Source organism: Actinoplanes sp. NPDC051513, assembly GCF_044454685.1.
GTDB lineage: Bacteria > Actinomycetota > Actinomycetes > Mycobacteriales > Micromonosporaceae > Actinoplanes.
This window is the reverse complement of sequence record NZ_JBITDW010000006.1, coordinates 1-55099: the sequence shown is the minus strand read 5'-3', so window position 1 is coordinate 55099 and position 55099 is coordinate 1. Positions and strand designations below refer to the sequence as shown.

The following is a 55099-nucleotide window of genomic DNA, read 5'->3' as shown; positions in this document are numbered from 1 at the left end:
TGATGCGGCCTTCGGCCGGCCGTATCAACATCGGCACGTACGACATGGGCAAGCTGTCCGACGGCGAGATCTCCCGGCTGCGAGGCACGGAGATCGGCGTGGTCCTGCAGGGTGCGAGCAGAAACCTTCTTCCGTACGCGTCATTGCACCGCAACATCTGGCTAGCGCAACGCCGGGCCGCGCACACTCGCGGCATCAAGCTCGACGATCCCGACCGCATCCTCGACCTCGTGGGCCTGCCCGGCCAGGGCCGCCAGCGCCTGGCCGACCTGACCCCCGGCGGCCGGCAGCGCGCCGCCCTAGCCGTCGGCATCGCCACCGGCCCCGGCCTGCTGCTGGTCGACGAGCCCACAAGCCGCCTCGACACGGCCGGCCGCGACGAGGTCCTAGCGGCCATGGAGACGGTGAACGCCGAACGCCAGACCACGATCGTGGTGGTCACCCACGACAACGAGGTGGGCGCGCGCCTGGGCCGAGCGGTGACGATCCGCGACGGCCGGGTAGGCGCCGAGGGCCGCGACGGCCAAGACTTCGCCGTGGTCGCCGGCGACGGCACGGTGCAGCTGCCACCCGAGGTGCTGGGCTCCTACCCGCCCGGCACCCTGTTCACGGTCCAGCACATAGACGGCGAGGTCACCCTGGTCCCGGGCAGCACCGACCACGCAGCGTAGCCAGCGGACGGTCCGGCGCGTGCGCTCGGCGGCCTGGCGCGGGCGGTCCGACGCGGGCCAGCGGGCGGCGCGGGCCAGCGGTCTGGCGCGGGAGCGAGCGGCGGGTCGGCGCCGTCAGGGGCGGGCCCAGATCGCCTCGCCGTCGGCCAGGTGCAGCTCGCGGTCGCAGGCCGCGGCGGCCTCCGGGTCGTGCGTCGCGAACACCACCGCGGCGCCCCGGGTCGCCTCGGCCCGTAGCAACTCGATCACGCGCTGCCGGTTGGCCGCGTCGAGCTCGCTGGTGATCTCGTCAGCCAGCAGCACGTCACCCTGCAGCGCCAGCCCGCGAGCGATCGCCGTCCGTTGCTGCTGGCCGCCCGAGAGCTCCTCGATCAGCTGATTCGCTTGCCCCGACAATCCCAGCGGCTCCAGCGACTCCGCCGTGCGCCGGCGCGCCTCGGCCGGCGTGCCGCCGGTCGCGATCACCGCCACCGAGATGTTCTCCGCCGCCGTGAGGATCGCGGCCAGCCCGTTGTCCTGCGGGATCAGCACCACCCCCAGCGACACCGCGTGGTCGCGGTCGCCGAGCGGCTCGCCGTCGATCAGCACCTTGCCGCTCGCCGGCGGCAGCAGCCCCGCCATCACGCTGAGCAGTGTGGTCTTGCCCGCGCCCGAGGTGCCGGTGACGGCCAGGATCTCGCCGGGCTTCGCGGTGACCGAGACACCGGTCAGCACCGGCCGGTCGCCGTCCCAGGCGAGGCCCGCGGCCTCGACGATCAGCGTCTTCACGTTCGTCTCCTCGAATCGATGCGGTCGACGCAGCCGGTGCAGTCGACCTGGTCAGGTGCGGGCGTTGCCGGGTGCGGGGGGCGGTGGGCAGTGCGAGCGGTGCGGGCGTGCGGTCGGTGCCGGCTGTGCGGTCACGTGCGTGAATGCGGCGTGCGGTCAGGTGCGGTCCGTGCGGGCGGTGCGGTCGATGCGGCGGTGCAGGTCGCGGCCGGTGCCGGCGGCCACCGTGGCGAGCACGAGCAGGACCGCGGCGCCGGTGGCCAGGACGACCAGGATGCGGGGCCAGGCCGGCAATGGCAACGACGGCGGGCTGGCCCCGGCCAGCGGCAGCGCCCAGCCGGTCAGTCCCCACACCGCGAGCGCGGTCAGCACGCCGGCGACCGCTGCGATCGCGACCAGGACCGGGTACGTCCACAGCGTGGCCCGTCCGGCGACCGGCCGGCGCAGGCCCTGGGCGCGCAGCGCGGACAGATCCTCGACGCGGCGCGCCCGGTCGACGGCCGCGGCCAGCACCAGCGCCCCCGCGCCGAGCAGCACGGAGAGGCCGCCGGCCAGGTAATAGAAGTACAGCGACAGGGCCGGCCCCTGCTCGGCGAGCCGGTCGCGCACCTGATCGGACCGGGTGTCGCCGGTGATCGTGAGGCCCTGGGCGGCCAGCCGGTCGAGGATGTCGGCGGGGGCGTGCTCGTTGAGCCAGACCTGTGGGTCGAGCGCGACGGCCGCGTCGGCCGACAGCCGGTCGGCGTAGTCGAGGTCGACCAGGGTCGCGTGGTCGCCGATGCGGGGCACGGCCGGCAGGCGATCGGTGAGCCGCAGCGCGAGGGGTTTCGCGTCGAGCCCGGTGACCGTGCTTCCGAAGGGCTTCGCCCCGGCGTACGCGGCGGGAAGCGGCGCCGGCGCGTCGACCGGCTTGACCCAGATGCCGTCGCGGATGCCCCCGGGCGCGGTCGCGTCGATGCCCAGCCCACCGGGGTCGGCGACAATGCTCCCGGGGCCGGCGGTGATGCCCGCGGGGTCGGCAGCATCGGCTACGAGGTCGCCGGTCCGCCAGCGGGACACGTCGGCGAGCGCGGACGCCGGCAGGGCGTCCCGGACCGGATTGATCGACCCCAGCGAGTTGATCACGACGCGGCCGGTCACGTTGAGGGCCGTCGTCGCGATCGTCACCTCGATGCCGTTGAGCCGGCAGCCCAGCCGGCAGGCCCCGACCCGCTGCTTGTAGGTGCTGCGCCCGTTGCGCAGCGTGCCGAAGTCGACCACCTCGTCGCCGAGGCCGGCCACCGAGGAGACCGCCACGAGCAGCTTGAGCTCCTTGCCGTTCGTCATCGCGGTGGCGGTGACGCCGACCGCGAGATCTTGACCCGGCAGCACGACCGGCTCGGCGGCCGGGGGCCGGAGACGTGCGGCCACCCCGCGGGCGGACGGCCCGCCACCCGGCCACGACGCCACCGCGGCCAGCCGCCGGGAGTCGACGGCGAGGCCCAGCGCCTCGTCGGCGGCCGAGCTCGGCAGCCGGACCACGGCCATGGCGAACCGGCCGTCGGGGTCGGCCATCTGCACCGCGTGCAGCAGCCGGCTGCGGTGGACCGGGTCGACGCTCAGCACCCGCTCGGCGCCGACCCCGAGGCCGGCCTGGACGTCGCGCCCGCGCGCGGCCACGTCGACCGCGCATGCCGCGTACCCGGCCACCGCGACCGTCGCGACCAGCAGCGCGAAGAGCCGCTGGGCGCCGGGGCGGCGGGAGAGCTGGAAGGCGGCGAGCGCCGGGCCGAGCCGGCCGGCGTCGAGCGCCCGGGTGGCGTAGCGGGTGACGGCCGGGAGCAGGGCGCGGGCGGCGAGCAGGGACAGGGCCAGGATGCCGAGGGCCGGCGCGAGCAGGGCGACGCCGGTGAGCGTACCGCCGGAGATCGCGAGCTGGACGCCACTGACCACGGCGAGCAGCACGATGACGGCTTCGACGGCGACCGCGCGCGGGCCGTTGACCCGGCCCGGGTTGCGGCGCAGCAGGCCGGCGACCGGGCCGAGCAGCTGGCGGCGCTGGGCGAGGACCGCGGCGGCGCAGGCGGCCAGTGCGGCGATCGGGGCGTAGCGCAGCGACGACCAGTCGGCGGCCACGCCGACGCCGGGGAAGCGCGCGGCGGCCACGGCGTCGACGAGCAGCTGGCCGGCGACGCAGCCGGCCGCGGCGCCGGCCAGGATCGCGACCAGGCTCTCCCCGGTCGCCAGCCACCAGCGGGTCCACCAGCGGGTGCCGCGCAGCGCGACGATCGCGAGCTCGGGCCGGCGGCCCTGCGCGCCGTAGCTGACCGCCAGGAAAATGCAGAAGCAGGCGAGCAGCACCAGCGGCACGGCCATCACCGGCACGAGCAGCCGGGCGTTGCCCCGGCCGCCGTCGATGCGGTCGAGCAGGAAGGGCAGGTCGGTGTTGATCTGTACGGTCGGGCCGAGCTTGGTGGACTGCGACTTGAGCGTCTCGAGCCCGGCCCGCAGCTGCGGCAGGCGGTCGATGTTCAGCGCGGCCGGGCCGGCGGCGCCGTCGATCGCCATCTCGGTGCGGCCGTGGTCGATGACCGCGAGCGTGGCCGCGCCGATGAAGACGGGCTCGCCGGGACCGTGCCCGGGCACCGCGGTGAAGTAGCCGTGCGTGCCCCAGTAGGCGTCGCCGGGCGCCGGCACCGTGTACGTGCCGGCCACGTACAGCCGCTTGGGTTTGCCGTCGGGGATGTAGAGCGGGTTGTGGTCGTCGTTGTTGTTCTTGGCGAAGGTCAGCGTGACGGCGTCGCCGGCGGCGAGCCCGGCGCGCTCCGCGGTCGCGGCGCCGAGGATCGCCTCGCCCTCGCCGATCAGGCAGCGGCCGGTGACGATGCGCAGATGGGTGCAGGCGTCCTGGCGGAAGACGACCCGCGAGGCGATCACGTTGTCGGGCTCGATGCCGATGGCGGGGAACTCGGCCGAGAAGCGGTACTCGAAGCCGGGCAGGCCGCCGAGGGCGGCGCCGACGTTGCTGAACTCGGGGTTGCCGTTGTTGCCGGCCCGGTCGTCCTGGGCGGAGCTGAGCACGATGCCGCGCTCGGCGGGGGTGGCGGTGGCGATCTGCCCGGCGGCGACGGCCCGGTCCGCGGCGGCCAGATAGGCCGGGGAGGCGACGGCGGCCGCCACCGCGAGCAAAGCCAGCAGCGCGAGCGTCAGCGACTGCCCGCGCCGAATCCAGACCATGGCGAGAACAAGACGAATCACCGGCCGGCCTCCCGGTGGCGGGCGGGCCCGCGAGAGCCGGCCTTCCCGTGGTGGGTGGGCCGGCGAGAGCTGGCCTTCCCGTGGCCGGCGCGCCCGCGAATGCCGGCCTCCCGGCGCAGGCGGTGCGTCAACGGCAGCACCGCGAGCCACCCGGTGAGGCCGAGCACGAGCAGCGCGACCAGCCCGGCGAGGGCGAGCGAGGCGAGGCCGAGGGCGCCGGGCGCGGGCAGCACGTCCCAGCCGTCCGTGAAGGCGGGCAGGGTGATGCGCACCAGCGGCCGCGCGAGCGCGGCCGCGGCAAGACCGGCGACCAGACCTGAGAGCACGAGCGCGGCGATTCCCGCGTACGCCGTGAGCACTGCGACCCGGCCCGGCAGCCCCTGCACCCGCAGCGCCCGCAGCTGCTCGAGCCGGGAGCGACGGTCCACGGCCCCGGCCACCCCGAGGGCCGCCGCCGCGAGCAGCAGCACCACCACGCCGGCGACCAGCGAGAAGCGGGTGACCACGGCGGGCGCCTGGCCGGCGAGGTGGGCGGCCCAGTCGCCGATCGTCTCGTCGGCGGCGATGGTCAGGCCGGCCCGGGTGAGCGCGCCGACGATGCCGGGCGGCGCGCCGGGGGCGAGCCACACCTGGAACTCGCCGGCCGGGGTGGCGTCGCCGATGACCCGCCGGGTCGCGTCGAGGTCGGCGAGCACGCCGCTGCGGCCGACGACCGGCAGCGCGGTGACCGTCCGGACGACCCGCACGGGCGCCGGCTCGCTGCCGAGCGACAGCAGCGCGGGCTCACCGAACTGCCAGCTCGGCGGGGCCGCCCCGGCCAGCACGACCGGCAGCGGCAGGTCGGTGTCCACGGCGTACGCGGTGGTGCCCCGCTCCCCGCGGCCGGCCGTCGCGTCGGCCGACAGGGTCAGCGTGCCGCCGGCGGCGGCCAGGTCGAGGGCCGCGCCCGCGGTGCCGGACCGCCACCGGGCGACGTCGGCGAGGCGGGCCGGGTCGAGGATCACGCCGGGCGGGTCGAGCTGGTCGAGACCGCGTACGGAGACCGCGGACGGACCGGTCAGCTCCCACCGCAGGATGCGGCAGCCCGGCGCCGCGGCGCAGCCGGCGACCGGCGCCTCGAGCGTCCGCTCCCCCGCGCCCACCGGGCCGAACCGCACCGGCACGGGCGCGCCCGTGCCCTCGTGCTGAAGCACCAGGTTCAGCTGCACCGGGGCCGCGCCCTGCCGGCTCACCCGCACGGCGAGCCGGCCGCCGGTGATCCGGGGCAGCGGCGCGGGCGCCACAGTGGCGGGCAGCGCCCCGATCGGCCCGTACTCGGGCCGCCAGTGGGCGACGGCCGCGAGCCGTCCACTGTCGACGGCGAGGACCGGCGGCTCGCTCGTGCGGTCGACCGTGACGGCCATGGCCTGATCGCCGGCCGGGTCGGCGGCGCGCACCGCGGCCAGCAACGCGGTGCGGTTGGGCGCCTGCACGGTCAGCACCCGGGCCGCGCCCAGCTCGGCGCCGCTGCGCTGCACCCGGGCCGTGTGCTCGCCGGCGTAGCCGCCGACGGCCGTGGCGAACACCGCGACCGCGACCACGACCAGCGCGAACACCCGGTCGCCGCCGGGCTGGCGCGACACCTGCACGGCGGTGAGGCCGAGCCGCAGGTGACCAGTGCGCACGGCGGCGCCGCCCCCACGGTCGGCGACGCGGCCGAGCAGCCGGGCCAGCAGCAGCGCCACGGCCAGCGCCACCAGCGCGGGCGCGGCGAGCGCGAGCCCCGTCCCGGCCGCGCCGGCCCGGGCCTGGTAGATCGCGGACACCGCCACCGCGAGCAGCAGCAGGTCGGCGAGGCCGGAGCGCCAGTCGCCGCGGCCGCCGGTGACCTCGCGCAGCAGGTCGGAGACCGGGCGGCGCAGGGCCACGGCCTCGATCAGGGCGAGCACGGCGAGGCCGCCGACCAGCACGGCCACGGTGGCCGCGACGGAGAGCGTCAGCGCGGTCTGTTGCTGCTGGGGGCGGCCGACCGGGCCCGCCAGCAGCCGGGCCAGCAGGTAGCCCAGCGGCAGGCCGGCGAGCGCGCCGAGCACGAGCGGCACGAGGTGCTGTCCCCAGGCCAGGCGCAGCATCGCGCCGCGCGAGCTGCCGCGCAGCTTGAGCAGGGCCGCGTCGCCGCGCCGGTCGCGCCCGGTGTACTGGCCGGCCAGGCCGATCGCGAACCAGGCGAGCACCAGCACCTGGATGACGGCGACGAGCACGCCCTCGCGGATGGCCTCGCGGTCGCGGGCGATGGTGCGCAGCAGCGAGCCGGTCGTGTTGACCAGCCGCAGCCCCTGCCGGCCGAGGTCGTAGTCGGCCTTCCGGAGCACCCCGGCCAGGTCGTAGCCGTCGTCGCCGCGGATCAGCCGGTCGGGCACCTGCACGTCGTAGCTGATCGTGGGGTCGCCGAGCTCCTCGTCGGTGAAGGTGCCGATCGTGGTGAAGGCCGGGTCGAGGCCGCCGCTCGCGACGAACAGCGGGTTGCTCCAGTAGGCGCCGGCCGGGTCGTCGAGCGAGTAGGTCGCCACGACGCGCAGCGTGAGCGGCGCGGCGTCGGGCTGGCGCCGCAGGCCGAGCCGGTCGCCGCGGCCGAGGCCGAGCTGCTGGGCCGTGTTCACGCTGATCGCGGCCTCGCCCGGGGCGGCCGGGCAGGGGCCGTCGAGGCGCAGGTGGTCGCACATGTCCTCGCGGTAGGCGATGGCCATCGACGGCGTCTGCCCGCCGTGGACGGTGATCAGCGGCAGCACCAGGCCGCTGACCGGGTCGGTGGCCGGCAGCGGGAGCAGGCCGCGCGCGTTCGCCGCGAACTGGTCGACCGTGCCGGCCGGGTCGCCCCCGGTTTCGATGATCTTGCGGATCGACAGCGACCGGTCGGCGGCCGCGGCGGCGTCGACGTCGGCGGCGGCGGCCCGGGCGCCCCCGGCGATCGCGAACCACGGCCCGGCCGCGGCCACGGCGGCGGCCAGCGCGGTGAGGATGAGGACGGTCAGCACCTGGGCACGGCGGGTGCGGACAGCGCCCCAGACCAGTGCCAGCATGCCCACCTCCCCCGCGGAATCACCGGGGAGATTACGCCGGTGCGGCGGGCGGGACCGACCCTAAAGCCAGTGTTGCCGGCGGAGGTACCAGTAGAGCCCGCCGGCCGACAGGACGATGAGAACCAAACTCTGCACGTACCCCCATGTTTTCTCAAAACCGGGATAAGGAAGGTTTTGTCCGAAATAGCCGGTGAGGGCGGTGGGGACGGCGATCACCGCGGCCCAAGCGGCCAGCTTGCGGGTGATGTCGTTGAGGACGTTGCCCTGCTCGGCCAGATCCGCCTGCAGCAGGCTCTCGATCCGCTCGCGCAGGTGCTCGACCTGGTCGCTCGCGTGCTGGGCGTGATCCTCGACGTCCCGGTAGTACGGCGCCAGATGCTCGTCGACCAGCCCCAGGTCGGGCCGCGTCGCCTGGGAGACCAGCTCGGCCATCGGCGCCACCGCCCGCCGCAGCGCCGCCACCGTCTTGCGCAGCCGCAGGCCGCGCATGCGTACGCCACGCGGCGCGCCACCCTCCTCGAGCAGCACGTCCTCGACGTCGTCCATCGCCACGTCCAGCTGCTGCGCGGCGGCGACGTGCCCGTCGACCACCACGTCGAGCAGCCCGTGCAGCAGGAACCCGACGCCGCCGATCTCGTTCAGCTTCGCGTCGGCGTCCCAGCGCTCGACCAACTTCGCCGTGTCGCTCGGCGCCTTGCGCACGGTGATGAGCGCCCGGTCGGTGACGAACGCGCTGATCTCGGTCTTGCCGAACGGCGGATCCTCCGGCTTCGTGGAGACATCCACGGCGTACACGTTGAGGAAGAGATGTTCGGGATAGCGGTCGAGCTTGGGACGCTCGTGGTCCTGGGTGGCGTCCTCGACCGCGAGGGGGTGCAGGTGGAACTCCTCGGCGACCGCGGCCAGATCGGCGGGGCCCGGACGGTACAGGTCGAGCCACAGGACCGCCTCCGGGTGCCGGGCCAGCATGTCGGGCACCTGGTCGGCGGGGAAGTCCTCGGCAATGGGCCGGCCGTTCTCGTAGAGGCGGGTCTCGGCGGGGCAGGACGGCGCGGTCACCGTCACACTATGCCCCACCGCCCGGGCCGCCATACCATGAGCCGTGGCCTGGCTCGATCAACTGCTGACGACGTTCTACAACGCGAAATGGCAGGTGACACCCGGCCAGGCGATCTACTACCGCGAGATCGTGGGCAACGCGTTCGGCCTCGGCTCGGCGCTGTTCGGCCTGCGGCGCAGCGCGTGGGCGTGGCCGGTCGGCATCGTCGGCAACGTGCTGCTCTTCACGGTCTTCATGGGCCAGGCCATCGGCAACGACCAGGGGACGCCCCTCTACGGGCAGGCATCGCGCCAGGTCTTCTTCGTCGCGACGAGCGTCTATGGCTGGTGGCGGTGGCGGCGCAACTCCACCCGTACGCATGGAATCGCCGTGACCCCGCACTGGGCGAGCCCTGGGCAGCGAGCCGTTTTCGTTCCGGCGGCATTGGCCGCCGTCGTGCTCTGCTTCTTCGTCTTCCGCGCCGTCGGCGCCGGATTCCCGGCGCCCTGGTGGTATTACCTGGCCGACTCGTGGATCTTCGTGGGCTCGATCCTGGCCACCTATGCGATGGCCCGCGGCTGGGTCGAGTTCTGGCTGTGCTGGATCGCCGTCGACCTGGTCGGCGTGCCCGAGCTCCTGCATTTCCGCTATTACCCGTCGGCGATCCTCTACGCCGTCTACGCCGCGTTCGTGATCTGGGGATTCGTCGTGTGGCTGCGCATCTCCCGCGCCGAGTCCGGCCCCCGCCTCAGCGCCCCAGCGCCCGCGGCGGCGTAGTTCCAGCCGCCCTCCCGGATCGCGTCACTGCTCGTCGTCGTGGCGGGCCGGGCCGGTGTGGAGGACCTCGCGGGCCTGCTCGGCGGCCCGGGTGATGCTCTCGCTGATGAAGTCGAGGAAGCGGGCGATGTTCTCGAGGCGGGCGGCCGCGCGGGTGTTCGGGCCGAGGATGCCGACGCCCTGGCGGGCCGCCGCGACGAGTTGGTCGTTGGCCCGGGCGCTGGCGATCGTCGCCTGGTAGAAGAGCTCGTCGTCGACGAGGTAGCGGTCGCGGCGGCGCTCGTCGCGTTCGCGGCGTACGAGGCTCTGGCTTTCCAGGAAGGTGATCGCCTTGGAGATGGAGGCCGGGCTGACCTGGAGGCGCTGGGCGAGCTCGGACGCGGTGAGGCTGCCCGCATCGGTGGTGAACAGGCAGGTCAACACCCGGGCGGTCATCTTGGGCAGGCCCGAGGCCATGAGGACGGTGGTGAGCGACTCCTCGTACTCGGCGATGGCCTCGGCGTTGCGCCCATCTTGCGCGGGAGCGGCGCGGGGCGTGGTGGGCCGGCGCCGGTGGGCGCGGCGCTCGGTGGCGCGGTGGGCCAGGTCGGCGCGGTAGGCGGTGGGGCCGCCGTTGCGCATCACCTCACGCGTGATCGTCGAGGTGGGGCGATCGAGGCGGCGGGCGATCTCGGCGTAGGGAAGGCTGTCGGCCAGCCCCACCGCTATCTGGTGGCGTTCCTGCTGGGTCAGCCTGCCTCCGGGCATCGCGATCTCCTTCCGGCTCGGGGCGAGACGCCACTATAGCGTTCACTCGTCATCCATTGCAATGCAACGTTGCGTTACCGACATCTCCGTTGCAACGATTAATGCCGTTTGAACAGCGATAACGCCAATACAGTGCAACGAACATGTTGCCATCGAACGGAAAGCAACGTAGCGTTTCTCATGTCGGAAACAACGAAGGAGCCCCCGATGCAGAAGTTCGACACCCCCGCCCCCATCTCCGCCGTCCTCGCCATCGCCGCCGGGCGCGTCCAGGTCATCGCGGCCGACCGCGCCGACACGACCGTCGAGGTCCGCCCGTCCAACCCGGGCAAGAGCCGCGACGTGCAGGCCGCTGAACAGACCACCGTCGCGTACGCCGACGGCGTCCTGCGGGTCCACACCGCCGAGCCCAAGAACCAGCTCTTCGGCTCCTCCGGATCGGTGGAGGTCACCCTCCAGGTGCCCGCCGGCTCTCGCGTCGAGGGCAGGTCCGCAGCCTCCGAGCTCCGCGGCGTCGGCCGCCTCGGCGAGGTCGCCTTCGAGGGCGCGTACCGCCAGATCAAGATCGACGAGGCTACGAGCGTCCACCTCAGCGCGGTCGACGGCGACGTCGAGGTCGGCCGGCTCAACGGCCCGGCCGAGATCAGCACCACCCGCGGCGACATCCGGATCACCGAGGCCGTGCGCGGCGCGGTCGTGCTCACCACCCAGGACGGCAGCATCTCGATCGGCGCCGCGGCCGGCGTCTCGGCCACCCTCGACGCCGGCACCAGCTTCGGCCGCGTCAGCAACGCGCTCAAGAACGACGGCAGCGCCGAGCTCGACATCCGCGCCACCACCATGCGTGGCGACATCACCGCCCGCAGCCTGTAACCAAGCCGCCGCCCCGGACGCGAGGGCGGCGGCTCAGGCCGTGCCCGGCAGCACCAGCCGGGACGGGCCGAGCGTGATCGTGTGCCGCGACGGCGCCAGCTTCGTGCCCGTACCCGGGTTCTCCGCCGTGCCGAGGTTGCGGCTGAACTGCGGATAGCACCCACCCGCGATCAGCACCCGGATGCGCGACCCCGCCGCGAACCGATGCGCCGTGGGCAGCAGTTGCAGCCGCACCGGCGTGTTCTGATCCCGCGCGGGGTCGAGCCGCCGATACCCCTCGGTCACGTTCCGCGAGCCGCGCGCGGACACCTCGCTCACCCGCACGAAGAGATCGGCGTAAGGGTTGTCCGAGTGATGCGCGAGCTCCACCACCGGCGACCCTTGCACCTCCAGCGGCGAGGTGAGCGGCGAGCCCGTGAAGGCCAGAACGTCGGCCCGCTCCGCCAGCGCGCCGTCGTCGACGTACCCGCCGCCGTCGAGCAGCGGCCCACCCACCGCCGGCGTGGGCGACGCCGGATCGAAGGTGAAGCTGGCCGATCCCGCCGCCGCCTCCCCGAGCCCGCCGCCGGGCCGCAGATGCAGGGCGATCTCGCGGGCGGGTGGCGGCCAGGCGTCCGTCTCGCGCCACTCGCCGCTTCCGGTCACCTTGACTCGTACGCGTGCAGCACGGCGCAACGGCTCGCCCCGCAGCTTCGCCCCCAGCCAGTCGAGCGTCTCCGGGATGAGGATCCGGGCGCCCTTCCCGATCACCTCGGTGTGCGTCCAGGGCCCGATGGTGAGCCCCACGTCCACGCCCCGGGCCGACAGCCGCGAGTACTGCTCGACGGTCTGCCCCAGGAAGAGGTCCTGCCACCCGCTGTGCAGCAGGATCGGGATCCCGGCCCGGTCCAGCGCCTCCGGATGCCGCATCGGCGCCCAGTAGGGATCGTCGAGGTCGGGCCGCGTGACCCGGTCGCGGAACCACCGGGCCCGCCCCGCGTAGTGCCGCTCCCCGGCCTCGACCAGCGGTAGGTCGGTGAAGACCGACCGCAGCGCCCGCTTCTGCGCCGGCCCGCTCATCGTCTGCCGGATGGCCGCCGCCAACGACGGCTTGTCCGACCGCGGCAGCTGGGAGACCATGTCGCTCCACCCGACCAGGTCGAGGTTGAGCGCCCCCGTCCCCCACGAGTGCCGGGCGAAGTCGTGCGGGCCGACGGTCACGACGGCCGCGGCCATCTGCGGCGGCGGGTCCTCGAGCAGCGTCCACTGGGTGTAGCCCAGATACGACGGCCCGACCGTCGCGAACGTCCCGGTGAACCACGGCTGGGCCACCAGCCACGCCACCACGTCGCGCCCGTCGTCGCGCTCGGTGCGCATCGGGTCGAAGTCCCCGTCCGAGGCCGCCGTCCCCCGGCTCGACACGAACACCACGTGGTAGCCGCGGGCCGCGTACGGACGGGCGTACAGATGATTGAACGGGAACCGCCGGCCGTACGGACCTCTCACCAGCAGGGTCCCGGCCGGCTCGCCGGCCGGGACGTAGTGATCGGCCGCAAGCGTCACGCCGTCGCGCATCGGGATGCGCAGCCCCCGCTCGATCCAGAAGCTCCGCGCCGCGCCCGGCAGCCCCAGCACCCGCGTGACGAGGTGATCCTGCAGCGACATGATCACACAATGGCGTGAAACGGCCCCGCTGTCGATGCCCTTCAGCGAGCGAAGGGCAGCCGATCGAAGACGAACCGGCTGTACACGATCCGCCCGTCCACGACCGTCACGCACTCCGCGCCGGGCGCGCTGGCCACCCGCGGCGACGCCGTGTCGTACATGATCAGCGCCCTCTCGTCGTCACCGTAGGCGGCGATCATCGTGGCCGCGGTGAGCGTCCCGGCGAACGGTTCGAGAAACGCCCGGTACGCGGCGGCCCCTTCGATCCGCCCGGCCGGCGCGTCGCAGACGATGTCGTCCGCCACGTATACCATCGCCCGGTCCATGTCCTTGCCGGTCCACGCCTCGAAGTACTCGAGCGCCACGCGCTTGGCCTTGTCCATGGGGTGTTCCCTTCTCTGATGAGATTGCGGTTCGACTGTTCAGACACCGCCGCCGAGGGAAACGGAACGATCCGTGGACGATGAGGCGTTCGCCGAGCTGGTCGGCCCGCACCGGCGCGAGCTGCTGCTGCACTGCTACCGCATGCTGGGCTCGCTGACCGACGCCGAGGACGTGCTGCAGGAGACGCTGGTGGCGGCCTGGCGTGGCGTCGACGGCTTCGAGGGCCGCTCGTCGTTGCGCACCTGGCTGTACCGGATCGCCACCCATCGGTGCCTCAACTTCCGCCGCCGCGCGCCCGCCGCCCCGCGGCCGCCGTTCAGCCCGCCCGAGCCGTCGCGCCTCGGCGATGTGCCCTGGCTGCAGCCGTTCCCGGACGCCCTGCTCGACGGCGTGCCCGATACCGCGCCCGGCCCGGAGGCGCGCTACCAGGTGCGGGAGGCGGTCGGGCTCGCGTTCGTCACGAGCCTGCAGCGCATGCCACGGCGCCAGGCCGCCACGCTGATCCTGCGCGACGTGCTCGGCTATTCCGCCGCCGAGACGGCCTCGATGCTCGGCGTCACCGCGACGGCCGTGAAGGGCCTGCTGCAGCGGGCGCGAGCCGCGGTCGTGGTTCCGGCGCCGGCGGCGGCCGGATCACCCGAGGAGGTCGCGCTGGCCGACCGTTTCGCACGAGCATTTTCCGTACGGGACATCGACGCGCTCCTGGCGATGCTGACCGACGACGCCTGGCTGTCGATGCCGCCGGCCCCGCACGAGTACCACGGTCGCCCGGCCATCGCCGCGTTCCTGCGGGCGAGCCCCACCTGGCAACCCGGCCTCTCCCTGCGGCTGACGCCGACCAGGGTCAACACCCAGCCCGCGTACGCCTGCCGTCTGGCGGACGAGCCCGCGGGCCTGCTGGTCCTGACCTTGCGCGGCGGCCGGATCGCCGCGATGACCCGCTTCCTGGAGGGCCCGGAAGCGGCCGGGCGAGACTCTGTCCCGGCCGGTTGAGGCCGGGCGAGAACTCTGGCCCGGCTGGCTGAGGCCGGCCGGGACGAGCGCGCTCAGGCCGCCGACGGGCCCGTGTTCACCCGGGAGCGGACGACCTCTACGACGTGCGCGACCGCCTCGTCGAGGGCGACCCCGTTGCGCTGCGAGCCGTCGCGGTAGCGGAAGGACACCGTCCCGGCGGCCACGTCGTCGTCGCCGGCGATGGCCATGAACGGGATCTTCTGCTGCTGGGCGGTGCGGATCTTCTTCTGCATGCGGTCGTCGGAGTGGTCGACCTCGGCGCGGATGCCCTGCTTGCGCAGCGCGGCGACGAACTCCTCGAGGTACGCGGCGTGGTCGTCACGGATCGGGATGCCGACCACCTGCACCGGCGCCAGCCAGGCCGGGAACGCGCCGGCGTAGTGCTCGACCAGCAGGCCGAAGAATCGCTCGATCGACCCGAACTTGGCCGAGTGGATCATCACCGGTTCCTGCCGGGTGCCGTCGGCGGCCTGGTACTCGAGGCCGAAGCGGGCCGGCTGGTTGAAGTCGTACTGGATGGTCGACATCTGCCAGGTGCGGCCGATCGCGTCGCGGGCCTGCACCGAGATCTTGGGGCCGTAGAACGCCGCGCCACCTGGGTCGAGCACCAGTTCGAGGCCGGACTCGTCGGCCACATCCTCGAGCACCTTCGTCGCCACGGCCCACTGCTCGTTCGTACCGATGAACTTGTCGCTCTTGGGATCGCGGGTCGACAGCTCGAGGTAGTAGTCGTCGAGGCCGAAGTCGTCCAGCAGCGAGCGGACGAAGTTCAGCAGGTGCTTGATCTCGCCCGGCGCCTGCTCGGCGGTCACGTAGGAGTGCGAGTCGTCCTGGGTGAGGCCCCGCACGCGGGTGAGGCCGTGCACCACGCCGGACTTCTCGTAGCGGTAGACCGACCCGAACTCGAAGAACCGCAGCGGCAGCTCACGGTAGGACCGCCCGCGCGCCTTGAAGATCAGGTTGTGCATCGGGCAGTTCATGGCCTTGAGGTAGTAGTCCGCCCCCTCGAGTTGCATCGGGGGGAACATCGTGTCCTTGTAGTACGGCAGGTGCCCGGAGGTGTGGAACAGCCCCTCCTTGGTGATGTGCGGCGATCCGACGTACTGGAAGCCCTCCTCGATGTGCCGCGCGCGGACGTAGTCCTCCATCTCGCGCTTGATCACCCCACCCTTCGGGTGGAAGACCGCCAGGCCCGAGCCGATCTCCTCGGGGAAGGAGAACAGGTCGAGCTCGGCGCCGAGCTTGCGGTGGTCGCGGCGTTCCGCTTCGGCAAGACGGTTCAGGTACGCCTTGAGCTCGTCGCGCGACGGCCAGGCCGTGCCGTAGATGCGCTGGAGCTGCGGGTTCTTCTCGCTGCCGCGCCAGTAGGCCGCGGCCGAGCGCATCAGCTTGAACGCCGGGATGAACCGGGTCGACGGCAGGTGGGGGCCGCGGCACAGGTCGCCCCAGACCCGCTTGCCCTCCTTGTCGAGGTTGTCGTAGTGGGTCAGCTCGCCGTGGCCGACCTCCATCACCTCGTTGGCGTCCACGTCGCCCTTGAGGTCGACCAGCTCCAGCTTGTACGGCTCGCTCGCCAGCTCGAACTTGGCCTCTTCCGGCGACTTGTACTCGCGCCGCCGGAAGGTCTGACCCGCCTTGACGATCTCCTGCATCCGCTTCTCGAGCTTCGACAGATCTTCCGGCTGGAACGGCTTCGGCACGTCGAAGTCATAGTAGAAGCCGTCCTGGATCGGCGGGCCGATGCCGAGCTTCGCCTCGGGGAAGATGTCCTGCACGGCCTGGGCGAGCACGTGCGCGGCCGAGTGGCGCAGCACGTTGAGCCCGTCCGGCTCGTCGATCGCGACCGGGGTCACGTCGGTGTCGAGCTCGGGCTGCCAGTCGAGGTCACGCAGCCGGCCGGACGCGTCGCGGACCACCACGACCGCCTTGGGGCCGCTGGTGGGCAGGCCGGCCTTGGCGACCGCGTCGGCGGCCGCAGTCCCGGCCGGGACGACTAGAGGGTCGGCGGACACGATGTACTCCTAGAGCTCGGGATTCGGACCGTTCCCGATGCTATCCGGAGCTACTTCTTCAGCTTCACCGGCGGCACGTAGTTGTCCCACTTCGGGTCACCCTCGGCCAGAACGGCCGGCGGGTAGTTCATGAGTCTGCTGCCCGGGTGATCGACCAGCCGCTTCTCGATCGCGTCGATGTCGGCGAGCCCCGCCTCCGCGTCCATGGTCGCCCGGCTTCCGGCGTCGTCGTGCAGGTCGTCGAGGCGCTGCCGGCGGGTCAGCAGGGCGGCCTTGTTGCGCTCCAGCAACAGCCGGTTGGCCCGGTCACGGGCGTCGCTGGGCAGGCCCACGGCCGGGCCCACCAGCTCCGGGTGTTCCTCGATCAGCTTCTCCCGGTTGAGCGGGTGGATCGCGTGCCAGGCCTGCGCGCGCAGATCCGGCCCCACATCCACCAGCAGGAATTCGACGGAGACCTCGGGCAGCTCTCCTTCGGGCCGCTCCTCCTCGCGGAGCTGGTTCTCCTCGATCGTCACGCGCGCCTGCCGGTCGGCGTCGTTGGCCTTGGCGAGGATCTCCTCGATCTGCGCCACGTACGCGTCGACGCTCGCCTGCGTCCCGGTCACCGGCGCCGTGATGCGCCCCGAGGCCAGGTCGACCTCCAGGCCGTCGCCCCGCGCCTCGGCCACGACGCCGTGCAGCATCTGCTGGTAATGCTCGATGTCGTACGCGAACCGCCGCAACGTCTCGGCGATCTTGCCGCAGTAGCGGTGCGCGTTGCCGATCTGCAGCTGCAACTGCAGGTTGCGCTCCTGGGCGGCCTGCGCGCCCTCGCCGGCCCAGAAATGCGGCAGGTCGCGGGTGCCCTGCACCAGGTCTTCCACGGTGTCGTCGATGTCCTCGACCAGCCGGTCCCACTGTGCCGCCACCGCCCGGAGCCGGGGCGTGTCGGCGTGGAGCAGTCCCTGCAGCGAGATGCCGGCCATCAGAGTCCCGCCCCGGTCGCCTTCATCCGCCCGTACGTGTCGGTGTCTGATCTTTGGTAGTCGGCGGCCGCCCGGCGGAGGTTGCCGGCGAATTCGCGCACGTCCCCGGCGAGATGCTCGAGGTTGTACTGCCAGTTCCGCGAGACGGCCGGCATCGCCCACTCGCTGGTGCGCGAGCCCTCGATCGCGCCGTCGGCCAGGTGGGTCATGCCCTCGACCCCGGCCCCGAGCCGATCGAGCCGCCCGGCCACCTCCTGCACCGCGTCGCCCATGGCCGTCAGCCGGGGCACGTCGATGCCGATGATCTCGCCCATCGGACCCCTCCCATCGATACCCATCGTGACGGTACCGCTACCCGCCAAATCCGCATCACCGGCGGCGGTAGTGGGCAATGATCACGCCCTTGGTGGTGGCGACGCTCCCGGTCAGCTCGAGCTCGGTCAGCGGCGCCGGTCCGTCGAACAGCCGGGTTGATCAGCAGCGTGTACCCGATCGATCAGCGGCTCTCCGCTACTGGACGTCCCGGACCTCGATCACCCGGGTGGCCGGCGCGGCGACACCGGCCCCGGCGCGGTGCGCGGCGCGGCCGGGATCGGCCATGAAGGCCTCGTAGCCCGCCCGGTCGCGGAAGCGGATCAGGTGCACCTCGGCCCGGCCGTCCGTGCTGCGGGTGCGGCGCTCCAGCGTGCCACCGTGCCGGCCGAGCAGCTCGAGCACCGCGTCTTCGTAGCGTTGTCCGGCTTCGGCCTGGCCGGGGACCATCTCGACGATCGCTGCGAGCAGCAGCTCCTGGGAATCCATGCGTGGATTGTCGAGGAGCCAGAGGCCGGCCGCCACGGTTGCCGGCCGTCCCTTGGCATTGCCCCGTGCAGTATGGGCGGCACTGTCGCTGCCTACCGAGCCGGAGACCGTTGATGACGAAGCTCGGCCGGCGGAGTGTCTGGCATCTGGTGTGGCCAGCGCTGGGTCGGCGACGACATCCCGATCGCCCGGATCCTGGTCCATCCGGAGCCAGCGTGGGCCTCGCGGGCGGACGACACGGTTCTGACCTTCGTGCTCGCGCCGGGCAAGGGGCAGCTGCCCTGGGAGGAGGAGCTGCCGATCCGCCGCGTCGACGCCGAGACCGGCGAGATCTGCTGCGTGCCCTTCCTCCAGACGCGACTCGCGCTCGGTGACGTCGAACGCGTCAACTCCGGCGGCTACACGGCGGCGGTGACGCGCCCGTCGGGCTGCACGCGCTTGCGGTCGTGGGAGCGGGAGGGGCGCCTCGACTGCCGACCCACGCTGCGTTCCGATCAGGCTGGGGTGTCCCTGCTCTGAGCGGTGCGCTAGAGATCTTCTGGGGTCGGGGTCTCGGTTGTCATTGCCGGCTTGTCCCCATCCAGTGGTGCCGCATTTCTCGTCGCCCACTGTTCAGCCAGCCCTCGATCGGGGGTGGCCAGTTTGCGGCTGCCGCGGCCGGCGGCTGGCTGATCGGGCTCCGGCTGTGGCGTCCGGTCGGGGTGCCATGACCGACCGGCTTCAGGTGCGGCCGGTTACGGCGTGATGGTGGTCGGGCCGGGGATGCCATCGCCTGGTGCCTGCCTGGTCGCGGTAGCAGCGGCCGTCGCGGTGGGCTGTCCCAGCATTTCGGGAGCAAGGCCGGATATCACCATTGTTGACGGCGGCTATTCCGGGGTGAGAATGGCATGCTCGAAGACGGTTTCGGGCTTACCACGGAGTTCTTCGAGGTGGGATAATTCTGGGGTGCGGCAGATGGAGTTCTTCACCAAATCCCAGCTAGCGGAAATGCGTGATCCGACCCGGTCGCGCCGTTATTCTCCGGCGCGTGAAGAGTTCCGCCGCGTGCATGCCCGGCAGCGCGCGTGGGGGCTTGTCGAGCGGCACGCGCGTAAGCTGCGCCGCCTGCACGGCGGTGACGACGGTTCACCCTTGACGGCGGCCGAGCGGCGGCTCTGGTCGGGTCGCGCCGGCACACCTGGGCGGCCCGTGGCGCCGGTGGGGCCGACCGCTCCCGCCCGCACCGGCCAGGGCCTCGGCTCATCCGCACAGCGGGTGGTGCACCCGGCGGGCAACCAGATCGCGCAGCCCACGCCGGCGGCGCCCGCCACGGTCGGGCAGGTCACGCAGCCCACACCCACCCAGCAGGCCACGCCAGCCACGGGCGAGCAGATGACCTCCACCGACCAGGACCACACACCATCCGACCCGCGGCGCCGACCAACTTCGGCCGCCGTGCATACCATTCTGTCAACAATGTTCCGCGTCATTCTTTCGCAGCGGCAAACACCATTCAACAGCCTTCACCGACGATGGCAAACACCGATCGCATCAGCGTGGGACGGCCGGGCGAAATCGGCGCCGACCACAGGCGGAGACTCGCGCAGCCCACCGCACCAACGTCCGGCATATCGCGCCCGGCACACCGCACGCCCCACCCCGCATACCGCGCTGCCGCAGCCGCCGCGCTGCCGCAGCCGCCGCGCCGCGCTGCCGCCGCCGGGCAGATCCGTCCATCTTGCTGGCAGTTGATCGAGGGCGGCCAACGAGGATGAGTGCCGCCCGTCGCGGTCGTCCGTGGCTTCCGCTTCCGGCCCCGGCTCGGCCATCACCACCGAGCCCGCTCCAACAGACCCCCACCCCAATAGTGTCTATTGCTGCAGGCCGTCCCAGGACCAGCGCGGGATGGCCATGTCGGCGGGGACGGCGGCGGCCGAGTGGTGGTACTGCGACATGGTCGTGGTGGTGGCCCACGCGAAGTAGTCGTGCAGGACCTGGCGCAGCGGATCGCCGGTCAGGCCGCAATCGGCCAGGGCCTCGTCGAAGCACGCTATCGCCCGGCGGTCCATCTCCTCGTGCGGGCCGTTGCCGCTGTGCATGCGGACGACCGTCGTCTCCGAGCCGTAGCCGGACGAATAGGTGGGCGGGCCGCCCAGCGCCTCGGCCCAGTAGGCGGCGAGCCGCTCGGTGTGCTGCGGGTGGTAGCCGTGGCTGAAGGCGTGGCTCACCACCTCGTCGGCGAGGACTCGGGCGTGCCAGGCCGCGGCCAGGCGGGTCAGGCCGTCGGCGCCGCCGGCGGCCTCGTAGACGGTGGACATGGGGTCAAGGATGGTCCACCGGGCGGGTGTTCCGGAAGGGTTTTCGCCACCCCGGGGCCGGGCATCTGACGTGCATGTTCCCCGCTGAGAACCTGCGCGACTGGCGCGGCGAGAAGGTCATCGACCCCAAGGGCGACAAGATCGGCGACCTCGAGGCCGTCTACGTCGACACCGCCACCGACGAGCCGAGCTTCGCCACGATCCGGGTCGGCATGATCGGCCGCCACCGCCTCGTCTTCGTTCCGCTGGCCGGCGCGACGGTCATGCCGAACGCGGTGCGTGTCCGCTACGAGAAGAAGCTCGTCGGGGACGCCCCGAGCATCGACGTCGACGGCGAGCTCACCGCCGCCGAGGAGCCGCGGGTCTTCGCCCACTACGAGGTGCCCTACCAGGTCGGCCCGGGCGGCGAGCGCCGGCTGGCCCGCCGCTGACCCAGGCTAGGCGTGCCCGATCGGGTAGGCGTTCTGGAAGGCCAGTCGCTCGTCGGCCCCCGCGGCCAGCCGGTCGAGGCAGTCGTCCAGGGGCATGAAGGCCTCCCACGGCTCGACGGCGGAGGCGACGGCCAGGCGGTCCACCACCAGCCGCTCCAGGTCGGGGACCCGCTTGGCCTTCCAGACCTTGTCGGCCAGGCTGACCAGCAGGTCCTCGATCTCGATGCCGGGCTCGTGCCACGAGGCGTGCGTGGCGGCGAAGCGGGCCAGCTCGGGCGGCACGCCGAAGGAGAGCAGCAGGTCGCGGCCGGCCGGCTCGTGCTGGGAGCCGGGGGCGGAGAGCTCCGCCACGTGCAGGGTCTTGCCGATGTCGTGGGTCGCGGCGCCGAAGAGGACGGCGTTGCGGTCAAAGGCGACGGCGGGGCAGGACGCCGCCAGCCACGCGGTCAGGTCCAGGGCGACATCGTGCACGGCGCGCAGGTGAGCGGCCAGCCGCGGCGGCGCGTCCATGCCGCGGAGCAGGTCGGCGGCGGTGGGCGGCAGCGGGCGTACTGCGGGATCGGTGAGGGCGCGTTCCAGGAGCACGCGTCATGGTAGCGGCGTGCGGGCGGCATGAAGCCACCGTGAAACCGGCCCGGCGGAAGCTCTCCGCATGGTGAAAGTGAGAGGGCTGCGTAAGTCGTTCGGCGACAAGGTGGTGCTCGACGGGATCGACTTCGAGGTGGCCGCGGGGACGACCTTCGCGCTGCTGGGGCCGAACGGGGCGGGGAAGACCACGACGGTGCGGATCCTGTCGACGCTGATTCGTTTCGGCGGGGGCGCGGCGGAGGTGGCGGGGCACGACGTACGGAACGAGCCGGACGCGGTGCGCCGGAGCATCGGGGTGACGGGGCAGTTCTCGGCGGTCGACGACCTGCTGACCGGCGAGGAGAACCTGATGCTGATGGCCGACCTCAACCACCTCGAGCGCGGCGGCAAGCGGAAACGGGTCGCCGGCCTGCTGGAGCAGTTCGATCTGGTGGAGGCGGCCCGGAAGCCGGTGTCGGCCTACTCGGGTGGCATGAAGAGGCGACTCGACCTGGCGATGACGCTGGTGGGCAGCCCGAAAGTGATCTTCCTGGACGAGCCGACGGCCGGGCTCGACCCGCGCAGCCGGCAGATGATGTGGCAGACCGTCAAGGACCTGGTAGCCGGCGGGGTGACGATCTTCCTGACCACGCAGTACCTGGAGGAGGCGGACCGGCTCGCCGACCGGATCGCCATCCTCGACGGGGGACGCCTGGTCGCCGAGGGGACGGCGGCCGAGCTCAAGCGCGGGGTCGCGGGCGGACACGTACGCGTGGAATTTGCCGATGCCGACGCGCTGAAGGCCGCGGCAGAGGTCTTGGAAGGAGCCGTGCGGGAGGACGACGAGGCGTTGCGGGTGCCGGGCCAGAACGTACGGGAAGTGCTCGCGAAGCTGAACGGAATCGAGTTCGAGTCGCTGACGGTGCAGAAGCCCGATCTCGACGACGTGTTCCTCGCGATGACGGGAGGAAAGCGATGAGCGACGCGATGACCATGCTGCGGCGCAACGTCCGGCACACGACACGGAACCCCAGCGCCCTCATCATGACGATCGGCATCCCGGTGGTGCTGCTCCTGCTCTTCGTGGGGGTGTTCGGCGATTCGCTGAGCGCCGGCCGGGACGGCGACTACATCGACTACCTGGTGGCGGGCGTGCTGCTGATGACCGTCGGGTACGGCGCCACGACGACTGCGCTCGCGGTGAACCGCGACATGACCGCCGGCATCATCGACCGGTTCCGCACCATGGCGATCTCCCGGACGTCGGTGCTGACCGGCCACGTCGTCGGCTCCACCGCCCGCACCCTGGTCAGCGCCGTCCTCGTGGTCGCGGTGGCCTTCGCGCTCGGGTTCCGCCCGCACGGCGACGCGCTCGGCTGGCTCGGCGCGGCCGGCCTGCTCGCGCTGCTCACGATCGCGCTGACCTGGCTCGGCGTGGCCGTCGGCCTGGCCGCCCCGACCCCCGAGGCGACCGCGCCGTTCACCCTGATCATCCAGCTGCTGCCGTTCCTGAGCAGCGCGTTCGTCCCGCCGGAGTCGATGTCGGGCGCGGTCCGCTGGTTCGCCGGGCACGAGCCGTTCACCCCGATCACCGACAGCCTGCGCGGGCTGATGCTCGACACACCGATCGGCCGTGAGGGCCCGGCCGCCGTGGTCTGGTGCCTGATCCTGGCAGCGGCCGGGTACGCCTGGGCGCGAACGCTCTTCAGTCGAGATCGCTGAGCAGGGCCAGCGCCTCGGCGCGCAGCGCTTCGTGGTCGGTGTCCGGAGCGACGGCCGACAAAGGCAGGAACGTACTGGAAACGCCGAACCTCTCCGCCAGCGCGACCAGCTCCGAGGCCCCGCGCGACAGCCCGACGGCCAACAGAAGCACGCCGCAGACACGGAAGACTGCGGCCGGAGCGGTGGGCAGAAGCTCCGAGAGGATTTTCGGCAGGGCAAGAGCAATATGTTCGATGAGCGGTTCCTGCCCGTGGCGGCGGTGCACGATCACGGCAACCGCCTGCACCTCATGGGCCCAGAGGTCGCCAGACCCCCGCAGCCCCTCCGCGGCCTGCCGCCACAGGGCCAGCCCACCGTCGACATCGCCCCGCCCGAGCAGGATCTGGGCGCGGGAGCAGAGGTCGAACAGGGGCGGCCCGTCCTCCTGGCGCCCCAGCACGTTCAGGTCTTGCTCGGCCTGGTCGAGCGCCCCGCGTTGCAGATTGGCCAGCACGAGCGCCCACCGCGCCCGCGCGGCGCTCGACCAGGCCCCCAGCGACTCCATGATGGACAACGCCGTCTCGAGGTGCCGGTAGGCCTCTTCGCCCGGCGAGGCCTGCAGGCACAGCTCCCCGATCCGCGCGTGCGCGAGCGCCCGCAGCCACGGGTCGGCGTCGTCGAGCAGCCCGAGCATCCGCTTGGCCGCCCGCAGCGCCGCCTTCGGATCGTTCGCGTACTCGGCCTGATAGCTGAGCGCGTAGTTCGCCATGGCGGCGATCACCGGCCGCGGGTCGTCGCCGAGCTCTCGCGGGTCGGGGGTGAGGAGCACGATCTGGGCCGCGCCGATCAGGCTGTCCGGCGGGGGCGGCGGCAACCGGCGCAGGACCGCGAGCGCCCGCAGCGGCCGCGGCCCCCGCACGAGATACATGATGAGCGCGCACCACACCGCGGCCGTCCGGGTGGCCTCGACCAGCGCGTCCGCCGGCCGATAGCCGCTGAGCGCCGCCGGCACCTCGGCGGCCATCCCGATCATCCGGGTCACGTTGGACTCGGTGAGCCACAGCGTGCCGAGCAGCGAGGCGGCCGCCGCGACCGACCCACCGTCCCCGCGCTCGAGGCCGTACCGCAGCGCCAGCGTCAGGTTGTCCTGCTCGGCGCGGATCGTCTCGACGGCGGCGACACCCTCCTCGGCCGACATCGCGCCCATGCCCCGCGCCCAGGCCAGAAAGCGATCGACGGCAGCGGATGTCTCCCCGGCTTCCTCGCGCCGGGCCGCGCTGAACGAGCGAACGGTCTCCAGCATGCGATACCGGGTGCCGCCCGGCTCGTCGACGACCTTGAGCAGGGACTGGTCGACGAGTTGGTCGACGTCGCCGGCCGCGTCGATGGCGATGCCGCCGGGAAAGATCGACAGCGCCCGCATCGCGGCCTGACCGTCGGCCGACAGCAGGTGCCAGCTCCAGTCGATCACCGCGTACAGCGTCCGGTGCCGCTCCGGCGCATCCCGCGCACCACCCCGGAGCACGGCGAACCGGTCGTCCAACCGCCGCCCGATCTCGGCCACCGACATCACGCGCACCCGAGCCGCGGCAAGCTCCACCGCGAGCGGCAGACCATCCAAGCGCAAACACAATTCGCGTACGGCGTCAGCCGGCAACTCCACGCCGGGCCGGGCCGCCCGCGCCCGCCGCGCGAACAGCTCCACAGTGGTCGGCAGGTCCAGTTCGGCCAGCGGGTACACCGACTCCGACGACAGCCCGAGCGGCGCCCGGCTGGTGGTCAGCACCCGCAGATCGGCGGCCCTCGACACCAGGGCCTGCACCACCGCGGCCACGTCTTCCACCAGGTGCTCGCAGTTGTCGAGCACCAGCAGGGCTTCCCCTGGCCCGAGCGCGCCGACCACCCCCTCGACGGCCCCCGACTCCCCCACCCCCAGCGCGGAGGCCACCTCGCCCAGCACGTCCCCCGTCACGCCGGCCAGCTCGACCACGCACACCACCCGCTGCCGGGCCCGCCTCGCGACGGCCTGCGCGAGCCGCGTCTTGCCGAGGCCTCCAGCCCCGACGATCGAGACCACCTTCGCCGTACGCAGCAGCGCCGTCACCGCCGCGATGTCGTCGTCCCGCCCGAGCATCTCGTTCGGCTCGTGCCGCAGCCCGTGCCGCACCGGCGGCGCATCGCTCAGCAGCAGCTCCCGATGGAAGGCCCGCAGCCCCGGCCCGGGGTCGGCCCCCAGCTCGTCGCGCAGGGACCGGCGGTAGGCGTCGTACCGGGCCAGCGCGGCCGCCGAGCCGGCCGTGGCCGCCTCACAGCGCAGCAGCTCGAGCAGCACCTCCTCATCACGAGCAGGCTGGGCCTCAGCACGAGCAGGCTGGACCTCGTCACGAGCAGGCTGAGCCTCAGCACGAGCGAGCTGGGCCAGCAGCAACGGAAGCGCCTCGGCCGAGCGCCCGAGCCGGGCCAGCCCCAGAGCCCGCACGCGCGTCAGCTCCCGATAGGTCGCCGCGCGCAGATCGTCCGCGCCGTCCGAGCCGAACAACGCGAGCCCCGCCGAGGCCGAGGCCACCGCCGCCCCCGCGTCCCCCGCATGCAGAAGCCGCGCGCTCTCGGCGGCACGCAGCAGCACCACCGACGCGTCGACCTGCGCCGGATCGAGGGCGAGGCGATATCCCGTACGCGTGCTCTCGATGACCGCAACCCCGAGCCGAGCCCGCGCCCGCGAGACGAGCGTCTGCAACGCCTTCGCGGGGTGCGAAGGCAACTCCTCGGGCCAGAGCGCCTCGACGAGCCGGGACGAGCTGCACCCGGCCCGCAGATCGCCGGCCAGCAGCACCAGCAGCCGGCGCAGGCGCTCCCCGGCGATCTCCTCGCCGCGCCAGCGCACCCCCGACAGCACGGTCAGCTCGAGGTCCATCGACGTCAGGTTAGTCCGTGCCGCTTCTCACAGAGTTTGGACTCGGCAGTCTATTTTTTTCGAGCAAACGTATGGACCAGGCAGTCCGAAAACTCGGGAGGGATCATGAACCACTACTACCTGCTCGGCCGGTCGGGGTTGCGGGTCAGCCGCCTGGCGCTGGGCACCATGAACTTCGGCATCGACGGCTTCCACGCCGCCTACGGCAAGACCGAGGAGGAGTCGGAGGCGATCTTCCACCGCTACGTCGAGGCCGGCGGGAACTTCATCGACACCGCCGACTTCTACACCGCCGGCGAGAGCGAGCGGATCCTCGGCCGCCTGATCGCCAAGTCCGGCAACCGCGAGCGGCTGGTGCTGACCAGCAAGTTCACCAACACCATCGACGCGACCGACCCGAACGCCAGCGGCAACGGCCGCAAGCACATCGTGCGGGCCGTCGAGGCGTCGCTGCGCCGGCTCGGCACCGACTACCTCGACCTGTACCTGCTGCACACCTGGGACCGGATCACCCCCGTCGAGGAGGTCATGCAGACCTTCGACGACCTCGTGCGGGTCGGCAAGATCCGCTACGCCGGCCTCTCCGACGTGCCCGCCTGGTACGCCGCCCGCGCCCAGAGCTACGCCGAGGCGCACGGCCTGCCCCCGATCGTCACCGTGCAGCTGCCGTACTCGCTGAACGCCCGCCACATCGAGGCGGAGTTCACGCCGATGGCGCAGAACCTCGGCATGGGCCTGACGGCGTGGAGCCCGATCGGCGGCGGCCTGCTCACCGGCAAGTACCAGCGCACCGACACCGGCCTGACCGGCGACGGCCGGCTCGGCTTGTCGGAAGCCGCCGGCGCGCGGATCACCGAGCACGACTGGCGGGTCATCGAGACGCTCGAGAAGGTGTCGGCCGAGCTCGGCCGGCCGATGGCCCAGGTCGCGGTCAACTGGGTGGCCACACAGCCCGCCGTCTCGTCGGTGGTGGTCGGCGCGAGCAGCCCCGCCCAGCTCGACGTGACGCTCGGCGCGCTCGACTTCGAGATCCCGTTGGCCGCGCGGCAGCGGCTCGAGGAGGCCGGCGCCCCGCAGACCGGCCGCCTCTACTCGATGTTCACGCCGCAGTACCAGTCCTGGGTGGTCAGTCCCGGCCTCGGCATCGGCGACAAGCCCGCCACCTACAACCCGCCCGTCTTCAACGGCCCGCGCTGACAACACGCGACATCAGGCTCAACACCCGCCAGTCATCGTTGTCCACCGGCCCGCTCGCCACTACAGGTCGGTGGCGGAACTCACCCCGCGCCACTCGTCGAGCTCCCGGCGCTCGGCGTCGAGGGTTGCCGCATACGCGGTCAGCGCGTCGTTGCCGAGCACGAGCATGGCCGGCGGCGAGGCCGACCCGACCGCCGTGATGATCGCCTGAGCGGCCTTGGCCGGGTCGCCCGGCTGCGTGCCGTGGGTGGGATCGTGCTCCTTGCGGCGTTTGCCCGCGGTGTCGGCATAGTCGGCGATCGCCGCCGCCGACTGGGTCAGCGAACGCCCCGCGAAGTCGGTGCGGAAGCCGCCCGGCTCGACCGCCATCGCGGTGATCCCCAGCGGCGCGACCTCCTTGCGCAGCGACCCGGTCATCCCCTCGAGCGCCGACTTCACCGCCGCGTAGTAGCCGGAGCCGGGCGGGCACACCTTGGCCCCGATCGACGAGATGTTGACGATCGTGCCGCTGCGGCGGGCCCGCATGCTCGGCAGCACCGCCTTGATCATCGCGACGGCGCCGAAGAAGTTCGTGTCGAACAGCCGCTGCACGTCGGCCGGGTCGCCCTCCTCCACGGCCGCGCGATAGCCGTACCCGGCGTTGTTGACCAGCACGTCGATGGCGCCGAACCGCTCGATCGCCGCCCGCGTCGCGAAGGCCACCTGCGACGCGTCGGTGACATCGAGAGCAAGGGCAAGAGCTGACGGGTACGCCTTCGTGAGGTCTTCCACCGCGGTCACGTCGCGGGCCGTGACCGCGGCGTTGTCGCCTCGGGCCAGCACGGCCTCGGCGAGGGCCCGGCCCAGGCCGGTCGAACATCCGGTGATCAGCCACGTCGTCGTCATGCGGCCATTGTTTCGCGGGATGGCAGCGGGATGGGAGGTTCCGGCGGAACCCCTCTCGGCAAAGGGTCCACATGAGAATCCGACATCAGCGTCAATTCCTCCGAGCTGCGGAAATGATCTGAAATGCCGTGCTGGACTGACGCGTGAATCGTTCCTAGCGAAAGGTTTTGTCATGAGCAAGCACACGCGGAGTCTCGCGCTGCTCGGCGCCGGCGCTCTGGCCGCGGCCGGGGTGACGCTCGGCGCGACGCCGGCACAGGCCGCCCCGCCGCCCGGGCCGGGCGATCAGACGGTCGCGCCCGTCGACTGCGTGCCCTGGGACCCGGCCTGCGGCACGGGGATGCCGCTCGGCCCGATGCACATCATGATCGTCACGGTGAGCAACGACGACTGGCCGTTCGACGCGATCCTCAACAACCTCGGCTTCCCGCCGGAGGATTGGCCGATGCCGGGAGTCGAGCCCACCGCCGTGCCGACGCCCGGCGGCGGCACCGCGCCGGCCACCGGGCCGACAGCGGCACCCACGACCGAGCCGGCCGCAGCTCCGACAACCGAACCCGCCGCCACAGCTCCCACAACCGAGCCGGCCGCCGCACCCACAACCGAGCCTGCCGCCGCAACTCCCACAACCGAGCCGCCGGTCGCGACTCCCACAACCGAGCCGGCAGCCGCACCTACAACCGAACCCGCCGCCACAGCTCCCACAACCGAGCCGGCAGCGCCGGCGGGCACCGAGACCACCGCCGGACCCGAGGCGACACCGCCCGCGTCTGGGGCGACACCGCCCGCGTCTGAGGCGACACCGCCCGCGTCTGAGGCGACACCGCCCGCGTCTGGGGCGACACCGCCCGTCTCTGGGGCGACCCCACCGGGAACCGAGGCGACCCCACCCGTCTCTGAGGCCACCCCGCCCGGAACAGAAGCGACCCCGCCCGGGGCGGAGACCGTCGTGGTGGCCGGAGTCGCGGCGGCCGGAATGATCGGTGCCGCGGAGGAGGGACCGACCACTCCCTGAACAACAGGTGCTCAGTCGACCCGCAGGAGCTGCGAGGCGAGTTCCCGCCCCGACTCGGTCCACGGCGAGGGGCGCATCGTCGCCGGATCGAGGTGGATGTTCACGCGCCGGCCCTCGGCGTACACGGTCCGGTTGTCGATCGACGTGAAGCGGAAGTGATAGTCGGCGCTGGTGGTGCCGAGGTTTTCCACCCAGAAATGCACGGCGATCTCGCCGGTGCCACGCACCGGCACGTGAAAGGTGATCGCATACTCGCGGACGACGTTGAACGCGTCGGGCGTGGTCGGCCGGCCGTCGGCGAAGGAGACGCCGCGCTCGGCCCACCAATTGATCATCGCTCGTTCGATCATGACGGCGTAGCGGGCGTTGTGCAGCACCCCGAGCGCGTCCAGGTCGTCGAAGTGCACGGGTACGCGGGTGGTGTGCCCGTAGGCAACGGCGGCGGTCATGGCAGCTCCAGGAGAGTCGGGTCGGTGGCGAGCGCCCGCAGGTGGCCCAGCAGGGCGTTCCGGGCGTGACGGAAGGTGACCTCGGGACCGAGGACGGGCGCCTGCATGACCGCGCAGACGCCGAGCGATTCCATCTCGTACGCGATCGCGGCGGCATCGGTCTCGGCCCGCAGGTCGCCCACGGCAATCGCGTCGGCGGCGAGGGATTCCAGGAACGACATCCAGTCGCGGAGCTCGGTCGCGAGTCGATCCTGGACCTCGCCGGGGCGCGCGTTGAACTCGAAGTGGGCGTTCGCGAAGAAGCAGCCGCCGGGCAGCCGCTCGGCCTCGTAGAAGGCGAGGCGCCGGTCGTGCACGGCCCAGAGCCGGCGGACGCCGCGCGGCTCGTGCAGGGCGGGCCGGATCACCTCGCCGGTCCACTGCGCCCGGGCGTGCTCGATGACGGCGAGCTGCAGCGACTCCTTGGAACGCCAGTGGGCGAACAGGCCGGCCTTGCTGATGCCGAGCGCGACGGCGAGCTGGTTGAGCGAGAGGCCGTCGAGGCCCTCGGAGGTGGCCAGCACCAGCGCGCGGTCGAGCACGGCGGTGCGGGTGCGCTCCCCACGGGCGAGGCGGCCGTCGACGGTCATGCCTCGACCCTACAAAACGACCGACCGGTCGTAAATAAAGAAGTGGGGCCCGTCACTCACCGGCCGTACCACTGCTTGGCGAGCAGCTCGAACGAGCGCACGCGGTCGGCGTGCCCCGGCGTCATCGTGGTGACCAGCAGCTCGTCGGCGCCGGTGACGCGGCGCAGGGTCTCCAGGCGCTCGGCCACGGTGTCGGGCGAGCCGACGAACTGCGTCTCCACCCGGTCGGCGACCAACAGGCGCTCCTCGTCGGTCCACTCGTAGGCCTCGGCCTGCTCGATGCTCGGGTACGGAACAGCACCCTCCCCGGTGCGAACGCTGCGCACCCACAGGCCGTAGGGGGTGGCCAGGTGGCGGGCGGTCTCGTCGTCCTCGGCGACGACCACGTCGGCCGAGACCATCACCTTCGGCTCGGCGAGCGTCGCCGACGGGCGGAAGGCCGATCGGTACGCCTCGACCGCCTCCAGCACCCGGGCCGGCGAGACGTGGTAGTTGGCGGCGAACGGCAGGCCGCGGGCGCCGGCCACCCGGGCGCTCTCGCCACCGCTCGAACCGAGCACCCAGATCTGCAGGTCGGCGCCCTCCCCCGGCACGGCCCGCGCCTCGTTGCCCTCGCCGTCGGTGTACGGGCCGGCCAGCAGGGTCTCGATGTCGGCGATCGCGCTGTCCAGGTCGAGCGGGCTGGCGTCGGGCTGGTGCAGCAGCTTGAAGAACAGCGCCGAGCGGGCCGAGCGCAGGATCGGCGCGAACGAGAACGACTTCGGGATCAGCAGGCCGTCGACGACGCGGGCCTCGGTCTCCGTCTCGTCCGGCGCGGCCCACCCCACCGGCTTGGCGCCCGCCCCGCCCGCCTGCGACGAGGTCGCTTCCGGCGCCGCCGCGGCCAGCGCTGACTTGCGGCGCTGGGCGCTGCGGCCCAGGCCGAGGTCGAAGCGGCCGGGATAGAGCGCGTCCAGCAATCCCCACTGCTCGACCACGCCGAGCGGGGTGAGAAAGCCGGTCTGCACGGCGCCGGAGCCGAGCCGGATGTGGTCGGTGACCGCGGCGATCTGGCCGAGCAGCAGCGCCGGCTGGGAGCTGGCCACGCCGGGGGTCAGGTGGTGCTCGGCCACCCAGTAGCGGTGGTAGCCGAACTGCTCGGCGTGCCGGGCCAGATCGAGGGTGCGGCGCAGGGCGTCGCCGGCGGTGCCACCGGCGACCAGCGGGGCGAGGTCCAGGATGGACAGGGGTACGGTCATCGGCTTCTCCTCAAATGCGGGACAGGACGGGCACCGCGTCGAGCAGCGCGCGGGTGTAGTCGTGCTGGGGCCGGTGGAAGACGTCGCCGACCGGGCCGGACTCGACCACCGCGCCGTCGCGCATCACCAGCACCCGGTCGGCGAGGTGGTGCACGACGCCCAGGTCGTGCGAGATGAACAGCATCGCGGTGCCGTCGGTGGCCCGGATGCCGGCGAGCAGGTCCGGCGTCGGCGGCGGCCTGGCCACCGCCGCCCGAGCAGCCCGCGACCAGTGCGAACATCGCGACAACGCCGAGCGGGAATCGGAGCCGCATCTCCACCTCCAGATGAGCAGACCCTCTTTTTCCTATAGCTTAACTAGGGTATAAGCAAGAGGTGATCCCAAGACTCCTCGCCATCCGCCTGGCCGCCGCGTGTCATCTCGCCCACCCAGGCGCCGGCACTGCGCCACGCGCCACCCGGCGCGGCCGGCCTCGCCGCGGCATTCCTCCAGCTGGCGCAGCGAATCTCGGCCACCATCGGCATGGCCGCCGTCGCCGGCGTCGTGCTGAGCAATGTGGACGGCGGGCTTACCCATGACCTAGTGGGAACGAGTCGTTGACAAGGCTGTAAAAACATACTTAGCCCATAGGACTTGAGCGCTTTGAGGGAATCCGCCTAGCGTGAAGTGGCGACCCCGCCACCCCGCCGGAGGTAACCCCCGTGAGTGTCCTGTCCGAGGCCCGCGCCGCCCCAGCCGAGGCAGCCGAACCCCTGACCGTGGTGCCGGCCCGCCACCCCTGGCGCTGGGTCGGCGCCGCCGCCGTCCTCGTCCTGGTCGCCCAGTTCCTGCACGGCCTGATCACCAACCCGGGCTGGGACTGGGAGACCTTCGCCGGCTACTTCTTCGAGAAGTCGGTGATGGAGGCGCTGCTCATCACGCTGGAGCTGACCTTCGCGGGCGCCGTGCTCGGCTTCCTCGGCGGCATCGTGCTCGCGCCGATGCGGCTCTCCCGCAACCCGGTGCTGCGCTCGGTGAGCTGGACCTACATCTGGGTCTTCCGCTCGGTCCCGCTGATCGTGCAACTGCTGTTCTGGGCCAACCTCGGCTACCTCTACGACAGCCTCCATATCGGCGTCCCGTTCGGGCCGGGCTTGGTGCACTTCGGCACCAGCAATCTGGTCAGCTCGATCGGCGCCGCGCTGCTCGGCCTGGCGTTGCACGAGGCTGCGTACGCCGCCGAGATCGTGCGCGCCGGCATCATCTCGGTCGACCAGCGCCAGCTGGAGGCCGCCGCGGCGTTGGGCATCCCGCGCCTGCGGCAGTTCCGCCGCATCCTGCTCCCCCAGGCCATGCGCGCGATCCTGCCGAGCGCCGCCAACGAGCTGGTCAACCTGCTCAAGAGCACCTCGGTGGTGTATGTGCTGGCGATCGGCGAGCTCTTCTACCAGGTGCAGGTGGTCTACGGCCGCAACGGCCGGGTCGTGCCGCTGCTCATGGTCGCCACGGTCTGGTACGTGATCCTCACCGCCGTCCTGAGCGTCTTCCAGCACTACGTCGAGCGGCACTTCTCGCGGGGCTGGCGATGACCGACAAGATGATCGAGATCAGCGGCGTGCACAAGTCGTTCGGGTCGCTCGAGGTGCTCAAGGGCATCGACCTGACCATCGCCAAGGGCAGCGTCACCGTCATCCTCGGCCCCTCCGGCTCGGGCAAGTCGACGTTGCTGCGCACCATCAACCACCTCGAGAAGGTCGACCGCGGCCACGTACGCATCGATGGCGAGCTGATCGGCTACCGCCAGGACGGCGCCCGCCTTCATGAGCTCCCCGAGCGCCAGGTCCTGAAGCAGCGGGCGAACATCGGTTTCGTCTTCCAGACCTTCAACCTCTTCCCGCACCTCACCGCCCTGGAGAACGTCACCGAGGCGATCCGCAAGCGTCCCGGGGCGAAGGACAAGGCCTCCGAACTGCTGAAGAAGGTCGGCCTGGCCGACAAGGAGAAGGCCTACCCCCGCCAGCTCTCGGGCGGTCAACAGCAGCGGGTGGCCATCGCCCGCGCGCTCGCGCTCGACCCCAAGCTGGTCCTCTTCGACGAGCCGACCTCCGCGCTCGACCCCGAGCTGGTCGGCGAGGTGCTCGACGTCATGCGTGACCTGGCCGAGGCCGGCACCACGATGATCGTCGTCACGCACGAGATCGGCTTCGCCCGGGAGGCGGCCGACTCGATCGTCTTCCTCGACGGCGGCCGCATCGTCGAGCAGGGCCCGCCGGCTCAGGTCCTCGACTCGCCCGTCCACGACCGCACCCGCGCCTTCCTGTCCAAGGTCCTCACTTAAAGATCAGGAGCTTTCATGCGTACGCGTAATGCCTTGTTCGCCGTCGTGCTCGCCGCAAGCCTCACCGCCTGCGCCGCGCCCGACGAGACGCCGAAGGCGGCGCAGGCCGCGGTCCAGGCCGGCACGGTGAAAATCAACAACGGGCCCGACCAGAACCGGATCGTGCCGGCCAAGGTGGACTCGGTCGCGGCCCTCGTGCCCGAGAAGATCCGGTCGACCGGCAAGCTCACCATCGGGGTCGGCGCGGCCGGCGCCGGATTCCCGCCGCTCGCCTTCACCGCCACCGACAACAAGACGCTGATCGGCAGCGAGCCCGACATCGCGGTCGCCGTCGCCGGCGTCCTCGGCCTCGAGCCCGAGCTCGAGAACACCTCGTGGGAGAGCCTGTTCATCGGCCTCGACAGCGGCAAGTACGACGTCGGCGCCTCCAACATCACGGTGACCGAGCTGCGGAAGCAGAAGTACGACTTCGCCACCTACCGCAAGGACGACCTGGCGTTCGAGGCCAAGAAAGGCGCCGGCTGGAAGGTGACCGAGCCCAAGGACGTGGCCGGCAAGAAGGTCGCGGTGGGCTCGGGCACCAACCAGGAGAAGATCCTCGTCGAGTGGAGCAAGCAGGATGTCGCCGCCGGCCTGCCCGCCGTGGACATCAAGTACTACCAGACCAACCAGGCGACCTACCTGGCGCTGGGCTCCGGGCAGATCGACGCCTACCTCGGCCCGAACCCGACCGCCGCCTACCACGTCGCGGTGGCCGGCGAGACCGAGATCATCGGCACCTACTCCGGCGCCGGCGCGGGCCTGCAGGGCAAGATCGCGCTCACCACCCAGAAGGACAACGGGCTCGTGCAGGCGTACAAGGCAGCCCTCGACGAGCTGAAGAAGTCCGGCGACTACGCCAAGATCCTCGAGCGGTGGAACCTCGCGAGCGAAGCCGTCGACGCGCCCGAGGTCAACCCGCCCGGCCTGCCGATCGACGGGAAGTGACCATGGCCATCCATCTCTCTGTCGCGCTCGACGGCACCGGCTGGCACCCCGCCTCGTGGCGGGAGCCGGACGCCCGGCCCGCCGAGCTGTTCACCGCGAGGTACTGGGTCGACCTGGCCCGCGAGGCGGAGGCCGGCACGCTGGACTTCGTCACCTTCGAGGACGCGCTCGGCCTGCAGTCCGACCGGCCGGACGGCCCCGACGAGCGCACCGACCACGTGCGCGGCCGGCTCGACGCGATCCTGATCGCGGCCCGGGTGGCGCCCGCGACCAGCCACATCGGACTGGTGCCGACCGCGACCGTCACGCACACCGAGCCGTTCCACATCTCCAAGGCGCTTGCCACGCTCGACTACGTGAGCGGCGGCCGGGCCGGCTGGCGGGTGCAGGTGTCGGGGCGGGCGCACGAGGCCGCCCACTTCGGCCGCCGGGTGCTGCCGGTCATCGAGGCCGGCAAGATCAACGAGCCGTCGACCCGGGCCGTCGTGCAGGAGTTGTTCGACGAGGCGGCCGACTACGTCGAGGTCGTGCGGCGGCTCTGGGACAGCTGGGAGGACGACGCGGAGATCCGCGACGCCGCGACCGGCCGGTTCATCGACCGCCGGAAGCTGCACTACATCAACTTCGACGGCCGGTACTTCAGCGTGAAGGGGCCGTCGATCACCCCCCGGCCCCCGCAGGGCCAACCGCTGGTCACCGCTCTCGCGCATGCCGAGATTCCGTACGCCTTCGCGAACGGCTCGGCGGATCTCGCGTACGTGACACCGGCGGACGCCGCCCACGCGCGCAAGATCGTCGCTCAGCTCTCCACCCGCCACATCTTCGCCGACCTGGTCGTGTTCCTCGACCCGGACGCGAAGGAGCGGTTGGACATTACCGACCGTTCGGTCAGCACCTCGGACGCGGCGATCTTCAGCGGGACGGCGTCGCAGCTGGCCGACCTGCTGCTGGAGTGGCACGCGGCCGGGATCACCGGCTTCCGGCTGCGGCCGGGCCGGCTGCCCGCCGACCTCCAGCAGATCACTCGCGCTCTGGTGCCGGAGTTGCGGCGGCGGGGCGTCTTCCGCGACGCGTACGAGTCATCGACGCTGCGTGGGCTGCTCGGCCTGGACCGTCCCGCCAACCGATTCGTGGAGGCCCGCGTTGCCTAAGCAGATTCATCTCGCCGCGCACTTCCCCGGCGTCAACAACACCACCGTGTGGAGCGACCCGCGCTCGGGCAGCCACATCGAGTTCTCCTCGTTCGTGAAGCTCGCCCAGACCGCCGAGCGCGCGAAGTTCGACTTCTTCTTCCTCGCCGAGGGGCTGCGGCTGCGCGAGCAGGGCGGCCAGATCTACGACCTCGACGTCGTGGGGCGGCCGGACACGTTCACGGTGCTGTCGGCGCTGGCCGCGGTCACCACCCACCTCGGGCTGGCCGGCACGATCAACTCGACGTTCAACGAGCCGTACGAGGTGGCCCGCCAGTTCGCGTCGCTCGACCACCTCTCCGGCGGGCGGGCCGCGTGGAACGTGGTGACCTCGTGGGACGCGTTCACCGGGGAGAACTTCCGGCGGGGCGGGTTCCTCGCCGAGTCCGACCGGTACAGCCGGGCGACGCAGTTCCTCGCCACGGCGTCGTCGCTCTTCGACTCATGGCCGGACGACGCGATCGTGGCCGACAAGGAAAATGGGACGTTCCTGCGCGACGGCTCGGTCGGCACGTTCAAGCACGCGGACGCGCACTTCGACATCAGCGGGCGGTTCAACGTGCCGCGCTCGCCGCAGGGCCGGCCGGTGATCCTGCAGGCCGGCGACTCGGACGCGGGCCGGGAGTTCGCGGCGGCGACGGCCGACGCCATCTTCAGCCGGCACGGGACGCTCGACGAGGGCCGCGCGTTCTACGCCGACGTGAAGCGGCGGCTGGCCGCCTACGGGCGGACGAGGGAGGATCTGCTGGTGCTGCCGGCCGCGACCTTCGTTCTCGGGGACACCGACGCCGACGCCGCCGAGAAGGCGGCTTCCGTGCGCCGTCAGCAGGTCAGCGGCGCCACCGCGATCAAGTTCCTGGAGCAGTTGTGGAACCGGGATCTCAGCTCGTACGACCCGGACGGCCCGCTGCCGGCGATCGATCCCGATGTCTCGGACACATCGTTTTCTCGTGGCCGGGCGAGTGTGCGGCTTCATCGCGACCCGCTCGCCATCGCGCGCGATTGGCGGGCCAAGGCCGAGGCGGGCAACCTCTCCATCCGGGAGCTGATCATCGAGGTGACCGGGCGGCAGACGTTCATCGGGTCGCCGGCGACCATCGCCGCCGAGATCGACAACCTCGTGCAGCAGGACGCCAGCGACGGCTTCATCCTGGTGCCGCACGTGACGCCAGACGGGCTCGACGAGTTCGCCGACACGGTGGTGCCGCTGCTGCAGGAGCGCGGCGTGTTCCGTACGGAATATGCCGGAGCCACCCTGCGCGACCACCTCGGACTGGCCCGATGACGACGGTCACGCCCGACCAGGGCGTCCTCGACAACGCGATCTGGCAGTCGGTCATCGGGCCGCACGCCCACCTCGCCGAGCGGCACGGGCTCGCGGCCCGCTACCCCGACGCCGTGGCCCAGTTCTACGGCCTCGCCGACCCGGACGACCCGCGCGCCTGGGCCGACCTGGCCTCGCTGGCGAGCACGCCTCCGGGCGCGGGCACGGCGGGCGCGGGCGCGGAGGTCGCGGTGTCCGGCTCGCCGCCGCGCACCCATCCGGGCTGGGAGCTGGCCGACGAGATCGCGGGCGTGCAGCTGGTCGACGTCGCGCTGCGGGCCGAGCCGTTCGGCGAGGCCGTGCGGCTGACCGCGGCCGACGTGCCGGAGATCCTCGACCTGGTCGAGCGGACCCGGCCCGGGCCGTTCCGGCCGCGGACCATCGAGCTCGGCGTCTACCTGGGCGTCCGGCGCGACGGCGCCCTGGTGGCGGTGGCCGGCGAGCGGCTGCACCCGCCGGGCTGGACCGAGATCAGCGCAGTCTGCACCGATCCGGCGTTCCGCGGCCAGGGGCTGGCGACCGCGCTGGTCCGGGCCGTCGCCCACGGCATCCGGGAGCGCGGCGAGACACCGTTCCTGCACACGTCGGCGGCCAACACCCCAGCCATCCGGCTCTACGAGTCGCTGGGCTTCCAACTGCGGCGGAGGACCACCTTCGGGCGGTACCGCCTCACGGGGTGACCAGCCGTTGGACGGCCTTCGTCGCGCGGGGGCGGCGGCTCTGCCAGGCATAGGCCTCAGCCGGCGGCCACGCGTACGCGGGAAAGCCGTCGCTGATCAGCGTGAGCAGACACGGTTGCTCGAGGTCGCGGGCGGCGTGCTCGTAGAGCCGCTGCGCCCGCGGCAGGATGACGCCGTAGTCGATCAGCCGGCCCAGGTAGTTCTCCTGGTCGAGCACCTCGGTCAGGTGCGACTCGGGCAGCGGGTAGGTCCCCGGCAGGATGTTGTGCAGCGACAGGAACACGTCGGTGCCGCGCCGCCGGGGATCGCCCAGCCACCGCGCCATCGGCGAGAAGCGCCCGAGCGCGAGCCGAGCGTCGGACAGCAGGCAGTCGGCGTAGAGCACGCGCAGCAGCGCCACGTCCATGAAGAAGCGCTCCAGCAGGCCCTCGTGGTCGGCCAGCGGACGGTGCGCGAGGTAGCCGGCCACGATGCTGGAGTTGTGCGCCCGGTACCAGGCCCGCGGCGTCGGCCGGCGCAGGAACTCGACCCAGCGCTGCACCTGCGGCCGGTCGGCGTGCTCCCCCGCCCGCACCAGGTGCTCCGCCTCCCACGCGTCGCGGATCAGGCCCTCGTTGACCGCCCGCCACCGCGCGCTGCCGGGGGCGGCGAGCACGCCCCGGCTGATCTGCCAGCGCATGAAGGCCACCTCGGCCCGGCGGTACGGCCGGACGCCGGGGCTACCGGCCGCGGTGTCGTAGAAGCCGGCCGCGAGGGCCAGCCGGGCCGCGGGATCGTCCCGCACGGCCGCGACCCGCGCGGCGGCCGCCTCGCCCGCTTCCCCGGTCACGAGGGGTCGACGACCTTGACCACGAAGGTGCCGCGGGCGTCGCCGGCGCTGACGGTGATGGTGGCGACGCCGGGGGCGCGGGCGATCAGGCCGGTGGGGGTCACGGCCACGACCGCGGGGCGGTTGCTGGCGTAGCCGACCTCGGTCGTGCGGATGCTCTGGTCGGAATAGGCGACCGCCGGATGCGGGTCGATGTGGCTGCCGACCGGGAATTGGACGCGGCCCGGTTTGGCCGTGACCACGGCCGGGATCGGGGGCGGCGGGGTGCTCACGGAGGCGTACACGTGCTGCTTGATGTCTTTGTCGTCGCTCGATGCCGACAATTGCAGGCCGATGCGGCCCGGATCTAGGCGGAAGGCCTGGGCTTTCTCGTCGTAGAACGCCAGATCGGCGGTATTGACCGGGAGCGTCACATCGGCGCTTTGGTGCGGCTCGAGGACGACTTTCTGGAAGGCGATCAGGCGTTTGCGGGGGCGCTCGCTGCTTTTCGGCGAATCGGGGGTCGTCGCGTAAAGCTGGACCACCTCGGCGCCCTTGGTGTCGCCCGTGTTGGTCACCGTGGCGGTCGCCTTTTGCCCGTCGAAGCGCAAGCCCGCGTAGCTGAAGCTCGTGTAGGACAGCCCGAAGCCGAATGGGTAGGCGATTTGTCCGGAAAAAAACTGGTAAGTTCGGCCAGCGGTCGTGGCGGTCGGGCGGATGGCGTAGTCCTCCATCGGCGGTAGCTGGCCCTGGTCGGCATACCAGGTGAAGGGCAGCCGGCCACTCGGCGAGACCGCGCCGGAGATGACGTCGGCGAGCGCCTCACCCTTGCGCTGGCCATTGAACGAACTCCACAGAATGGCGGGAACCTTGTCGGCGAAGGGCGACACGTCGACCTGGCCGACCGTTTCCAGATAGACGATCGTGCGCGGGTTGGCCGCCGCCACCTGACGGATGAGCTCGGCCTGAGCGCCCGGCAGCGCGAGCGTGGAACGGTCGTGATCCTCGCTCGCGGTCTCCCGATCCGTGCCGGCATAGACGATGACCGCGTCGTAGTTCTTCGCCGCTTCGACCGCCGCCGGGTCGATCACGTCGAGGTTGCCCGGCATCGTTCCGGGCAGAAAGTCGACGTCGTACGCCTTCTGCAGCCCCTGAAATCCGGTGACCGAGTTGGCAATCCCGGAGTGCGTCTGGTTGCTCGAATAGCCGCCGAGGTAAAGGTCGCCCGGGTCGGCGAAGGTGCCGATCACCGCGATCTTCTTGCTGGTTTCCAGCGGCAGCAGATTGCCGTTGCGCAGCAGCACGATGCTCTCGTCGGCCACCTGCCGGGCCATCGCCAGCCGCTCGGGCGTCTGCGTGACCGCCTTGTTGGACTCGTCGTTCACCCAGGTGCCCGGGGCCAGCCGCGTGCGCGCCTCCGCCACCCACGGCACCAGACGCTGCGCGTCGAACTCGCCCAGCGCGAACCGGGCCGTGAACAGCCGCACCAGCGAGACATCCACGGTGTCCTCGCTGAGCAGCCCGCGCTCGACCGCCGCCGGGATCGTGTTCGCGTAGTGCCAGTCGTCGTGGTAACCCATGTTGCAGTCGAGATCCTCGCCCGCGTTCAGGGCCAGGGCGTTGCGGCTGTACTGATCGGTCGGCGCCCCACCCGGCGGCAGCCAGTTCTGCCCCGCCATGATCTCGTAGATCGCGTCGCAGTCGGACGTGAAGTATCCGTCGAAGCCGTACGTCTGCCGCGCGAGCGTCTCGATGAGGTGGCTGTTCGCCGCGCTCGGCACCCCGTTCACGCTGTTGTAGGCGCTCATGATCGAGCCGGGCTTGCTCCACCGGATGACGTCGCGGAACTGGGCCGTGTAATACTCGCGCAGCGTGCGCTCGTCCATGTCCGACGACCCGTTGAGCCGGTTCGACTCGCTGTTGTTGGCCGCGTAGTGCTTGAGCGTGGCGATCGCCTTGTAGTACCCGTCGCGCGGCGGCCCCTGCAGTCCGTTGACGAACTGCGCGGCCAGCGTCGCGGTCAGCAGCGGATCCTCGCCGAACGTCTCGTCGTTACGGCCCCACCGCGGGTCGCGCGCGAGGTTCACGGTCGGCGTGTAGAAGTCGAGGTCGAGCCGGTTGTCCCGCACCACCTCGCGCGCCTCGTCCGAGATGAGGCCCGCCTCCCGGCCGACCAGCCCCGGGTTCCACGTCGACCCCAGAGACAACGAGACCGGGTACGACGTGGTGTTCGTCAAATTGGGCGGATTGTCCCCGTGGTTGGTCTGCTCGCGCGCTACCCCGTGAGCGGCCTCGTTCCACCAGCCGTAGGCCGCCACCCCCAGCCGGGGAATGGCGGCCGACATGCTGCTGACCATCTGCGACGCCTTCTCGGGCAGCGTCATGCGCGAGACGAGATCGGCGGCCCGTTCGGCCGGTGAATACGCCGGGTCGAGATAGACCGCTGCCACCGGGGGCGAGGCCTCGGCCGCGACGAGTCCCAACGGAATCACCACGACCAGCACCGCCGATAGCATCCGCCTCATGCGACCTCCCTGGGAGCGTTCCCAGGGTATTCAGTCGTGCAGCTTCACCGCGACCCTGCCCTCGTCCATCCGCAGGAGGAGCACGGGCAGGTTGGTCTCGGCCAGCCACTCGTCCACCGCCCGGCGGGCGCCGTCCCACCAGCCGTAGTCGTCGAGCAGCAGCACGCCGCCCGGCACCAGACGGTTCCACAGGTGCTCGAGCTCGTGCCGGGTCGACTCGTACCAGTCGGTGTCCAGCCGCAGGATGCTGATCCGCTCGGGCACGCTGGCCGGGATCGTCTCCTCGACCTTGCCCTTGTAGTAGTGGATGTGGTCGGCGGGGTACGCCGACTCGGCCATCGTCGCCTGCACGTCCTCCAGCGACGCGAACGCCCAGACGCCCGCGCTCTTGTCGCTGGCCGCCAGCATCTCGGCGGCGCTCTTGCCGTCGTGCCGCTTGTCGTGCTCGGTCGGCTCGCTCATCCCCTCGTACGTGTCGTAGAGGTGCAGGTGACGCTCGGTGTCGCCGGCCTCGATGAGCGTCCGGGCGACGGCGAGCATGCTGCCGCCCCGCCAGACCCCGCACTCGACGACGTCGCCCGGGATCTGGTGCTTGGCCACGTACCGCACCGACGAGACGAGCGCGTGCAGCTTGCCCGGCGACGTCATGGTCCAGGGCTTGACCGCCCGGATCGTCTCCCGCATCGCCTCGTCGAAGTCGGCCGGGAACGTGATCTCCGGCGGCCCGGCCGGCTTGACCTCGGGCTTCGGCTCCGGCTTGGGGGCGGGCTTCGGCGCGGGCTTGGCCACCGCGCGGGGCGGCTTGGCCTTGCGCACCTCGTATCCGGTGAGGCCCCGTAACACTCGATTGACACTCTGACCCATCGTCACCGGGCGAAGGTTACAGAGATCAACCACACATGAACAGATGTCAAATCTGAGATGGCCCGAAGCTTGTCCGCCGCACGACAGGCCGCGCACCCCTCATCCGCCAAGGTCGAGGGCATGGAAATCAAGACCAGATTTACCGACGCGTACGGGTTGAGCACGCCCATCGCCCAGGCCGGCATGGCCTTCGTCGGCATGACCCCCGACCTCGCCGTGGCCGTCAGCAACGCCGGGGCGCTCGGCGCGCTCGGGGTCGGCCTGCTCCCGCCGCCCGCGATCACGCAGACCATCGCGGCGATCCGGGCCGGCACCCCCGGCCCTTTCCACGTCAATTTCATCACCATCTTCACGGACGAGCCGCGCATCGACGCCGTCTGCGAGGCCGCCCCGGCCGCCGTCTCGTTTCACTGGGGTCACCCGCGGCGCGAATGGATCGACCGGTTGCACGAGGCCGGGAGCCGGGTCTTCGAGCAGGTCGGCTCGATCGACGACGCCAAGCGCGCGGCCGACGACGGCGTCGACGTGATCGTGGCGCAGGGCCTGGAGGCGGGCGGCCACAACTACGCCACGCTGCCGACCTTCGCGCTGGTGCCGCTCGTGGTCGACGCCGTGGCACCCACCCTGGTGCTGGCGGCCGGTGGCATCGCCGATGGCCGGGGCCTGGCGGCCGCCCTGATGCTCGGCGCCGACGGCGCGTGGGTGGGCACCCGCTTGGTCGCGACCGACGAGTCGCTGGCCCACGACGAGTACAAGGCCCGCCTGGTGGCGGCGTCGGCGACCGAGACGGTGCGCACGTCGCTGTTCGGCCCCGAGATCCCCGAGTTCAACCCGATGCGCGTGCTGCGCAACCGGGCGGTCGACGCCCCGGTGACCGACGACCGCCCGGTCATCGGCCACACCACGCTGGGCGACGGCATGGAGCTGCGCCGCTACACCAACATGGTCCCGATGCGCGGCCTGACCACCGGCGACCTCGACGAGATGCCGCTGCTGGCCGGTCAGGGCGTGGGCCTGGTCGACGCGGTGAAGGGCGCCGCCTCGGTGATCGCCGACATGACCGCCCAGGCCGCCGCCCTCCTAAAGTGCTAGGACCACCTTCCCGGTGGCCTGGTTGTTCTCCATGTAGCGGTGGGCGGCCACGATGTCGTCCAGGCCGAAGACCCGGTCGACGTTCGGCCGGTAGACCCCGGCCTCGACGTTGTGGACCACCCGCCGCAGCACGGCCGTGCCCGCGCTGCCCCTGATGTCGTCGCTGTGAAAGGCCGTGAGCCTGGTTCCGGACGGGATCATCGCGATCGGCTCGAAGTCCCGGATCAGCCACCCGCTGAGCGAGCCCGCCACGCACACGGTCCCGCCCCGGCGAACCAGGCGCAGCGAATCCGCGGCCGTGCTCGCCCCGACGAGATCCAGAACGTGGCTCGGCCGGGTTGTCAGGGCCGCCGACAGCGATTCACCGTCGTCGAGGAGCACGTGGCCGACCCCGGCCGCGGTCATCGCGCCGGCCTTGCCGGGCTGCCGGGTCGTGGCCGCGACCTCGACGCCGTGACCGGACGCGATCGACGCGGCGGCCAGGCCCACCGACGACGTCCCGCCGCGGATGAGCAACCGGTCGCCCGGCCCCACCCCCAGCGCGTCGAGGGCGCCCTGCGCGGTCAGGTACGTCTCCGGCAGCGCGGCCAGGACCTCCCACGGCAGGGTGGTGCTGACCGGCATCAGCAGGGCGTTCGGCACCAGCGCGTACTCCGCGTAGCCGCCGTCGAACTGCCGGCCCAGCTCGCCCATCACCGCCGCGACGGTCGTCCCCTCCGGCAGCGAGGGATCAGTCGAGGCCGCCACGACTCCCACGCATTCGATCCCCAGCACCCGGGGGAACCGCACGTTCGGTGAATGCCCCTGCCGGGTCCGCAGCTCCGACCGGTTCAGGCCCGCGCCCCGCACCCGCACCCGGCTCCAGCCGTCGCGGACAGCCGGCACCGGCAGCTCACGGATCTCCAGAACCTCCGGCCCACCGGCCCGGACACAGACTGCCGCTCGCATCGTCGTCATGCCTGCACTGTCGCCGGGAAGCGGTGAGGCCGCCCACCGGTAGAATGCCAACTCATGCTCGTAGCCCGCCAATCACGCATCTGGCCGTCCGGCGGCGTGCACCTGTGGCCTTCGGGCGGGACGAGCCCGGCGCACGCCCACCCCCGCGGCCACCTCGTGTACGCGGCCGCCGGCGTCCTGTCCGTGCACACCGAACGCGGCGCCTCGATCGTCCCCGCCAACCGGGTCGCCTGGGTTCCGGCCGGGTTCACCCACCACCACCGCGCGCACGGCGAGACCGATATGCGCATCGTCTTCCTCCCGGCGTCCCTCGCCCGGCTCGCGCCCGGCCGCCCGGCGGTGTTCCTGGCCTCCGGTCTCGCCCGCGAGGTCCTGCTCACCCTCACCGGCCCGCGCGAGCTCGACCGCGCCGCCCGTGCCCGCCTGCACCGGGTCCTCGTCGACGAGCTCCACGAGGCCCACGAACAGCCCCTCCACCTGCCCGAGCCCCGCGACGACCGGTTACGGGCCGTCGCGCAGATCCTCGATGCCAACCCCGCCGACAACAGCACACTGGCCGCGCTCGGGCGGGCGGTCGGGGCCGGCGCCCGCACGCTGAGCCGGCTGTTCCACGACGAGCTCGGCATGACCTTCTACGAGTGGCGCACCCAGCTACGCGTCTGTCACGCCCTCGTCCTGCTCGCCGAGGGCCACGACACCACGCGGGTCGCGCACGCCTGCGGGTGGGCGAACCCCAGCAGCTTCATCGCGGCCTTCACCGCCATCGCCGGCGCCACACCCGGCCGCCATCGCGCCGCCCTCCACCCGGCCGGTTGAAGCCCAGGCCGCCATCGCGCCGCCCTCACCCGGCCGGTTGAAGCCACGGCCGCCATCGCCGCCCTTCACCCGGCCGATTGAAGCCATGGCCGGCGCTCAGAAGAGGTCGGCCACCACGCGATCGCGTCCGGCGCGCTTGGCCGCGTACAGATTCCGGTCGGCCTGCGACAGCAGCGCCGTGACCGTCGCCCGCCCGTCGAGCGCGGTCGTGATCCCGATGCTGGTCGTGACGGCCAGCGATCCGGTCACCGCGTGCCACCCGTGGGTGCGGATCCGCAGCCGCAGCAGCTCGCACCGCCGCGCCGCCTCGGCGCCGTCCATCCCCGGGAAGATCAGCAGGAACTCCTCGCCGCCCATCCGGGCCGCGATCATCGGGCCGCTCACCGCCTCCTGCAGCAGCGTGCCGATGTGCTGGAGCACGGTGTCGCCGGTGGCGTGCGACAGCGTGTCGTTGATCCGCTTGAAGTGGTCGAGGTCCGCGATCGCGACCGAGATCGGTCCCCGGTTCGCCGCGGCCTCGGCCAGCAGGGCCGGCAGCCGCTCGTTGACGTAGCGCCGGTTGTACAGGCCGGTCAGCACGTCCCGGTGCGCCATCTCGCGGAAGTGCTCGCTGGCCCGGCGCGCCTCGTTGGCCTCGAAGACCGCCTGCATGGCCCGGGCGCGGGACTCACGCTGGGCCGAGTGCAGCGCCGACGAGTCGGCGTGGAAGAGCAGATGCTCCTCGTACGCGGCCCGGTAGTCCCCCGCCGCCGCGTGCAGCGCCGCCTGCTCCTGCCGGGCGCGGGCCCGCAGCCGGGCCAGCCCGTTCTTCTCGCACTCGCGCACGGCCCGGTCGAGCGCGACCTGCGCGTCCGCGTACCGGCCGTTCAGCCGGCGCGCCTCGGCGAGCGTGAGCATGCACTCGGCCGCGGCATCGCCCTCGTTCGCCACGATCCCGCCGTGGATCACGGGGGCCAGCGCGAGCTCGACCGAATCGAACCGGTCGCCCATCATCTCGACCCGGGCCACCGTGTCGAGCTCGTTGGCGGCGAGCCGCCGGCCGGTGGCCGCCGACACCCGCTGCATCCGGTCGGCGAGCGCGCGTGCGGCCGGCTCGTCCCCGTTCTCGTACGCGGTGTAGGCCATGTTGTTGAGGATCAGCAGCTCGAGTTCCCGGTCGCCGATCTCCTCGGCCAGCCCGAGCGCCTCCCGGGAACGCCGTCCGCCCTCGTCTATCGAGCCGCTGTCGTCCAGCGAGACGGCGAGGGTCATCAGATGCCGGGCGCGGATGCCCGGCGCCACGTCGTCGGTCAGGTTGGCGACGCACTGCACGCCGTGGGTGAGCGCGTCGGAGATGTCGCCCACCAGCCGATAGAAGATCGACAGCTCGCGGTGGGCGCGGGCCAGCACGTACGGGCTGTCGTGCCGCTCGCCCCAGGCCAGCGCCTGATGGGCCAGCCGGCCCTCCCTCGCCGACCCGGCCCTCGCGCAGCAGCACGTCGGCGAGCAGCAGGCTCGCGCGCTGCGCGGCCTCCTCGTCGCCGGCCTCCGCGGCTTCCCGGCGCACGTCCTCGGCCGGCGCGCGCACGGTGCGGAACGCGGTCACGTCCCGGGTCTCCAGCTCGAGCAGGGCAGCCGCAAACCCCAGGGCGTCGTCGACGCGCTCCGCCGCCTTCGTCGTCACTGATGCCTGCTTCCTGCCGGGGGCCGTGACGAATCAGTGTGGGGAGAGCCGGGAGCAGGAACGGTCCAGAACGGTTGCCGAACGGGAGCGACCTCAGCCCCGGCTGCGGGTCACCGCTGCGTGCACACGGGCGCCGACGCGGCGATCCTGTCGGTCGAGTAGACCACCGACACCTTGAAGCAGTAGTTCTGGGTTTCGTTCAGCCCGTACACCATGTAGTCGGCGGCGCCCGCCGGGAGCTGCTGGAACGCCCGCAGCGGCTGCCCCGACCGGCCGCCGGAGACCAGCACCGGGCCCTCGGCGTCCGCCGGGTAGGCCCAGCTCAGCGCGACCGAGTCGCGGTTGTCCTTCAGTTTGACGCCGGTGGGCGCGCCCGGGTCGCCGGTCGGCGCGGCGGTCGTCGGCCCGGCGCTCGCCGGCCCGGCGCTCGGGGCCGCCGTCGCTGCGGCCGGGGCCGACGAGGGCAGCGCGGTCGGCTGCGCACCGGTCGCGCCGTTCGCGTCGGGCAGGGTCAGCGCGATCACCGCGACGGCCACCGCGATCCCGGCGATCAGCACCGCGACCAGCAGGTACGGCTGACGTCGCCGGGGCGCGGGCTGGTCGGTGCGCACCGGCAGGAGCCGCTCGGAGTTGGGCGGTATGGCCAGCGTCGAGGCGGGCGCCGACCCGATCGTCTGATGCCGCCCGTCGGGACCGTAGCCGGGGGCGCGCTGCCCCGGCATCGGCGGCGGGGTGTCGGCGCGGGCGTGCCGGCCGTTCAGGTCGCCCGGCGCCTGCGCCACGTCGGCCAGGTAGAGCGGCTGCTGGTAGACGGTGCCGTTCGGGTCGGTGGGCCGGTTGTCGGGCGGCGGCCGCAGCGGGTCGTCGGGCGGAAAGTCGCCGCCCTGCTCGGGGTCGGGCACGGTCGGCCGGCGCGGGAACGGCACCGAGCGCGGACCCAGCGACTGCTCGACCCGGCCGCAGACGTGCCGGCCGGAGGCGGGCGCGACCGCGAGCGCCGCGACCTGCCGCACGAGCGGGTGGTCGGCGGGCAGATAGCGGGCGCAGAGCTCCTGGGCGAGGGCGAGGTGCTCGGCGGACTCGGCGTCGCGGGCGCACTCGCGTTCCATCGCGCCGAGCCGGGCTAGCATCTTGATGCCGGCCGGCGCCGCGTCGCCGTGGCGGTGCCGGTGGCGCACCCACGCGCCGGTGAGCCGGGAGCGGGCCGAGGTGCAGTGGCCGGCCGCGTGCTCGGCAGTGGCGAGGTCGGCCTCGGCGGCCAGCACCCGCGGCGAGTCGGGACCGTCCACAGCGGTGAGATCGTGGACGAGTCGCTCGTAGATCTGCGCCGCCCGGCCGTAGTGGCCCACCCGTTGCAGCACCGCGGCGTGGGTGGCGGCGGCGGCCACCGTGCGCTCGTCGCGCGGGCCGTGCAGCCGTTCCTCGGCCTCGTGCGCGTAGGCGGCCCAGAGCCGGGCGGCGTGCGGGTCGCCGAGGGCGATCAGGATGCGGGCATGCAGCGCGGCGGCCAGCGCGAGCTCGGGGTCGGCCGAGCGCGGGTCGGCGGCGTCGGCCGGATCGAGCACACCGGCGAGCACCCGGCGAGCACCCTGCAGATCACCCGCGGACGACAATGTCTGCGCGCGCTGGGTGAGCTCGGCGATGGGCGGTGCCGGAGGCATGTGTCCCATAGTGCTCGTATGAACACCGTGGGTACAAGTCTCACCGTAACCTCCCTCGATCCGGGACAATGTAGAACTCAATCTGGGAGGTCGGCTTGATCGCCACGGTGAAGCGGGAACTGCTGGTCAGGCATCTGGAGGCCTGGGCGCCGGCCGCGATGCACCGCGGCCGCCGGGTGTTCTATGCGCACGGCTACGCCGATGCGGACGGAGGCGAATCGGCCGAGGCGGCCGCGCGGGTGCTTGCGGAACAAACCGATTTCGTACGGGGACGCGAGCTGACCATGCTGCTCGTGGGCGACGATGTCACCGCGGTGGCGTCCCGGCTGGCCGCGATGGCCGAGTTGAGCTCGCTGCCCGTGCACGCGATCTCCGGTGGCACCGACTCGCTCGGGGTCGCGCTCAAGGCGGCCGGTGCTCAACGCGTACCCCTGCTGGGCTATCTGGACGCGGCAAGCGCGAGCGAGCCGCCCAGCCCGGCCACCGTCGCGGCCCTGAACGCCGGAAAGCCGGCCGAGGTGCTGCTCGCCCTCGCGCCCGGCGTGTCCGTTGATGATTATCGGGAGCAATGGCCGCTGTTCGCCGCAGTCGAGCTGGCGACCGGGGAGGAGCCGGGCGAGCTGCTGGCGTTCGGGACCACGTCGGGCAAGAGCCTTGAGGGGTTCAAGGACGCGCTCTGGGCGGTCGACGAGTTCGCCGGCGTGCGGTATCGCGACCCCGGCGATCCGGAGCGGCACCTGATCGACATCTCGCTGCAGCCACACCCGGGACCGCTGCGCCGCGAGATCCTCGCCCATCTCGCTCGGGTGGGCTCGGCGACGGTGACCGAGCTGCGAACCTTCGCGCTGACCGAAACCGTCTATCGGGCGGCGGACGCCACCCGGGTGCTGCACACGCTCGCCGACTCGGGAGCGGTCACCCGCCAGCCACCCACCGGGCGGCTGGGCGGGGATGTGGTGATCGCTCTACCGTGAGCGGTCCTTGTCCTGCTTCCAGGACAGCGGGCCGGGCAGGTCGACGCGGTGCGCACGGGTGCGGGAGTTCCACGACCAGCGACCGATCTTGAAGCTCCAGGAGGAGAAACCGTTCTCCGTGAAGTTCAGGATCAGCGGACCGAACTTCTTGCGGCTACGGAACACGAGGCCCATCGGTACGTCCTCCCTGGGGGTGTCTGGGGATGGACGTCCGGTTCCCGCTGGCTTCGATTCACAAACGTCAGCGCGGCCTTGGGGTCAGCGCGGCCTTGGGGTCAGCGCGGCCTTGGGGTCAGCGCGGCCTCGGGGTCAGCGCGGCTGCCACGCGTCGGGGCGGGTGGTCAGCTTGCGGACGTGGGCGGGCATCCGGCCGCTGATCAGCTCGGCCAGGCTCACCTCGTCGACCACCTCACGGACCGCGGCGCGGACCGCGACCCAGAGGTTCGGCAGGTTTTCGGCGGCGCCTTCGTACTGTGTCTCTTCCGGACGGAGACCGCGCACGCCGGCGAGCGGGCCGTCGACCGCGCGCAGGATCGAGCCGATCGTCACGTCACGGGGAGGTTGTGACAATGTGTAGCCACCCTCGGCCCCTCGCTGCGCCCGGACCACGCCGGCCCGGCGCAGGTCGGCGAGGACGGCCTCGAGGAACTTACGGGGCATGTTCTGATCTTGAGCGATGGCCTGGGCGGACATCAGCGCCGGGTAGGCCTGCGCCAAGCTGAGGGCGGCCCGGACTGCGTAGTCGCCGCGCGCGGAGATCTGCACCCACCTATCATGCCCCCTCGGCGCCAGGAGTCCGCACATACCCCACGGATTTGTGGGAATTACGCTCAGTCAGCGGAGCGTCGCAGCTCTCCCGCCGGCCGGCGGCCGTCAGTCGCTGGGGCGTCGCTGCGCCGGGACGCCGGTGCGGCCGTTCGTGGCCGCGTCGGCGCGGAACTGGCCCGGGCTCATCCCGACCTCGCGGTGGAAGAAGCGGCCGAAGTTCGTCGGCTCCGGGAAGCCCAGGTGGCGCCCCACCTCGGCGACCGACATCGGGGTGCACGCGAGCAGCCGGCGCGCCTCCAGCGCTACCCGGTCGTCGACCACCTGCTTGGCGGTGCGGCCGGTGACCGCGAGGCTGGCCCGGGTCAGCGTGCGCACCGAGCAGCCCATCTCCTCGGCGTAGTCCTCGACCCGGCGGCTGCGCGGGTGACTGGCCTCGAGCCGGCGGCGGAACCGGGCGAACGTGCGGCCCTCGGCGCCGAGTGGGCCCGGGTCGTCGGTGAGCAGCGCGATCCGCAGCAGCAGCACCGCCAACTGGTGGCGCAGCAGGTCGGCCGCGACCGGGCCGGACCGGTGCCGCTCGCAGTCGACCGCGAGCTGAGCGAACTCGGTGATCACCGCGTCCTCGTCCTCGCCCTGGAGCTGCCAGCGGGCCGGCGCCTCGGGGCGCTCGGGCCAGTGGTCGCCGGCCAGCAGCGTGTCGAAGGTGACCACCGAGGCGGACAGGCCGTTCGCGCCGATGCGCAGTTCCTGGCCCGGGCGGATCCAGAGCAGCGTGCCCGGGCGGCACGTGTGGTGCTCGAAGTCGACCTCGACGGCGCCGTGCCCGGCGGTCGCGAGCAGCAGCGCGTGGTACGGCGGGCGCCACGGCCCGGACGGCTGGACCTCGCCCAGCGCGCAGGTCGCCACCCCCGCCCACCCGGGCGGGATCAGCGGCGTGGCGCGCGTCGCGAGAGAGGTCATCGGGCCGACGGTAACTGTCGATGACCAGCGGCGCACCTGCCAAAACGCGGGTTGACGGGAATGTGTCGGATAATCGAGGTCAATGTCCGATTCCTGCCCCAGAATCGGCCATTTGTCCTTTTCGGCCGAGAAAGGAACGACCCGCGCGGATCGGCAGTGTCCGCGCGGGTCGTCCTATTCTTTGGCTTGCTATCCCCGGCGCTATCTCCCCGCCAGCAACCGGTTGACCGCCGCGTCCACGTCGAGATGCTCGGATTCCCGGCCGCGCGGCACCACGACATAGGTGCGCCGGAGGAACCGGACGAGGACACTGCGGGGCACTTCGAACAGCGCGTTGCCGTCCGGAGACGACAACGCCAAGGCGACGAAATCCCCCCGGGGCGTGGCCCACGGCCACACCCGCACGTCGCCGATACCCGCAGGCTCATCGAGCCCGGTCACGAGCAGTTCACGCGCGAAGGACCAGCTCACGGCTTCCCCACCGGCTGATTCCGCGTGGAACAACACATGGACCGCATACGGGTCCGCCGGGTCGTAACGGAGACTGGCGCGCACGGGCAGAGCCGTGGCGTCAGGCGCTACGAGCCGCAGCGAGGTCTCGACCTCGACGGTCGTTGGACGAATGGTACTCATGGACGAACTCCCCCCGGCACCGCTGCGAGGCTGGTGAACCCCGCTTTCCCATACTCAGGTGATCCCTGTCGTTACGCTCCGCCATACGCTGATCTCACCCAGTAGTGGGAAGACGGTTCCGAAAACCCTTTGGCCCAAGACGAAAAGCGATATCTTGTCCTGTTCTACCCAAGTACTCGGTTCCGCCCGGCGTCGGGTGGTCCAGCAGTTGACTTACTCCGGTAACGTCCATTCCTCCCGGGTAGTGACGGGGCTCGGGGACACTGGGGGATGAAATGAGCACGAAAGCGGACGAAGATCGGGCACCGATGGGTGTTTTGGACAAGATCCGGGCAAACCAGACCGGCCGCCTGGCCCTCAAGATCGGAATTGGCGTCCTCGGCGCACTCGTCATCGCCCTGGGTATCGTCCTGATCCCGTTCCCCGGCCCCGGCTGGGCGATTGTCATCCTCGGCCTGGCCATCTGGGCGGTCGAGTTCGCCTGGGCGAAGAACCTGCTCGAGTTCACCAAGCGCAACGTGAAGGCGTGGACGAGTTGGATAGGCCGGCAGAGCCTGCCCATGCGAGGCCTCATCGGCGTCGTCGGCATGATCTTCGTGGCCGCCATCGTGTGGGCGTCGGTCAGGGTGAGCTTCGGCATCGACCTGATCGAGAAGACTCGCGAGTGGCTGAGCTGACCCCAGGTTGGCCCCCGGGCCCCCAGGTCTAGTACAGTCTGTCTCGCGTCAGGGCGATTAGCTCAGCGGGAGAGCGCTCCGTTCACACCGGAGAGGTCACTGGTTCGATCCCAGTATCGCCCACATATCTTGACCAGCCAAAAGGCCCACCGCGATGATCCACAGCGGTGGGCCTTTTGTCATGATTTTGGGAGCAAATGGGGAGCAGGGTCGACCCCGCCGGGTGACCTCTCCTCGACGAGCTGCTCGTCAAGGCCGTCAACCGGGCCAGCCTGCTCGACGGCTACACCCAGCACCTGACCGCCCGGTATACCGCCGGCCTCACCAACGCCACCGTCCTGCACACCGAACTTGCCGCCCTCGGGTACACCGGCAGTATCCAGACCATCCGTCGCTGGCTGCACCCCTTACGGACGGCCGCCCCCGCCCCCGCCCTCGCCGCGCCGCGGCCGGCCCGGCCGACGGTCCCGAAACCCCGGCACATCACCCGCTGGATCATGACCGACCCGCAGCGCCTGACTCCCGAACATCATGCCCAGCTCGCCGACGCCCTCGTGAGCTGCCCCGAACTGGAAGCCGTCGCCGGACACGTCCGTGACTTCGCCGATCTCATGAACAAACACCGCGGCGATCGCCTGGTGCGCAAGCGAGCCTCGTCGCGTGCGCACAGCGCCGGCTGGACGCCCTCTGCCGCCAGGCCATGGGCGATCGCCCGGCCGATCCCGGCGCTGCCGCCGGTGATGACGGCGACCTTTCCGGTCAGATGCAGGTCCATCGGAGGCCTCCGTTCGGGTCGGGGACCGTGGTGCGACCATCGTCCCCGACCCGGCGGCGGATCAGGCCTCGAAGCGGGTGCGGCGGCGCCGGATCAGCAGCAGTGCGCCGGCCGCTACGAGCAGGGCGCCGACGCCGGCGACCAGGGCGGTCCGCGGACCGGTGATCGCCAGGCCGTCCCCGCCGCCGGTCCCGCCGGTTCCGGCCGTGACCTCGGTGATCACGATCGGCGCCAGGTTGTTGGACGGGTCGGTGTCGTAGTCGAAGTACCGGGAGCAGTCGTCGTCGAGGTCGCAGTCGTTCGGGTTGGCTTCGACCCGACCGGTCGCCGTCGCGGCTCCCGTGCCGACTTTCACCTCGAACGACCAGGTCACGGCCGTCTTGGGGAAGAAGTACTGGGCGGGGTTCTTGCAGACGTACAGCTTCGTTCCGGGCTTGGCCAGGTACGGATTGCCGTTGGCGCAGTCCTTGGGGATGGTGACGACCGGCGTGCTGAGCGGAATGCTGACGTACGCCACCTCCCAGCCGTTCCTCTCGCTGTCGAGGGTGACCGGGCCGTTGTTGCGAAGGCCGATCTTGACGGTGGCCGTGCCCCCGGCCGGGCCGGAGGCGGTAGCGCCGAGCGCCTCGATGTCGGCGCTGTGCTTGCCGGTCACGTTGACCCACATCTGCTGGAAGTTGTTCGACCGGTCGACGTCGATCTGCTTCGTCCGGGTGAGGGTCGCGGTCTTCGTCCGGGTGAGGGCCGCGGTCAGCGGCTCGAGCGTGAGCTTCCCGCCCGTCCCGGCCTCGCCGTGGTTGCCGGAGCCGGGGCTGTTCTGGATGTTGTCCCACTCGGCGGCGGTGTACCACAAGAAGGTGAGGTCCGTGAGTCCCGGCGCGAAGGCGTCGGGCCGCACACGGAACGGCAGGACGATCCGGTATTTGATGCCGGGCCGGAGATCCTGGTCGAACGAGCACGACTGGAGGCTGCCGTCGAGGTAGCGGCAGTTCGAGAACTGCTTCGGCGCGGCGACGTGGCGCGGCGCGGAGATCGACACGGAGGCGCCGTGCACGACGTTGCCGGAGATGCTGGTCAGCTCGAGCGTCTCGTCCCAGCTCGCGCCGGGCTTGACGTAGACCTGCCGGCCGCGGGAGCCGGTCGCCAGATCGACGCCCTCGTCGACCTCGACGGTCACCGACTTGGTGACCGCCGGGACGTTGTCAGCCTCGAACGTGACCTTGAGCGTGCCGCTCTGCCCCGTCGGCGCGGTGGCGGCGGGCGTCAGGCGTGCTTGCATGTAGTCGTCGTCCCCGGGGACCAGCATGGACTCCTGGCCGCAGACCAGCTTGGTGCGGCTCTCCACGGTGCACGGCTGTTCCAGCGGGCCGGCGTTGCGGAAGTCGTCGCTCAGGCTGACACCGGTCAGGCCGGACAACTCGTACGTGAGCTTCGCGTTGCTGACGTTGAGCTGCGGCAGCGCGGAGACGTGCGGATCGACCACGTAGTCGCCGTGGAGGGCCGCGATGGTCATGTCGTCCAGGATGATGTCGAGGCTGGGTGGCGCGGCGGCTCGGGCCGGGGTGGCGAGGGCGCAGGCGGCGGCGATCGCCGCGGCGCCGGCCAGCAGCCGCCGGGCAAGGGGGTGGCGCATGTGGGCTTGTCCTCCACCAGGGGGGTTAATGGAGCGTTAACGGATCCTAGATTCCGTACGCTGTCCACCGCTGCCCCGGTCGGGACGCGCCCGTTCCGTCGTTACCGAATCGAGATAAACGTTTACGCAGGTCGGCGCCGACGTCGTGGAGGTGGCGGCGCAGGCCCTGATCTCCACAATGCCATTCTCGTACTCGGCGAGACCGTCCTCATTTGGCCGCAGAGCGGGGCGCGCCGGGTCACCGGACTCGAACCGGCTCATCCCTACTGCCCGGGTGCACAGCGTGAGCATGGCGCACTTTCCCATCTGCTTTCACCCGGCGCGCGAACAGGAGGCTAGTGCGTTGACCATGAACGTTTACCGGGTCTGATCGGTCAGGCGGCCGTGGCCCGGGGGCGGCCCCAGCGTTGCTGGCGTTCACTGCGGACACGAGCGCGTTCGCGGCGTTGGGCGGCCAGGACGTCGGGGTGGCGGGCGTTG

Annotated in this window: 51 protein-coding genes, 1 tRNA gene and 2 pseudogenes (1 of these 54 cut by a window edge); 22 read left to right on the top strand and 32 right to left on the bottom strand. The window is 71.9% G+C overall.

The features are described 5' to 3' along the window. Window positions 1–671: the 3' portion of an ABC transporter ATP-binding protein gene (locus ACIA5D_RS20695; RefSeq protein ID WP_396031749.1), read on the top strand. Its footprint begins 172 nt before the window's first position; only the last 671 of its 843 coding nucleotides appear in the window; the start codon falls outside the window, past its left edge; it ends in the stop codon at window positions 669–671. A 114-nt stretch (window positions 672–785) separates the two neighbouring features. On the opposite strand, the gene ACIA5D_RS20690 is transcribed toward ACIA5D_RS20695, so the two are convergent. From ACIA5D_RS20690 to ACIA5D_RS20675, 4 genes are all read right to left on the bottom strand, one after another. Next, complete coding sequence (locus tag ACIA5D_RS20690) at window positions 786–1439, bottom strand: ABC transporter ATP-binding protein (protein WP_396031748.1); 654 nt, start codon at window positions 1437–1439, stop codon at window positions 786–788. Between the two features lie 156 nt (window positions 1440–1595). After that, window positions 1596–4676, bottom strand: a complete 3081-nt coding sequence (locus ACIA5D_RS20685) for an FtsX-like permease family protein (RefSeq protein ID WP_396031747.1) — start codon at window positions 4674–4676, stop codon at window positions 1596–1598. Further along, a complete protein-coding gene (locus ACIA5D_RS20680; RefSeq protein ID WP_396031746.1) occupies window positions 4673–7735 on the bottom strand; it encodes an FtsX-like permease family protein in 3063 nt (1020 codons plus the stop codon). The genes ACIA5D_RS20685 and ACIA5D_RS20680 overlap by 4 nt, the downstream gene beginning before the upstream one ends. A 60-nt stretch (window positions 7736–7795) precedes the next feature. Then, window positions 7796–8794 carry a magnesium transporter CorA family protein gene (locus ACIA5D_RS20675; protein ID WP_396031744.1) on the bottom strand — a complete coding sequence of 333 codons (999 nt, stop codon included), beginning with the start codon at window positions 8792–8794 and terminating at the stop codon, window positions 7796–7798. Between the two features lie 43 nt (window positions 8795–8837). On the opposite strand from ACIA5D_RS20675, the gene ACIA5D_RS20670 reads away from it, so the two are divergent. Next, entirely contained in the window at window positions 8838–9551 is a 714-nt protein-coding gene (locus ACIA5D_RS20670) for a nicotinamide riboside transporter PnuC (protein ID WP_396031743.1), read from the top strand. Between the two features lie 24 nt (window positions 9552–9575). Here the strand turns inward: ACIA5D_RS20670 and ACIA5D_RS20665 are convergent, their stop codons facing one another. Continuing rightward, window positions 9576–10298 carry a helix-turn-helix domain-containing protein gene (locus tag ACIA5D_RS20665; RefSeq protein ID WP_396031741.1) on the bottom strand — a complete coding sequence of 241 codons (723 nt, stop codon included), beginning with the start codon at window positions 10296–10298 and terminating at the stop codon, window positions 9576–9578. A 207-nt stretch (window positions 10299–10505) separates the two neighbouring features. Here ACIA5D_RS20665 and ACIA5D_RS20660 point away from each other — a divergent pair, with 207 nt between their 5' ends. Continuing rightward, complete coding sequence (locus ACIA5D_RS20660; RefSeq protein ID WP_396031740.1) at window positions 10506–11171, top strand: DUF4097 family beta strand repeat-containing protein; 666 nt, start codon at window positions 10506–10508, stop codon at window positions 11169–11171. Window positions 11172–11204: 33 nt separating this feature from the next. Here the strand turns inward: ACIA5D_RS20660 and ACIA5D_RS20655 are convergent, their stop codons facing one another. Both ACIA5D_RS20655 and ACIA5D_RS20650 read right to left on the bottom strand, forming a co-directional pair. Next, entirely contained in the window at window positions 11205–12815 is a 1611-nt protein-coding gene (locus ACIA5D_RS20655; protein ID WP_396031739.1) for a CocE/NonD family hydrolase, read from the bottom strand. Between the two features lie 41 nt (window positions 12816–12856). After that, window positions 12857–13198, bottom strand: a complete 342-nt coding sequence (locus ACIA5D_RS20650) for a nuclear transport factor 2 family protein (RefSeq protein WP_396031738.1) — start codon at window positions 13196–13198, stop codon at window positions 12857–12859. A gap of 67 nt (window positions 13199–13265) precedes the next feature. Here ACIA5D_RS20650 and ACIA5D_RS20645 point away from each other — a divergent pair. Further along, a pseudogene (locus ACIA5D_RS20645) lies at window positions 13266–14192 on the top strand (RNA polymerase subunit sigma-70); the annotation flags it as partial. A 53-nt stretch (window positions 14193–14245) separates the two neighbouring features. Here ACIA5D_RS20645 and thrS read toward each other — a convergent pair. The 4 genes from thrS to ACIA5D_RS20625 form a co-directional block, all read right to left on the bottom strand. Beyond that, window positions 14246–16225: a threonine--tRNA ligase gene (thrS, locus tag ACIA5D_RS20640; protein ID WP_396031737.1), complete on the bottom strand. Its 1980-nt coding sequence runs from the start codon at window positions 16223–16225 to the stop codon at window positions 14246–14248. A gap of 50 nt (window positions 16226–16275) precedes the next feature. Beyond that, on the bottom strand, window positions 16276–17190 hold the full coding sequence (locus ACIA5D_RS20635; protein WP_396031735.1) for a WXG100 family type VII secretion target: 915 nt from the start codon (window positions 17188–17190) through the stop codon (window positions 16276–16278). Continuing rightward, window positions 17190–17504 carry a hypothetical protein gene (locus tag ACIA5D_RS20630; protein ID WP_396031734.1) on the bottom strand — a complete coding sequence of 105 codons (315 nt, stop codon included), beginning with the start codon at window positions 17502–17504 and terminating at the stop codon, window positions 17190–17192. Before ACIA5D_RS20630 ends, ACIA5D_RS20635 begins: the two co-directional genes overlap by 1 nt. Before the next feature lie 196 nt (window positions 17505–17700). Continuing rightward, window positions 17701–17991, bottom strand: coding sequence for a hypothetical protein (locus ACIA5D_RS20625; protein WP_396031733.1), 291 nt, complete (start codon window positions 17989–17991; stop codon window positions 17701–17703). A gap of 135 nt (window positions 17992–18126) precedes the next feature. On the opposite strand from ACIA5D_RS20625, the gene ACIA5D_RS20620 reads away from it, so the two are divergent. Next, complete coding sequence (locus tag ACIA5D_RS20620) at window positions 18127–18510, top strand: hypothetical protein (protein ID WP_396031732.1); 384 nt, start codon at window positions 18127–18129, stop codon at window positions 18508–18510. A gap of 435 nt (window positions 18511–18945) precedes the next feature. Beyond that, window positions 18946–19722 carry a hypothetical protein gene (locus ACIA5D_RS20615; RefSeq protein WP_396031731.1) on the top strand — a complete coding sequence of 259 codons (777 nt, stop codon included), beginning with the start codon at window positions 18946–18948 and terminating at the stop codon, window positions 19720–19722. A 119-nt stretch (window positions 19723–19841) separates the two neighbouring features. Here ACIA5D_RS20615 and ACIA5D_RS20610 read toward each other — a convergent pair whose 3' ends face one another. Next, entirely contained in the window at window positions 19842–20288 is a 447-nt protein-coding gene (locus tag ACIA5D_RS20610) for a group II truncated hemoglobin (protein WP_396031730.1), read from the bottom strand. 74 nt (window positions 20289–20362) lie between these two features. Between ACIA5D_RS20610 and ACIA5D_RS20605 the strand changes: the two genes are divergently transcribed. Next, complete coding sequence (locus tag ACIA5D_RS20605; protein ID WP_396031729.1) at window positions 20363–20719, top strand: PRC-barrel domain-containing protein; 357 nt, start codon at window positions 20363–20365, stop codon at window positions 20717–20719. Window positions 20720–20725: 6 nt separating this feature from the next. On the opposite strand, the gene ACIA5D_RS20600 is transcribed toward ACIA5D_RS20605, so the two are convergent. Further along, window positions 20726–21304: an HD domain-containing protein gene (locus ACIA5D_RS20600; RefSeq protein ID WP_396031727.1), complete on the bottom strand. Its 579-nt coding sequence runs from the start codon at window positions 21302–21304 to the stop codon at window positions 20726–20728. Window positions 21305–21371: 67 nt separating this feature from the next. Here ACIA5D_RS20600 and ACIA5D_RS20595 point away from each other — a divergent pair, with 67 nt between their 5' ends. Both ACIA5D_RS20595 and ACIA5D_RS20590 read left to right on the top strand, forming a co-directional pair. Beyond that, on the top strand, window positions 21372–22265 hold the full coding sequence (locus ACIA5D_RS20595; protein WP_396031725.1) for an ATP-binding cassette domain-containing protein: 894 nt from the start codon (window positions 21372–21374) through the stop codon (window positions 22263–22265). After that, entirely contained in the window at window positions 22262–23008 is a 747-nt protein-coding gene (locus tag ACIA5D_RS20590) for an ABC transporter permease (protein WP_396031724.1), read from the top strand. The genes ACIA5D_RS20595 and ACIA5D_RS20590 overlap by 4 nt, the downstream gene beginning before the upstream one ends. On the opposite strand, the gene ACIA5D_RS20585 is transcribed toward ACIA5D_RS20590, so the two are convergent. Then, window positions 22992–25901, bottom strand: coding sequence for an ATP-binding protein (locus ACIA5D_RS20585; protein WP_396031723.1), 2910 nt, complete (start codon window positions 25899–25901; stop codon window positions 22992–22994). The genes ACIA5D_RS20590 and ACIA5D_RS20585 overlap by 17 nt on opposite strands. Window positions 25902–26006: 105 nt before the next feature. Between ACIA5D_RS20585 and ACIA5D_RS20580 the strand changes: the two genes are divergently transcribed. Beyond that, window positions 26007–27098, top strand: a complete 1092-nt coding sequence (locus ACIA5D_RS20580) for an aldo/keto reductase (RefSeq protein WP_396031722.1) — start codon at window positions 26007–26009, stop codon at window positions 27096–27098. Window positions 27099–27158: 60 nt separating this feature from the next. On the opposite strand, the gene ACIA5D_RS20575 is transcribed toward ACIA5D_RS20580, so the two are convergent. Further along, window positions 27159–27983 carry an oxidoreductase gene (locus ACIA5D_RS20575; protein ID WP_396031721.1) on the bottom strand — a complete coding sequence of 275 codons (825 nt, stop codon included), beginning with the start codon at window positions 27981–27983 and terminating at the stop codon, window positions 27159–27161. Window positions 27984–28155: 172 nt separating this feature from the next. On the opposite strand from ACIA5D_RS20575, the gene ACIA5D_RS20570 reads away from it, so the two are divergent. After that, window positions 28156–28998: a hypothetical protein gene (locus ACIA5D_RS20570; RefSeq protein ID WP_396031720.1), complete on the top strand. Its 843-nt coding sequence runs from the start codon at window positions 28156–28158 to the stop codon at window positions 28996–28998. Window positions 28999–29009: 11 nt separating this feature from the next. On the opposite strand, the gene ACIA5D_RS20565 is transcribed toward ACIA5D_RS20570, so the two are convergent. From ACIA5D_RS20565 to ACIA5D_RS20550, 4 genes are read right to left on the bottom strand one after another with little or no spacing between them, the layout of a single operon-like run. Next, window positions 29010–29447: an acyl-CoA thioesterase gene (locus tag ACIA5D_RS20565; RefSeq protein WP_396031719.1), complete on the bottom strand. Its 438-nt coding sequence runs from the start codon at window positions 29445–29447 to the stop codon at window positions 29010–29012. Further along, window positions 29444–30076, bottom strand: a complete 633-nt coding sequence (locus ACIA5D_RS20560) for a TetR/AcrR family transcriptional regulator (RefSeq protein WP_396031718.1) — start codon at window positions 30074–30076, stop codon at window positions 29444–29446. The genes ACIA5D_RS20565 and ACIA5D_RS20560 overlap by 4 nt, the downstream gene beginning before the upstream one ends. Before the next feature lie 56 nt (window positions 30077–30132). Then, window positions 30133–31314: an LLM class flavin-dependent oxidoreductase gene (locus ACIA5D_RS20555; RefSeq protein WP_396031717.1), complete on the bottom strand. Its 1182-nt coding sequence runs from the start codon at window positions 31312–31314 to the stop codon at window positions 30133–30135. A gap of 10 nt (window positions 31315–31324) precedes the next feature. Next, the gene (locus ACIA5D_RS20550) at window positions 31325–31561 is read right to left on the bottom strand and encodes a hypothetical protein (protein WP_396031716.1); all 237 of its coding nucleotides are present in this window, start codon (window positions 31559–31561) and stop codon (window positions 31325–31327) included. Window positions 31562–32016: 455 nt separating this feature from the next. Here ACIA5D_RS20550 and ACIA5D_RS20545 point away from each other — a divergent pair, with 455 nt between their 5' ends. From ACIA5D_RS20545 to ACIA5D_RS20520, 6 genes are read left to right on the top strand one after another with little or no spacing between them, the layout of a single operon-like run. Then, window positions 32017–32883, top strand: a complete 867-nt coding sequence (locus ACIA5D_RS20545) for an amino acid ABC transporter permease (protein WP_396031715.1) — start codon at window positions 32017–32019, stop codon at window positions 32881–32883. Further along, window positions 32880–33632 carry an amino acid ABC transporter ATP-binding protein gene (locus tag ACIA5D_RS20540; RefSeq protein WP_396031714.1) on the top strand — a complete coding sequence of 251 codons (753 nt, stop codon included), beginning with the start codon at window positions 32880–32882 and terminating at the stop codon, window positions 33630–33632. Before ACIA5D_RS20545 ends, ACIA5D_RS20540 begins: the two co-directional genes overlap by 4 nt. A gap of 15 nt (window positions 33633–33647) precedes the next feature. After that, on the top strand, window positions 33648–34619 hold the full coding sequence (locus ACIA5D_RS20535; RefSeq protein ID WP_396031713.1) for an ABC transporter substrate-binding protein: 972 nt from the start codon (window positions 33648–33650) through the stop codon (window positions 34617–34619). Window positions 34620–34621: 2 nt separating this feature from the next. Next, window positions 34622–35770, top strand: a complete 1149-nt coding sequence (locus ACIA5D_RS20530) for an LLM class flavin-dependent oxidoreductase (protein ID WP_396031712.1) — start codon at window positions 34622–34624, stop codon at window positions 35768–35770. Then, on the top strand, window positions 35763–37094 hold the full coding sequence (locus tag ACIA5D_RS20525; RefSeq protein WP_396031711.1) for an NtaA/DmoA family FMN-dependent monooxygenase: 1332 nt from the start codon (window positions 35763–35765) through the stop codon (window positions 37092–37094). The genes ACIA5D_RS20530 and ACIA5D_RS20525 overlap by 8 nt, the downstream gene beginning before the upstream one ends. Then, the gene (locus ACIA5D_RS20520; RefSeq protein ID WP_396031710.1) at window positions 37091–37813 is read left to right on the top strand and encodes a GNAT family N-acetyltransferase; all 723 of its coding nucleotides are present in this window, start codon (window positions 37091–37093) and stop codon (window positions 37811–37813) included. The genes ACIA5D_RS20525 and ACIA5D_RS20520 overlap by 4 nt, the downstream gene beginning before the upstream one ends. On the opposite strand, the gene ACIA5D_RS20515 is transcribed toward ACIA5D_RS20520, so the two are convergent. The 3 genes from ACIA5D_RS20515 to ACIA5D_RS20505 are packed head-to-tail and all read right to left on the bottom strand — an operon-like array spanning window position 37803 to window position 42010. Beyond that, window positions 37803–38642 (bottom strand): hypothetical protein, encoded by an 840-nt coding sequence (locus tag ACIA5D_RS20515; RefSeq protein ID WP_396031709.1) that lies wholly within the window; start codon window positions 38640–38642, stop codon window positions 37803–37805. The two genes, ACIA5D_RS20520 and ACIA5D_RS20515, sit on opposite strands and share 11 nt — an antisense overlap. Then, window positions 38639–41146, bottom strand: a complete 2508-nt coding sequence (locus ACIA5D_RS20510; RefSeq protein ID WP_396031708.1) for a glycoside hydrolase family 3 C-terminal domain-containing protein — start codon at window positions 41144–41146, stop codon at window positions 38639–38641. The genes ACIA5D_RS20515 and ACIA5D_RS20510 overlap by 4 nt, the downstream gene beginning before the upstream one ends. A gap of 30 nt (window positions 41147–41176) precedes the next feature. Next, the gene (locus tag ACIA5D_RS20505; protein WP_396032187.1) at window positions 41177–42010 is read right to left on the bottom strand and encodes a TylF/MycF/NovP-related O-methyltransferase; all 834 of its coding nucleotides are present in this window, start codon (window positions 42008–42010) and stop codon (window positions 41177–41179) included. A 120-nt stretch (window positions 42011–42130) separates the two neighbouring features. On the opposite strand from ACIA5D_RS20505, the gene ACIA5D_RS20500 reads away from it, so the two are divergent. Continuing rightward, window positions 42131–43102 carry an NAD(P)H-dependent flavin oxidoreductase gene (locus ACIA5D_RS20500; protein WP_396031707.1) on the top strand — a complete coding sequence of 324 codons (972 nt, stop codon included), beginning with the start codon at window positions 42131–42133 and terminating at the stop codon, window positions 43100–43102. On the opposite strand, the gene ACIA5D_RS20495 is transcribed toward ACIA5D_RS20500, so the two are convergent. After that, a complete protein-coding gene (locus ACIA5D_RS20495) occupies window positions 43091–44059 on the bottom strand; it encodes a zinc-binding dehydrogenase (protein ID WP_396031706.1) in 969 nt (322 codons plus the stop codon). The two genes, ACIA5D_RS20500 and ACIA5D_RS20495, sit on opposite strands and share 12 nt — an antisense overlap. Window positions 44060–44113: 54 nt before the next feature. Here ACIA5D_RS20495 and ACIA5D_RS20490 point away from each other — a divergent pair, with 54 nt between their 5' ends. After that, complete coding sequence (locus ACIA5D_RS20490) at window positions 44114–44875, top strand: AraC family transcriptional regulator (RefSeq protein WP_396031705.1); 762 nt, start codon at window positions 44114–44116, stop codon at window positions 44873–44875. A gap of 96 nt (window positions 44876–44971) precedes the next feature. On the opposite strand, the gene ACIA5D_RS20485 is transcribed toward ACIA5D_RS20490, so the two are convergent. Together ACIA5D_RS20485 and ACIA5D_RS20480 are read right to left on the bottom strand one after the other, a co-directional pair. Next, window positions 44972–46264, bottom strand: a complete 1293-nt coding sequence (locus ACIA5D_RS20485; RefSeq protein WP_396031704.1) for a GGDEF domain-containing protein — start codon at window positions 46262–46264, stop codon at window positions 44972–44974. 384 nt (window positions 46265–46648) lie between these two features. Then, window positions 46649–48199 (bottom strand): fibronectin type III domain-containing protein, encoded by a 1551-nt coding sequence (locus tag ACIA5D_RS20480; RefSeq protein WP_396031703.1) that lies wholly within the window; start codon window positions 48197–48199, stop codon window positions 46649–46651. Between the two features lie 95 nt (window positions 48200–48294). Between ACIA5D_RS20480 and ACIA5D_RS20475 the strand changes: the two genes are divergently transcribed. Further along, on the top strand, window positions 48295–49173 hold the full coding sequence (locus tag ACIA5D_RS20475; protein ID WP_396031702.1) for a hypothetical protein: 879 nt from the start codon (window positions 48295–48297) through the stop codon (window positions 49171–49173). Here the strand turns inward: ACIA5D_RS20475 and ACIA5D_RS20470 are convergent. The 4 genes from ACIA5D_RS20470 to ACIA5D_RS20455 all read right to left on the bottom strand — a co-directional run bounded on the left by ACIA5D_RS20470 (window position 49165) and on the right by ACIA5D_RS20455 (window position 51534). After that, window positions 49165–49347, bottom strand: coding sequence for a DUF4236 domain-containing protein (locus tag ACIA5D_RS20470; RefSeq protein WP_396031700.1), 183 nt, complete (start codon window positions 49345–49347; stop codon window positions 49165–49167). The genes ACIA5D_RS20475 and ACIA5D_RS20470 overlap by 9 nt on opposite strands. A gap of 135 nt (window positions 49348–49482) precedes the next feature. Further along, a complete protein-coding gene (locus tag ACIA5D_RS20465) occupies window positions 49483–49938 on the bottom strand; it encodes an RrF2 family transcriptional regulator (RefSeq protein ID WP_378977234.1) in 456 nt (151 codons plus the stop codon). 108 nt (window positions 49939–50046) lie between these two features. After that, window positions 50047–50901, bottom strand: coding sequence for a helix-turn-helix domain-containing protein (locus tag ACIA5D_RS20460; RefSeq protein ID WP_396031699.1), 855 nt, complete (start codon window positions 50899–50901; stop codon window positions 50047–50049). A gap of 201 nt (window positions 50902–51102) precedes the next feature. Further along, window positions 51103–51534, bottom strand: coding sequence for an SsgA family sporulation/cell division regulator (locus ACIA5D_RS20455; protein WP_020514863.1), 432 nt, complete (start codon window positions 51532–51534; stop codon window positions 51103–51105). 308 nt (window positions 51535–51842) lie between these two features. On the opposite strand from ACIA5D_RS20455, the gene ACIA5D_RS20450 reads away from it, so the two are divergent. Beyond that, the gene (locus ACIA5D_RS20450; RefSeq protein WP_396031698.1) at window positions 51843–52211 is read left to right on the top strand and encodes a TIGR02611 family protein; all 369 of its coding nucleotides are present in this window, start codon (window positions 51843–51845) and stop codon (window positions 52209–52211) included. Between the two features lie 51 nt (window positions 52212–52262). Then, window positions 52263–52334, top strand: a tRNA-Val gene (locus tag ACIA5D_RS20445). 406 nt (window positions 52335–52740) lie between these two features. On the opposite strand, the gene ACIA5D_RS20440 is transcribed toward ACIA5D_RS20445, so the two are convergent. From ACIA5D_RS20440 to ACIA5D_RS20430, 3 genes and pseudogenes are all read right to left on the bottom strand, one after another. Further along, complete coding sequence (locus ACIA5D_RS20440; protein ID WP_396031697.1) at window positions 52741–52986, bottom strand: SDR family NAD(P)-dependent oxidoreductase; 246 nt, start codon at window positions 52984–52986, stop codon at window positions 52741–52743. A 61-nt stretch (window positions 52987–53047) separates the two neighbouring features. Beyond that, on the bottom strand, window positions 53048–54619 hold the full coding sequence (locus tag ACIA5D_RS20435) for a hypothetical protein (protein ID WP_396031696.1): 1572 nt from the start codon (window positions 54617–54619) through the stop codon (window positions 53048–53050). A gap of 374 nt (window positions 54620–54993) precedes the next feature. Continuing rightward, window positions 54994–55099: pseudogene (locus tag ACIA5D_RS20430) on the bottom strand (integrase); the annotation flags it as partial.

What these genes read in the sequence shown, in the direction of transcription:
- ACIA5D_RS20680 (WP_396031746.1), bottom strand. Translation starts at nt 7,735, where the DNA reads ATGCTGGCACTGGTCTGGGGCGCTGTCCGCACCCGCCGTGCCCAGGTG.
- ACIA5D_RS20665 (WP_396031741.1), bottom strand. Translation starts at nt 10,298, where the DNA reads ATGCCCGGAGGCAGGCTGACCCAGCAGGAACGCCACCAGATAGCGGTG.
- ACIA5D_RS20660 (WP_396031740.1), top strand. Translation starts at nt 10,506, where the DNA reads ATGCAGAAGTTCGACACCCCCGCCCCCATCTCCGCCGTCCTCGCCATC.
- ACIA5D_RS20655 (WP_396031739.1), bottom strand. Translation starts at nt 12,815, where the DNA reads ATGTCGCTGCAGGATCACCTCGTCACGCGGGTGCTGGGGCTGCCGGGC.
- ACIA5D_RS20650 (WP_396031738.1), bottom strand. Translation starts at nt 13,198, where the DNA reads ATGGACAAGGCCAAGCGCGTGGCGCTCGAGTACTTCGAGGCGTGGACC.
- ACIA5D_RS20635 (WP_396031735.1), bottom strand. Translation starts at nt 17,190, where the DNA reads ATGGCCGGCATCTCGCTGCAGGGACTGCTCCACGCCGACACGCCCCGG.
- ACIA5D_RS20630 (WP_396031734.1), bottom strand. Translation starts at nt 17,504, where the DNA reads ATGGGCGAGATCATCGGCATCGACGTGCCCCGGCTGACGGCCATGGGC.
- ACIA5D_RS20625 (WP_396031733.1), bottom strand. Translation starts at nt 17,991, where the DNA reads ATGGATTCCCAGGAGCTGCTGCTCGCAGCGATCGTCGAGATGGTCCCC.
- ACIA5D_RS20615 (WP_396031731.1), top strand. Translation starts at nt 18,946, where the DNA reads ATGGAGTTCTTCACCAAATCCCAGCTAGCGGAAATGCGTGATCCGACC.
- ACIA5D_RS20610 (WP_396031730.1), bottom strand. Translation starts at nt 20,288, where the DNA reads ATGTCCACCGTCTACGAGGCCGCCGGCGGCGCCGACGGCCTGACCCGC.
- ACIA5D_RS20605 (WP_396031729.1), top strand. Translation starts at nt 20,363, where the DNA reads ATGTTCCCCGCTGAGAACCTGCGCGACTGGCGCGGCGAGAAGGTCATC.
- ACIA5D_RS20595 (WP_396031725.1), top strand. Translation starts at nt 21,372, where the DNA reads ATGGTGAAAGTGAGAGGGCTGCGTAAGTCGTTCGGCGACAAGGTGGTG.
- ACIA5D_RS20590 (WP_396031724.1), top strand. Translation starts at nt 22,262, where the DNA reads ATGAGCGACGCGATGACCATGCTGCGGCGCAACGTCCGGCACACGACA.
- ACIA5D_RS20585 (WP_396031723.1), bottom strand. Translation starts at nt 25,901, where the DNA reads ATGGACCTCGAGCTGACCGTGCTGTCGGGGGTGCGCTGGCGCGGCGAG.
- ACIA5D_RS20580 (WP_396031722.1), top strand. Translation starts at nt 26,007, where the DNA reads ATGAACCACTACTACCTGCTCGGCCGGTCGGGGTTGCGGGTCAGCCGC.
- ACIA5D_RS20575 (WP_396031721.1), bottom strand. Translation starts at nt 27,983, where the DNA reads ATGACGACGACGTGGCTGATCACCGGATGTTCGACCGGCCTGGGCCGG.
- ACIA5D_RS20570 (WP_396031720.1), top strand. Translation starts at nt 28,156, where the DNA reads ATGAGCAAGCACACGCGGAGTCTCGCGCTGCTCGGCGCCGGCGCTCTG.
- ACIA5D_RS20565 (WP_396031719.1), bottom strand. Translation starts at nt 29,447, where the DNA reads ATGACCGCCGCCGTTGCCTACGGGCACACCACCCGCGTACCCGTGCAC.
- ACIA5D_RS20560 (WP_396031718.1), bottom strand. Translation starts at nt 30,076, where the DNA reads ATGACCGTCGACGGCCGCCTCGCCCGTGGGGAGCGCACCCGCACCGCC.
- ACIA5D_RS20555 (WP_396031717.1), bottom strand. Translation starts at nt 31,314, where the DNA reads ATGACCGTACCCCTGTCCATCCTGGACCTCGCCCCGCTGGTCGCCGGT.
- ACIA5D_RS20540 (WP_396031714.1), top strand. Translation starts at nt 32,880, where the DNA reads ATGACCGACAAGATGATCGAGATCAGCGGCGTGCACAAGTCGTTCGGG.
- ACIA5D_RS20535 (WP_396031713.1), top strand. Translation starts at nt 33,648, where the DNA reads ATGCGTACGCGTAATGCCTTGTTCGCCGTCGTGCTCGCCGCAAGCCTC.
- ACIA5D_RS20530 (WP_396031712.1), top strand. Translation starts at nt 34,622, where the DNA reads ATGGCCATCCATCTCTCTGTCGCGCTCGACGGCACCGGCTGGCACCCC.
- ACIA5D_RS20520 (WP_396031710.1), top strand. Translation starts at nt 37,091, where the DNA reads ATGACGACGGTCACGCCCGACCAGGGCGTCCTCGACAACGCGATCTGG.
- ACIA5D_RS20510 (WP_396031708.1), bottom strand. Translation starts at nt 41,146, where the DNA reads ATGAGGCGGATGCTATCGGCGGTGCTGGTCGTGGTGATTCCGTTGGGA.
- ACIA5D_RS20505 (WP_396032187.1), bottom strand. Translation starts at nt 42,010, where the DNA reads ATGGGTCAGAGTGTCAATCGAGTGTTACGGGGCCTCACCGGATACGAG.
- ACIA5D_RS20500 (WP_396031707.1), top strand. Translation starts at nt 42,131, where the DNA reads ATGGAAATCAAGACCAGATTTACCGACGCGTACGGGTTGAGCACGCCC.
- ACIA5D_RS20495 (WP_396031706.1), bottom strand. Translation starts at nt 44,059, where the DNA reads ATGACGACGATGCGAGCGGCAGTCTGTGTCCGGGCCGGTGGGCCGGAG.
- ACIA5D_RS20490 (WP_396031705.1), top strand. Translation starts at nt 44,114, where the DNA reads ATGCTCGTAGCCCGCCAATCACGCATCTGGCCGTCCGGCGGCGTGCAC.
- ACIA5D_RS20480 (WP_396031703.1), bottom strand. Translation starts at nt 48,199, where the DNA reads ATGCCTCCGGCACCGCCCATCGCCGAGCTCACCCAGCGCGCGCAGACA.
- ACIA5D_RS20470 (WP_396031700.1), bottom strand. Translation starts at nt 49,347, where the DNA reads ATGGGCCTCGTGTTCCGTAGCCGCAAGAAGTTCGGTCCGCTGATCCTG.
- ACIA5D_RS20460 (WP_396031699.1), bottom strand. Translation starts at nt 50,901, where the DNA reads ATGACCTCTCTCGCGACGCGCGCCACGCCGCTGATCCCGCCCGGGTGG.
- ACIA5D_RS20455 (WP_020514863.1), bottom strand. Translation starts at nt 51,534, where the DNA reads ATGAGTACCATTCGTCCAACGACCGTCGAGGTCGAGACCTCGCTGCGG.
- ACIA5D_RS20450 (WP_396031698.1), top strand. Translation starts at nt 51,843, where the DNA reads ATGGGTGTTTTGGACAAGATCCGGGCAAACCAGACCGGCCGCCTGGCC.
- ACIA5D_RS20440 (WP_396031697.1), bottom strand. Translation starts at nt 52,986, where the DNA reads ATGGACCTGCATCTGACCGGAAAGGTCGCCGTCATCACCGGCGGCAGC.
- ACIA5D_RS20435 (WP_396031696.1), bottom strand. Translation starts at nt 54,619, where the DNA reads ATGCGCCACCCCCTTGCCCGGCGGCTGCTGGCCGGCGCCGCGGCGATC.